57 protein-coding genes (1 of these 57 only partly in view) are annotated in these 55,669 nt (G+C 39.3%); 12 read left to right on the top strand and 45 right to left on the bottom strand.

The window, feature by feature from the left end; all coding sequences use genetic code 11:
- The 6 genes from R2Q85_RS08980 to R2Q85_RS09005 all read right to left on the bottom strand — a co-directional run.
- A protein-coding gene (locus R2Q85_RS08980) for a glycosyltransferase family 2 protein (RefSeq protein WP_316811428.1) crosses the window boundary here: on the bottom strand, positions 1–790 show its 5' portion. It extends 524 nt beyond the left edge of the window; the window shows 790 of its 1,314 coding nt (coding positions 1–790); it begins with the start codon at positions 788–790; its stop codon lies off the left edge, out of view.
- A gap of 23 nt (positions 791–813) precedes the next feature.
- Entirely contained in the window at positions 814–2,334 is a 1,521-nt protein-coding gene (locus R2Q85_RS08985; protein ID WP_316811429.1) for a lipopolysaccharide biosynthesis protein, read from the bottom strand.
- On the bottom strand, positions 2,315–3,487 hold the full coding sequence (locus R2Q85_RS08990) for a glycosyltransferase (protein WP_316811430.1): 1,173 nt from the start codon (positions 3,485–3,487) through the stop codon (positions 2,315–2,317). The genes R2Q85_RS08985 and R2Q85_RS08990 overlap by 20 nt, the downstream gene beginning before the upstream one ends.
- A gap of 3 nt (positions 3,488–3,490) precedes the next feature.
- Positions 3,491–4,585, bottom strand: a complete 1,095-nt coding sequence (locus tag R2Q85_RS08995; protein ID WP_316811431.1) for a lipopolysaccharide biosynthesis protein — start codon at positions 4,583–4,585, stop codon at positions 3,491–3,493.
- A 54-nt stretch (positions 4,586–4,639) separates the two neighbouring features.
- The gene (locus R2Q85_RS09000) at positions 4,640–7,114 is read right to left on the bottom strand and encodes an SLBB domain-containing protein (protein WP_316811432.1); all 2,475 of its coding nucleotides are present in this window, start codon (positions 7,112–7,114) and stop codon (positions 4,640–4,642) included.
- A gap of 253 nt (positions 7,115–7,367) precedes the next feature.
- The gene (locus R2Q85_RS09005; protein ID WP_316811433.1) at positions 7,368–8,066 is read right to left on the bottom strand and encodes a hypothetical protein; all 699 of its coding nucleotides are present in this window, start codon (positions 8,064–8,066) and stop codon (positions 7,368–7,370) included.
- Positions 8,067–8,266: 200 nt separating this feature from the next.
- Between R2Q85_RS09005 and R2Q85_RS09010 the strand changes: the two genes are divergently transcribed.
- Positions 8,267–8,632 (top strand): helix-turn-helix transcriptional regulator, encoded by a 366-nt coding sequence (locus R2Q85_RS09010; protein WP_316811434.1) that lies wholly within the window; start codon positions 8,267–8,269, stop codon positions 8,630–8,632.
- Between the two features lie 6 nt (positions 8,633–8,638).
- Positions 8,639–9,928, top strand: a complete 1,290-nt coding sequence (locus R2Q85_RS09015) for a nucleotide sugar dehydrogenase (RefSeq protein WP_316811435.1) — start codon at positions 8,639–8,641, stop codon at positions 9,926–9,928.
- A gap of 171 nt (positions 9,929–10,099) precedes the next feature.
- Here the strand turns inward: R2Q85_RS09015 and R2Q85_RS09020 are convergent, their stop codons facing one another.
- The 25 genes from R2Q85_RS09020 to R2Q85_RS09140 all read right to left on the bottom strand — a co-directional run bounded on the left by R2Q85_RS09020 (position 10,100) and on the right by R2Q85_RS09140 (position 31,338).
- Positions 10,100–10,486: a hypothetical protein gene (locus R2Q85_RS09020; protein WP_316811436.1), complete on the bottom strand. Its 387-nt coding sequence runs from the start codon at positions 10,484–10,486 to the stop codon at positions 10,100–10,102.
- On the bottom strand, positions 10,483–11,211 hold the full coding sequence (locus R2Q85_RS09025; protein WP_316811437.1) for a hypothetical protein: 729 nt from the start codon (positions 11,209–11,211) through the stop codon (positions 10,483–10,485). Before R2Q85_RS09025 ends, R2Q85_RS09020 begins: the two co-directional genes overlap by 4 nt.
- Positions 11,130–11,537 (bottom strand): hypothetical protein, encoded by a 408-nt coding sequence (locus R2Q85_RS09030; protein ID WP_316811438.1) that lies wholly within the window; start codon positions 11,535–11,537, stop codon positions 11,130–11,132. Before R2Q85_RS09030 ends, R2Q85_RS09025 begins: the two co-directional genes overlap by 82 nt.
- A gap of 206 nt (positions 11,538–11,743) precedes the next feature.
- On the bottom strand, positions 11,744–12,391 hold the full coding sequence (locus R2Q85_RS09035) for a DUF6266 family protein (protein WP_316811439.1): 648 nt from the start codon (positions 12,389–12,391) through the stop codon (positions 11,744–11,746).
- A gap of 161 nt (positions 12,392–12,552) precedes the next feature.
- On the bottom strand, positions 12,553–13,539 hold the full coding sequence (locus tag R2Q85_RS09040; RefSeq protein ID WP_316811440.1) for a hypothetical protein: 987 nt from the start codon (positions 13,537–13,539) through the stop codon (positions 12,553–12,555).
- Positions 13,536–14,177: a DUF6266 family protein gene (locus R2Q85_RS09045; RefSeq protein WP_316811441.1), complete on the bottom strand. Its 642-nt coding sequence runs from the start codon at positions 14,175–14,177 to the stop codon at positions 13,536–13,538. Before R2Q85_RS09045 ends, R2Q85_RS09040 begins: the two co-directional genes overlap by 4 nt.
- Before the next feature lie 235 nt (positions 14,178–14,412).
- Positions 14,413–14,691 (bottom strand): hypothetical protein, encoded by a 279-nt coding sequence (locus tag R2Q85_RS09050; protein ID WP_316811442.1) that lies wholly within the window; start codon positions 14,689–14,691, stop codon positions 14,413–14,415.
- Positions 14,692–14,772: 81 nt separating this feature from the next.
- Positions 14,773–15,204 (bottom strand): MauE/DoxX family redox-associated membrane protein, encoded by a 432-nt coding sequence (locus R2Q85_RS09055; RefSeq protein WP_316811443.1) that lies wholly within the window; start codon positions 15,202–15,204, stop codon positions 14,773–14,775.
- A 134-nt stretch (positions 15,205–15,338) separates the two neighbouring features.
- Entirely contained in the window at positions 15,339–15,998 is a 660-nt protein-coding gene (locus tag R2Q85_RS09060) for a Crp/Fnr family transcriptional regulator (RefSeq protein ID WP_316811444.1), read from the bottom strand.
- A 353-nt stretch (positions 15,999–16,351) separates the two neighbouring features.
- A complete protein-coding gene (locus R2Q85_RS09065; RefSeq protein ID WP_316811445.1) occupies positions 16,352–16,660 on the bottom strand; it encodes a HigA family addiction module antitoxin in 309 nt (102 codons plus the stop codon).
- A gap of 13 nt (positions 16,661–16,673) precedes the next feature.
- On the bottom strand, positions 16,674–16,973 hold the full coding sequence (locus R2Q85_RS09070; RefSeq protein ID WP_316811446.1) for a helix-turn-helix transcriptional regulator: 300 nt from the start codon (positions 16,971–16,973) through the stop codon (positions 16,674–16,676).
- Positions 16,960–17,307, bottom strand: a complete 348-nt coding sequence (locus R2Q85_RS09075) for a type II toxin-antitoxin system RelE/ParE family toxin (RefSeq protein WP_316811447.1) — start codon at positions 17,305–17,307, stop codon at positions 16,960–16,962. Before R2Q85_RS09075 ends, R2Q85_RS09070 begins: the two co-directional genes overlap by 14 nt.
- Before the next feature lie 827 nt (positions 17,308–18,134).
- The gene (locus R2Q85_RS09080; protein ID WP_316811448.1) at positions 18,135–18,509 is read right to left on the bottom strand and encodes a hypothetical protein; all 375 of its coding nucleotides are present in this window, start codon (positions 18,507–18,509) and stop codon (positions 18,135–18,137) included.
- Complete coding sequence (locus tag R2Q85_RS09085) at positions 18,510–18,695, bottom strand: hypothetical protein (protein WP_316811449.1); 186 nt, start codon at positions 18,693–18,695, stop codon at positions 18,510–18,512. It abuts the gene before it with no gap.
- Positions 18,696–18,879: 184 nt separating this feature from the next.
- Positions 18,880–19,704 (bottom strand): Bro-N domain-containing protein, encoded by an 825-nt coding sequence (locus R2Q85_RS09090; protein WP_316811450.1) that lies wholly within the window; start codon positions 19,702–19,704, stop codon positions 18,880–18,882.
- Between the two features lie 162 nt (positions 19,705–19,866).
- Complete coding sequence (locus tag R2Q85_RS09095; RefSeq protein WP_316811451.1) at positions 19,867–20,418, bottom strand: hypothetical protein; 552 nt, start codon at positions 20,416–20,418, stop codon at positions 19,867–19,869.
- 115 nt (positions 20,419–20,533) lie between these two features.
- The gene (locus R2Q85_RS09100) at positions 20,534–20,776 is read right to left on the bottom strand and encodes a hypothetical protein (protein WP_316811452.1); all 243 of its coding nucleotides are present in this window, start codon (positions 20,774–20,776) and stop codon (positions 20,534–20,536) included.
- A gap of 152 nt (positions 20,777–20,928) precedes the next feature.
- Positions 20,929–21,384 (bottom strand): MauE/DoxX family redox-associated membrane protein, encoded by a 456-nt coding sequence (locus tag R2Q85_RS09105; protein ID WP_316811453.1) that lies wholly within the window; start codon positions 21,382–21,384, stop codon positions 20,929–20,931.
- A gap of 52 nt (positions 21,385–21,436) precedes the next feature.
- Entirely contained in the window at positions 21,437–21,838 is a 402-nt protein-coding gene (locus R2Q85_RS09110) for a hypothetical protein (protein ID WP_316811454.1), read from the bottom strand.
- A 71-nt stretch (positions 21,839–21,909) separates the two neighbouring features.
- Complete coding sequence (locus R2Q85_RS09115) at positions 21,910–23,166, bottom strand: TlpA disulfide reductase family protein (protein WP_316811455.1); 1,257 nt, start codon at positions 23,164–23,166, stop codon at positions 21,910–21,912.
- A 6-nt stretch (positions 23,167–23,172) separates the two neighbouring features.
- Entirely contained in the window at positions 23,173–24,540 is a 1,368-nt protein-coding gene (locus R2Q85_RS09120; protein ID WP_316811456.1) for a RagB/SusD family nutrient uptake outer membrane protein, read from the bottom strand.
- A 10-nt stretch (positions 24,541–24,550) separates the two neighbouring features.
- Positions 24,551–28,027 (bottom strand): SusC/RagA family TonB-linked outer membrane protein, encoded by a 3,477-nt coding sequence (locus tag R2Q85_RS09125; RefSeq protein WP_316811457.1) that lies wholly within the window; start codon positions 28,025–28,027, stop codon positions 24,551–24,553.
- A gap of 301 nt (positions 28,028–28,328) precedes the next feature.
- A complete protein-coding gene (locus R2Q85_RS09130; protein WP_316811458.1) occupies positions 28,329–29,507 on the bottom strand; it encodes a FecR family protein in 1,179 nt (392 codons plus the stop codon).
- Positions 29,508–29,608: 101 nt separating this feature from the next.
- Positions 29,609–30,190 carry an RNA polymerase sigma-70 factor gene (locus tag R2Q85_RS09135; protein WP_316811459.1) on the bottom strand — a complete coding sequence of 194 codons (582 nt, stop codon included), beginning with the start codon at positions 30,188–30,190 and terminating at the stop codon, positions 29,609–29,611.
- A gap of 176 nt (positions 30,191–30,366) precedes the next feature.
- Positions 30,367–31,338 (bottom strand): hypothetical protein, encoded by a 972-nt coding sequence (locus tag R2Q85_RS09140; RefSeq protein ID WP_316811460.1) that lies wholly within the window; start codon positions 31,336–31,338, stop codon positions 30,367–30,369.
- Positions 31,339–31,874: 536 nt separating this feature from the next.
- Here R2Q85_RS09140 and R2Q85_RS09145 point away from each other — a divergent pair.
- A complete protein-coding gene (locus tag R2Q85_RS09145) occupies positions 31,875–32,471 on the top strand; it encodes a sigma-70 family RNA polymerase sigma factor (protein WP_316811461.1) in 597 nt (198 codons plus the stop codon).
- Positions 32,472–32,481: 10 nt separating this feature from the next.
- Positions 32,482–32,757: a hypothetical protein gene (locus tag R2Q85_RS09150; RefSeq protein ID WP_316811462.1), complete on the top strand. Its 276-nt coding sequence runs from the start codon at positions 32,482–32,484 to the stop codon at positions 32,755–32,757.
- A 31-nt stretch (positions 32,758–32,788) separates the two neighbouring features.
- Here the strand turns inward: R2Q85_RS09150 and R2Q85_RS09155 are convergent, their stop codons facing one another.
- Positions 32,789–33,199: a thioredoxin family protein gene (locus R2Q85_RS09155; protein WP_316811463.1), complete on the bottom strand. Its 411-nt coding sequence runs from the start codon at positions 33,197–33,199 to the stop codon at positions 32,789–32,791.
- Positions 33,200–33,251: 52 nt separating this feature from the next.
- Complete coding sequence (locus tag R2Q85_RS09160) at positions 33,252–33,791, bottom strand: peroxiredoxin family protein (protein ID WP_316811464.1); 540 nt, start codon at positions 33,789–33,791, stop codon at positions 33,252–33,254.
- 351 nt (positions 33,792–34,142) lie between these two features.
- Between R2Q85_RS09160 and R2Q85_RS09165 the strand changes: the two genes are divergently transcribed.
- Positions 34,143–35,462 carry a TIGR00341 family protein gene (locus tag R2Q85_RS09165; RefSeq protein WP_316811465.1) on the top strand — a complete coding sequence of 440 codons (1,320 nt, stop codon included), beginning with the start codon at positions 34,143–34,145 and terminating at the stop codon, positions 35,460–35,462.
- 152 nt (positions 35,463–35,614) lie between these two features.
- Here the strand turns inward: R2Q85_RS09165 and R2Q85_RS09170 are convergent, their stop codons facing one another.
- The 3 genes from R2Q85_RS09170 to R2Q85_RS09180 form a co-directional block, all read right to left on the bottom strand.
- The gene (locus R2Q85_RS09170; protein ID WP_316811466.1) at positions 35,615–37,558 is read right to left on the bottom strand and encodes an SPFH domain-containing protein; all 1,944 of its coding nucleotides are present in this window, start codon (positions 37,556–37,558) and stop codon (positions 35,615–35,617) included.
- A 401-nt stretch (positions 37,559–37,959) separates the two neighbouring features.
- Positions 37,960–39,375, bottom strand: a complete 1,416-nt coding sequence (locus R2Q85_RS09175) for an alanine/glycine:cation symporter family protein (protein ID WP_316811467.1) — start codon at positions 39,373–39,375, stop codon at positions 37,960–37,962.
- A 542-nt stretch (positions 39,376–39,917) separates the two neighbouring features.
- Positions 39,918–40,358 carry a hypothetical protein gene (locus tag R2Q85_RS09180; RefSeq protein ID WP_316811468.1) on the bottom strand — a complete coding sequence of 147 codons (441 nt, stop codon included), beginning with the start codon at positions 40,356–40,358 and terminating at the stop codon, positions 39,918–39,920.
- Positions 40,359–40,525: 167 nt separating this feature from the next.
- Here R2Q85_RS09180 and R2Q85_RS09185 point away from each other — a divergent pair, with 167 nt between their 5' ends.
- Together R2Q85_RS09185 and R2Q85_RS09190 are read left to right on the top strand one after the other, a co-directional pair.
- Positions 40,526–42,520 carry a sensor histidine kinase gene (locus R2Q85_RS09185; RefSeq protein WP_316811469.1) on the top strand — a complete coding sequence of 665 codons (1,995 nt, stop codon included), beginning with the start codon at positions 40,526–40,528 and terminating at the stop codon, positions 42,518–42,520.
- Positions 42,510–43,154, top strand: a complete 645-nt coding sequence (locus tag R2Q85_RS09190) for a response regulator transcription factor (RefSeq protein ID WP_316811470.1) — start codon at positions 42,510–42,512, stop codon at positions 43,152–43,154. The genes R2Q85_RS09185 and R2Q85_RS09190 overlap by 11 nt, the downstream gene beginning before the upstream one ends.
- 235 nt (positions 43,155–43,389) lie before the next feature.
- Here the strand turns inward: R2Q85_RS09190 and R2Q85_RS09195 are convergent, their stop codons facing one another.
- Positions 43,390–44,295 (bottom strand): TlpA disulfide reductase family protein, encoded by a 906-nt coding sequence (locus R2Q85_RS09195; RefSeq protein WP_316811471.1) that lies wholly within the window; start codon positions 44,293–44,295, stop codon positions 43,390–43,392.
- Positions 44,296–44,503: 208 nt separating this feature from the next.
- On the opposite strand from R2Q85_RS09195, the gene R2Q85_RS09200 reads away from it, so the two are divergent.
- Positions 44,504–44,695, top strand: a complete 192-nt coding sequence (locus R2Q85_RS09200) for a hypothetical protein (RefSeq protein ID WP_316811472.1) — start codon at positions 44,504–44,506, stop codon at positions 44,693–44,695.
- Positions 44,696–44,768: 73 nt separating this feature from the next.
- A complete protein-coding gene (locus R2Q85_RS09205; RefSeq protein ID WP_316811473.1) occupies positions 44,769–45,338 on the top strand; it encodes a TMEM175 family protein in 570 nt (189 codons plus the stop codon).
- Positions 45,339–45,735: 397 nt separating this feature from the next.
- Here the strand turns inward: R2Q85_RS09205 and R2Q85_RS09210 are convergent, their stop codons facing one another.
- The 5 genes from R2Q85_RS09210 to R2Q85_RS09230 all read right to left on the bottom strand — a co-directional run bounded on the left by R2Q85_RS09210 (position 45,736) and on the right by R2Q85_RS09230 (position 51,258).
- Positions 45,736–47,877 carry a hypothetical protein gene (locus R2Q85_RS09210; RefSeq protein ID WP_316811474.1) on the bottom strand — a complete coding sequence of 714 codons (2,142 nt, stop codon included), beginning with the start codon at positions 47,875–47,877 and terminating at the stop codon, positions 45,736–45,738.
- Positions 47,877–49,073: a hypothetical protein gene (locus R2Q85_RS09215; RefSeq protein WP_316811475.1), complete on the bottom strand. Its 1,197-nt coding sequence runs from the start codon at positions 49,071–49,073 to the stop codon at positions 47,877–47,879. Before R2Q85_RS09215 ends, R2Q85_RS09210 begins: the two co-directional genes overlap by 1 nt.
- A gap of 141 nt (positions 49,074–49,214) precedes the next feature.
- A complete protein-coding gene (locus tag R2Q85_RS09220) occupies positions 49,215–49,679 on the bottom strand; it encodes a hypothetical protein (RefSeq protein WP_316811476.1) in 465 nt (154 codons plus the stop codon).
- Between the two features lie 92 nt (positions 49,680–49,771).
- Positions 49,772–50,617, bottom strand: coding sequence for a hypothetical protein (locus tag R2Q85_RS09225; RefSeq protein WP_316811477.1), 846 nt, complete (start codon positions 50,615–50,617; stop codon positions 49,772–49,774).
- A 332-nt stretch (positions 50,618–50,949) separates the two neighbouring features.
- Positions 50,950–51,258: a hypothetical protein gene (locus R2Q85_RS09230; protein WP_316811478.1), complete on the bottom strand. Its 309-nt coding sequence runs from the start codon at positions 51,256–51,258 to the stop codon at positions 50,950–50,952.
- Positions 51,259–51,412: 154 nt separating this feature from the next.
- Between R2Q85_RS09230 and R2Q85_RS09235 the strand changes: the two genes are divergently transcribed.
- The gene (locus R2Q85_RS09235) at positions 51,413–52,189 is read left to right on the top strand and encodes a CPBP family intramembrane glutamic endopeptidase (protein ID WP_316811479.1); all 777 of its coding nucleotides are present in this window, start codon (positions 51,413–51,415) and stop codon (positions 52,187–52,189) included.
- A gap of 375 nt (positions 52,190–52,564) precedes the next feature.
- Here R2Q85_RS09235 and R2Q85_RS09240 read toward each other — a convergent pair whose 3' ends face one another.
- A complete protein-coding gene (locus R2Q85_RS09240) occupies positions 52,565–53,233 on the bottom strand; it encodes a hypothetical protein (RefSeq protein WP_316811480.1) in 669 nt (222 codons plus the stop codon).
- A 204-nt stretch (positions 53,234–53,437) separates the two neighbouring features.
- Positions 53,438–53,656, bottom strand: coding sequence for a hypothetical protein (locus R2Q85_RS09245; protein WP_316811481.1), 219 nt, complete (start codon positions 53,654–53,656; stop codon positions 53,438–53,440).
- Positions 53,657–53,814: 158 nt separating this feature from the next.
- On the opposite strand from R2Q85_RS09245, the gene R2Q85_RS09250 reads away from it, so the two are divergent.
- Both R2Q85_RS09250 and R2Q85_RS09255 read left to right on the top strand, forming a co-directional pair.
- Entirely contained in the window at positions 53,815–53,976 is a 162-nt protein-coding gene (locus tag R2Q85_RS09250) for a hypothetical protein (protein WP_316811482.1), read from the top strand.
- A complete protein-coding gene (locus R2Q85_RS09255; RefSeq protein WP_316811483.1) occupies positions 53,960–54,457 on the top strand; it encodes a DUF6169 family protein in 498 nt (165 codons plus the stop codon). The genes R2Q85_RS09250 and R2Q85_RS09255 overlap by 17 nt, the downstream gene beginning before the upstream one ends.
- Before the next feature lie 431 nt (positions 54,458–54,888).
- On the opposite strand, the gene R2Q85_RS09260 is transcribed toward R2Q85_RS09255, so the two are convergent.
- Positions 54,889–55,669 (bottom strand): type IX secretion system membrane protein PorP/SprF (locus R2Q85_RS09260; RefSeq protein ID WP_316811484.1); only part of this gene is annotated, 781 nt, incomplete at its 5' end.

Here is a 55,669-nt window from a genome sequence, read left to right on the forward strand (position 1 = left end):
TTTTAAAAAAATCTTCTGATCGTGAATTGGCTTCCTTTGTATCAGAAAGGTATCCTACACCTTGGGATGTAGGTGAAACACCATGCATTGAAAATGGGTTTTCAGTGAATGCATAGGTCTCAACTTCCCCAGCCAAAACTATTCCAGAATAACCATCGGGGGTAGAACATGCATAAAATCTTCCATCAGAAGACCTGCTTCTAACCTTATCTACTAATCGTGTAGAAACGACACTCTTCACATAAAACATCGGTGACTCTATATCTGAAACATAGCTTAAATTTTTTGCCTGCCTTTCTAAAAACTGTTTAGATTTAATAATCCTTGTGCCTTTCTTGATTCTACCATATTTAGCGTGTACAATCAATTGGCCCGTCTCCATTTTTGTTTTTGGATAAAAATATGCTGGGGCAGGCCATGTTAAAATCTCCTGACCAGTAGCTTCTAAGATTTCCCACATTCTGCTAATTCCATAAGGTAATAATGCGTCATCACCTCCAAGAGCAAGAACATAACCAGGTTTAACTTGATCTAAGGCAAATTCGAAGTTATCTCTCATACCCACACTTTCTCCGTTACCAGGACTTACGTAACGTATCCTGGGATCTTTGCGAGCAGCTTCCTCAACAATCTCTTTCAAGTTGTCAGTACTACCGTCGTCAGAAACTATAATTTCAAGATTTTCATAATCTTGAAGAGAACATGTCCTAAGTGTATGATACATATAGTCTGAGCGATCTTTAGTCGGTATAATTACCGTGAATAGAGGTTTACTAGGACTTGTTGACATGATTTTAAGCTATAGGTAATTAATTATTTTTTTTTTAAACGTCTGGAATCAAAATATAGAGTAACCCCAATTGTAATTATACCAGTTACAGCAATCCAACTGATGTTAAGCCAGTTATTTTGATGAGCGGGCATAAGAAAATTTGAGATTGTAATTATTGCAATGCTTATAATAAGTGGCAATGCTAGTACATGAAGATACCATTCCAAAAACTGCCCTACTAACAGCCTTTTATGCATCAACCACAGCCCAATTGTAATGTCAGAAATGCCGTGTAATAACCAAATCACAGTTGCACCTGCTGTCCCATATTTGGAAACTGACCAAACAGCAACAGGAATCCCTAGAATTAAGGCCCCCCCCATCATATAAATATGTAGGCTTGTCCAACCATGCGCTTGCTGATATGCAGCAGGTAACCACATTAAGCCAGAACAGGTGATACCTATAATAAGAAGTCTAAACACACGAACTATTGTTGGATCATTATATCCTATCCAAAATTGAAACAGCTGCGGAGCGAACCCCCATCCTATAATTCCTAAAGGAATAATTACAATTGCCATAATCTGGCAACTTTTAAAATATTCTTTTTTAAGACTTTCATAATCCCCTAAAGAGATTAATTCAGCATATCTTGGGAAAAATGCTCTATAAAACGGTTGGATTCCAAACTGCAATAAACCTGTCGCAGTAAAAGCGATAGCATACTTCCCCAATTCCGATGTTGGAACAATCTTGCTTAAAATTATCCTGTCTGCATTGGACAGCATGATGGCAACAAAAGAAGTTATGGCCATACCTGCAGAGAATTTCCATAAGTCCTTAAGAATAAAAAACTTAAATATCGGCTTTCGTAAATCGCTGCCTGATAACATAGTCCAGACTATAACTCTACTCAAAAAGGTCTGTAAAATGGCTACCATTAATTGGTAGCAAAAAAACCAGAATAAATCATTACGCCAAAGTAAAATTAACACTCCGCCTCCGTGTCTAAGAATATTCCCTCCAATTTGAATTATATTCATCTTTCGATGTTCCTGTAAACCGATTAGAGCATTTGAATATATGGAATTTGGGAATTGCAAACCAAGCGTAATTGCCATCAAACTTAAGATTTGAACTAGTTCGTTGGTCGTTAGCTTAGTGACCTTTAACCAATAAATACCAAAAGCACCTGCTGCGAAATAAAGCAAAACTACTAAAGCTACTGCTATGCTCCAATAAATAGTCTCAACAGTTCTCAATAAATCACGTTGAAACTCGATATCGATATTCGAATGATTTGAAGATGCAAACTCCTTGATAATCGTTCCTCCAATTCCAAAGTCTAAAAGTCCCAAAATTATTTGCATCATTAACCATAGACTTAATATTCCATATCCCTCCATACCTAGATGGTGCACATACCAAGGCGTCACTATCACAACTAATCCACCAGTAAACAATCCACCTATTAAGTTCCAGAAGACATTTCTTATAGATCGATGATTAGTTAGGCTCTGCACGGCACTAATAGTTTTTTTAATCCTTTGATATATCATGCAATAATTTTACCCAAGCTAATGCAATAGTTTGATTTGAGTACTTATTTTGTCCAGCCTCATAAGCATTTTTACGCTTCCTATTCAAAGCAGACCGATCTGTAGATATAAGTTGTAGAGCATCGAAAAGTGCTTTGCTGTCACCAGGTTCAACTACCCACCCACAATCTTCTTCTATAACTAAAGCAGCTAGGTCTGAATTATGCGGACATATTGCCAAAATAGCTTGGCCCGCTGCGATTGCACTGTATGTCTTACTTGGCATTACAAGCTTTTCAGAGCCAGGTTTCATGGTAACCAAAGCAACATGACTTTCTCTCATTAAAAAAATCCAGTCTTGATTATTTAATGAAGGGCCTAGCTTAATCTGGGACGATAAATTACTGCCTACGCTCAGAATATTTTTCTTAAACTGACTATACATTGGGCCAGAAGCATAAAAAGAAAAAAATAAGCCATCAAGGAGATTGGTATTTTCCATTTTTAGCACTTCAATTAATGTACTAGTATCATGCATGGTACCTAAATTTCCACAGTAAATGATGTTAACAGGCAGATTATCCTCTATTAAATTCGGACTGGCATTTTTAAAAGCTTCAGCATTAGCTCCAACAGGAATGACAAAGGTTTGCGCAATGTTATCGAAGCGAGAGTTCGCGTACATTAATAACCTTTGACCTAAAAAAACATTTGCTCGCACTTTACGCATTATATATTGTACGATACGGTTTACGATACCATAGGTCCAGCCATACTGTGACCGATTATCTTCTTGAGTAAGCACATCTGGAAAAAGATCCCACACTAAGTGAACAACTTCCTGATTAGAACGTTTAAACATCAGTGATATCAGCGGCGCATAAAAAGTATTCGTGGTAACAATATTAATTGTTGGTACACTACTAGTCATTGCCTGCCAAGCCAATTTTATTGGGTATTCGATATACATCCGAAATCTTAATAAAAAACGGCTCCATTTACCAGACGCCTTTCTATAATAAACGTCTGAGATGGCAAAGCGATGCTCAACATTGAATCCATGTGCCTGTATTGAACTGACAATAGCAGCCATAAACACCGAGGCTTCAACAGACGACCAAAACACGACACGCTTATTATTGGCAATGTGAGCTCCACCACTATTATTTGCCATACCCTAGGATATAAAACTTAATAATCGTTTAGACACTAAAAAAGCAACAATAAACAAGCCTGCTATAAAACCTCCCAACAGCATTCCTAATATTTTACCAAAATGTTCTTCCGGCAAAGGTAAAATTGGCTTGTCAATCACCTGAACAAGAGGCGTTTCTCTCAATAAAGACATTTTCGCAAGTTCTAAATTTTTCACCAACTCTCCAAGGATAGTCTTATTAGTTTCAGCCAAAAATTGCGAACGTTGGATTGGTGCCGCGCGCTGCACCTGTTTTGTTGGGTTTAAGTTAGGCGTTGCATCTGATATTGAAGCAGTTTGATAAATTGCACCAGTCATTACTGTTCTTACCGAGTCTGTTTTTCGTTGTAAAATAGCAATATTTGCTAATGATTTTTTTGTTTTAGTTTGAATATAAAATTCATTTACATTTCTTACAATCTCATTATTGAAAACATCAGCAAAAAACTCGTCCTTCGCTTTTACCTCTACTTTAATTATACTAAGTTTTTTATCTATTTTTGTAACACTAAGATATTCTTTGTTAATTTCCTTTACAGCTTCTCTTAGTACGCTATCTTGCATGCGAGAAAGACTATCCTTTGAAGATGTAAAACTTATAGTTTCTAATCCAGGTTGTTTCGTATTGCCTTTCCATTTTTTTCGCCATTTGTTAAATTCAATAAATCTATCGATTAAAGGTCTATTCTCGCCATTTGGATAAACAACATTACTTAATAAAGTTTTTTGAATCATATTTCTGGATTTGTACAGCTCCAAAATGTTATCTCCCTGAAACATATTACCGCCACTACCGGCAGATCCAAGATCAATTCCAGCCATTGACGCAAGACCAGCATATTGTCCCAAGCCGGCTCCACCTTCACCGTTCTCTAAAACAAATGTTGTCGTAGCGGTATAAATAGGTTTTATCAGATAACTCAATGCTAAACCAATTAGGCTGCCCATAAGGATAAATGATATTATTACTGCCCATTTACTAAGAAGAAAACTATACCATTTACGTATTCTAATTAGGAACTCTTCCAATGAAATTTCTTCTTGTTTAGTTTCTATTGTATTACTCTCGTCAATCATTCTTAAAGCTTATTCAAAATTTTTCACGTTCAAACATCTGGAGATCATATAATATTACCTTAACAAACTAACTATAATAGCCGCTAATGACGCTAATCCTGTTCCTATTCCGATCCAGCTTTGAGCACTTAATTTTTCTCCCTCAGCCTTTTTCGGCACTAATATTTCCGCTCCCGGTTTTACTTTCGGATAGTTACTGAAGAAAAGAAATTTACTCCCAGCTTCTACCGATCCATTAGCATATTTGATGTAAGCGCCTCTTTTTAATGCACGTGAAGTAAAACCACCTGCACCATTCACATATTGCTTAAAGCTTTTTCCAGGTAAATAAACAATGCTGTTAGGATTCAAAACTTCCCCCGTCACTTTAACTGTTTGTAACTGTCGTGGTACCCGAATCACGTCACCATCTTCCACAATCAGATCATACTTGGACAAAGGTTTTCGCAAAATCTTCTCTAAATCAATACCTACCAGGTCAGATTGGATTAACTGTTGTTCTACTTCTGCCTTAACGGTGTCTTTTACGCCTGCTTCCTGCGCACGCCTTAAATTCATTAACTTTTTCTTTTCCTCGTCTCTATTATCAATTGCATTTTTATCACCAGGATTTACTTTTTCAGCGCCGGGTCTTTTCAATGAAGCGCCGTCTGTGTAAGCGGTAGGCGTCAATCCACCAGCTCGTTTGATCAGGTCTGAAATGCGCTCATTCTTCTGAGTAATTGTGTAGAGTCCCGGATATAATACTTCTCCTTCCAGTTTAACCTGTTTCTGGACCTGGTAACCTTCAGAACTACGCACAGATATTACATCAAAAGGTTTTAACACAAATTTTTTACCTAACACTTTTAGGTTCTGGTCAACACCAACAGTGAATACCTGGGCTGTTTTTGCTGATTCAGATTTCGCATCACTATTTTTAATCCTTCTGGAGATCTCTATCCTCTTAGGTGTCGCATTCTCTTTAAAGCCGCCCGCCATCTGGATTACATCCTCAAGGGTAATGTTATCGGCATAATCGAATGTTCCCGGAGCACGTACCTCTCCTTGAATACTAACTTTATATTCATCCCGCAAATCAAATAAAGACGAAATTGTGACCTTGTCTTCTCGTTGTAATAGAACATCCTCTTGTGTGCCAGTCATAATTTTAGCTACATCAAAAGAGATTAGACTTTGCGTATTGTCTACATTTAAGCGATTGATATAACCTCTATTTAAAAAAGCATCTTCAGTTAAACCATCAGCTTTGGTAATCAATCCTTTTAGCGTCAGTCCGCTCCCCAACTCATACAAACCAGGGCGGAAAACCGCTCCAAGAATCTCTACTCTGTTTTGGAAACGATCCAAAATCGCCTCAACTACAAACTTATCTCCGTTTTTTGGAGCATAAGTTCCAAAATCTGCAGCGGCAACATCCATTATCCGCCGTTCTTTATCCGTATTCTGGAAAGACTTGATCTTAGCAGTATAAGCCTGAGGTGTAAAACCACCTGCAAAACCAATCAAATCTTGCAAACTCTCCCCTGTAACCACTTCAAATAAAGCGGCATTTTTTACCTCGCCCAATATTTCCACGCGTTTTTCGAAAACAGGCACATTAATCACATCCTGATCCTGTAAACGCAAATTATTTTGCTGAATTCCTCTTAACAAGAAATCATAAACATCAATTGTAGAAACCACCTTGTTGTTACGGATCAATTGAATTTTACGAAATGAACCGTTTTCAGATGGACCACCAGAAGCATACAGGGCATTATAAACCGTGGCTAATGATGATAAGGTATAAGTGCCGGGCTTGGTTACCTGACCTGTTAACACTACCTTTATACTCCTGATATTTCCAAGGTTAATTGATACATTAGTACGTCCTGATCGCAGCGAAGGGTAAGTTTTGCCCATTGCTGCACGAATTTTTGATGTAGCCTGTTCGATTGAAAGTCCTCCTACTGCAATTCTACCTACATATTGTAAATTAATAACACCCTCAGGACTAACCTGCAGGTTATAGCTAGCTTCGTTATCGCCGGTTAAGTCAATTAACAACTTATCATCCGGCCCAATCACATAACCCTTAGGTGTAGCAATCCGTAAATTAGGCTCAAAAGTGATGTTACCGTTTTTGAACAGTTCAGATCCAAATATTTTCGGTCCAATTTCTTCATCTTTTACTTTCTTTTCGTTGTCTACAGCCCCACCATCCGTAGTCTCACTATTTTCACGACCTGTATTGGTTGCTTTATTCTCGCCTTGCACAGCAGTAGCAGATCCTTGTTTTTTAACCTTTTCAACCCTCAACTTCAGTTTTTGAATCTCATCCTGCTTCATCCCTTGCGCAGCTGCCAATTGTTCCAGTTGAGCTTCGCTATAGCCAATGGATTCCGCTCTTTTGATCATCTGCAATATCTGGGCATCAGACAATTCATCCACCTTTACATTTGCGTAATTAGCCTGAGAAAAAGCCTGATGACAGACCAGAACGGAAAATATAAGGAGTATTGCAGCTATCGTTCTTTTAAAGTTCATATTTTTAGAGAGAGGTAATGGTTTATTTATCATTTTATTTCTTTAAAGCCACAGGCATATTAACCAACGACCACTCATTTCAAATATTATTATCCAGATGAAACAGATTGAGTACAGTAATGTTATGCATGGTTAAGAGACGTAATTCTATCTTTTTATATGTAACTTTCATAGGGTAGATGCTAGTTGATATATTCGGCTGCAAATATATCAAATTAATTGAATTGTGATCAAATTGTCGCATGTGCTCCAACTATTTATTGCTCCCCAAATGAACCTGTATGCCTACCGTAACCGGATTTAACAGCCATTCCATCTTATTATATTTATTAAAAGTCCGCGTATTATTCGCATCAGCCGCCACCATCTCCTGTCGTTCATAAGAATAAAACATCTCCAGGTTACTTTCTGCGAAAATAGAAATCATAGCAACCGGATTAATTTTGATCCCAATGATAGGCGCTGCAGTAAAACCGGTTTTACTGGTTTCTACGCCGTTAGGCCCCAAATCCGCGTCTCCCGATGCCAAGGCGCCATTTTTATTAACCAGCGTACCATCAAACTTATTATACCTGAAACCAATATCAAAACCAAAATAAGGCTGAATCCTCGAGAAGTTGATATTTTTTTCAAAACCAAGCTTAAAGGAGTAATCTGTCATTTTACCATTAGCTTCCTGGCAACCCACACAATTGTTCACCAGTTTGATATCCTCCTTAAGGTAACTCCCACCCAACCTGTAGCTAATCTGGTTGTCATTAAACTTGATCATCCCACCCCGAAATGAGAAATCTGAAAACTTCTCGGAGTTTTTCTGGTTTAAAATTTTGGGCATTTGCATCAGGCTGTAGCCATTCACCGCAATGCTGTAGTTATAGTCGCCGTTCATCTGCGAAAAGGCGGCATCCCCTAATAGTAGAATTAATAGGACAGTTAGTAGATTTTTCTTCATTTATTTCCCCCCCGGGCATTATTAGTTATCCAAATCAAATGTAAAATAATAATCGATAATTACAATTAATAGTTGAATTTCATAACCTATCATTTATTATGCCATAATATTAGCTAATAATTTGAAATGGCTACAATATTTCAAATCGGGGCCTGAAAGTTGTTCTTTGATTGACATCTCAATATCCCTAAAAGAAAGCAATGAACACAATAAGTAAAAACATCAAACATTTACGCCAAAAGAAAGCCTGGAGCCAGAGGGAGGTTGCCAGACAGTTAAATATTTCGATCCCTGCTTTTGCTAAAATTGAAAATGGCATCACAGATGTAAACGTAAAGCGCCTGGAACAAATTGCCAACTTATTTGAGGTTTCTGTCCTGGTACTGATGGCTGAGAATGGAGAAAACCCACAATCTAAGCATTCCATACATGTTAAAATGCTGAACGTCAAACTGGCCAAAAAAGAGGAGGAGCTTATCGAGCTTCAAAAAAAGGTAATTGAGTTATACGAAGAAATAGAAGCGAAAAATAAAACGAACGCGACTTCCGATTCCAACATTAAATAATTACGTATGTTTGTCTGCATGTCAGCAGCAAATAAGCCACATATTGCAATTATCGGATTAGGCTATGTAGGGCTACCCCTAGCCATTGAATTTGCCAAACAATACAAAGTATTGGGCTTTGATATTGACGAAGAAAGAATAAAAGACCTTACCGAAAATAAAGACCGCACCAAAGAGGCCGATTTAAATGCCTTACAAAGTGTACTGGGAAAAGGCCTCAAGCTGTCCTCCGATCAAGCCTTGCTAGCAGCATGCAATGTCTACATCGTAACGGTTCCAACTCCTATCGATCAGTTTAAAGCACCAGACTTAAAGCCCCTGTTAAGCGCGTCTAAAATGCTTGCGCAGCAATTATCAAAAGGAGATGTGGTCATTTACGAATCTACCGTTTATCCTGGTTGCACCGAAGAAGATTGTGTACCGATACTGGAAAAACACTCTGGCTTAAAATACAATGCCGAATTCTATTGCGGCTACTCTCCGGAGCGGATCAATCCCGGCGATAAAATAAATACCCTAACCAAAATCATCAAAGTTACTTCAGGCTCAACCCCCGAGGTCGCCGATTGGATTGACAAATTATACGCCAGCATTATCACTGCAGGCACCCACAAAGCGCCGAGCATAAAAGTTGCCGAAGCTTCAAAAGCCATAGAAAATGCCCAGCGTGATGTAAATATCTCCTTTGTCAATGAACTGGCCCTGATATTTGACAAGCTGGATATCGACACTGCCGATGTAATCGCTGCCGCAGGCACCAAATGGAATTTCCTGAAATATAAACCAGGCCTGGTAGGCGGGCATTGTATAGGAGTTGATCCTTACTACCTGGCCCATAAATCGAATTCTCTAGGTTATACCCCGCAGGTGATCCTGTCGGGCAGAAGAGTGAACGAAAACATGGGCATTTTTGTAGCCAGCAAGGTTGTCAAGATGATGATCGCCAAAGGATCTCCTGTAAAAGGGGAAAAAGCGCTGATCCTGGGCTTTGCATTTAAAGAAAACTGTCCGGACATCAGAAACACCAGGGTTATTGACATCTACACCGAGCTGCAGCAATTTGGTATGGAAGTAAATGTTTACGATCCCTGGGCAAATGCTGATGAAGTAGCAGGGGAATATAACATCAAGTTAATACCACATTTAGCCGCTGACGATGAATATAAAGCAATTATTATCGCTGTTGCCCATAATGAATTTCTTGAACTGGATTACCAGAAATATAAAGATACAGGTGCGATAATCTTTGACACCAAATCTTTCATCGACCGCAAGTTTGCAGATGCAAGGTTATAATTTCAATTAAAATTTTTGAGTTAATTTTTGGCAGCCGGTCGAAGGCCGCGCCTGCGAGCTCATTTCATTCGCAACCCAGCCAATGCCTTCTCTCCGTCATACCAAAAATTATATAAAACCAGGCAGATATTAACATTGAACTGATCCACAGGTATTTTAGCCTCAATCAAATCACAACTTCCTATAGCCCAGATAGTATCCAACCATAATAACTGCCAATACAATATAAATCCAAAATTTAAGAGGTTGAGTTTGCTTAGTGACTATTTTCGTTTGCTCACTAACTTTTTCCTTCGCTTTTAACTGTCCGGATTTAGCCAGATCAGTTTGCTCTTTGATATGCTGGAACTGGTAAAACCCACTGTCAGTCCAATAAGTAAATACCTGAGTTTCTTTATTGGCGTTCTTCAAGATCAGCATATTGGCCTCTAATTGCTTAGATGAGGATTTGCTTTCCTTATTGCTGGTTATGGTTGTTTTTTTGAATAAGCTGCAGCCTGCAAAGAACAGGGCAAGGTAAAACAGCTGTAAAACACATAATATATATACTGGTTTCATTTTACACCTCCTTTCCCAATCCAGTCCGCATAACAGCGAATGGTTCTAAAATGCCTGGTTCTGGCATAAACCCCATCTCCTTCCCTGCTTCCGGGCAAGCTGGTATTGGCTTCAATGGTGTGTATCCAGTCACCTTTTATCTGCGAAACGAAACCACAATGCGCTATTCTTTTAAGTCCCGGAAAATAGATGCCAAACACTAATCCCTTTCCCTCATCTCGAGGGAAACGAAGCGACGAGAGATCTCTTGAACTATTCCCAACCACTCTTTCCTTCGGAAATAAGGCCGGAGACCAGGCTGTTCTGGGCTGATCATATCCGGCTTTTTTGAAAACCCAGGAAATAAATGCCGCGCAGTAAGGATGGCCTTTGGGTAAGCCAACAAGGGCCAGATATTCTTCAACACGCTTGCCATCGTTAAGCCCAGTAGCTTCGCGAACGCCTACCTCTGCGCGCGCTATATTAAGCACCCGCTCCGTCATTTCGAACGAGTGTAACGAGGAGAAACCTCTTGAACCATGCCTAAACAAGAGGTCTCTCACATTCGTTCGAGATGACGAGGAGGTGATGGATATCCGCGATGGAACGGGGAGTGATGTTTGGAATGACGGAGCGGAGTGCGAGGTTCCCGATAACGAAGTTGTTAAACCACCGCTGCCAGCACCCCAACCGCTGCCCACAACAGCAAGCCAAACGATGCCCAATAAAATCCTAGCTGTTTCCATGATTCCATTTTTTTAAACTGTACAACCATATTGCCCAATGCTGGCAAGCCCAAACTCATCCAAAACCGCTGTAACAGCCACCAGCACAAACCGGTAACGATCAGAAAGCAGATCAGGCTCAACAGGATCAGTAACCAGATATTAGGATCAATATATCCAATCGTTGGATCCGACCCAATTAGCCAACGCTGCAACATCGGCCATAACAGCAAGAATAATCCAACTAACAGGTACCCAGCATAACTATGCCCACCGGTTTTAATAAATCTATTTGCGAAGAGGTTTCTTTCGGAAACCCCATCCTTTACTATTTTTAAAGTGTTCATATTTTTTCAATTTTAAATTACACATTTAGAGATTTCTCATCGCTTCGCTTCCTTCGAGATGACAAATACGATCAGAGATGACGATTGCAACCCGAGATGACGATTATAATAAGAAAGCTGTTCAGGCTGCGTCTGCCTTTACATGTCACACATAGTGTCCGCCCGGGTCAAATCCAGCAACCCAAACAGCCTTCCGTTAATTCAGCTTACAGTACCAGAAACGGCCCAACGTAATACGTGTCGGATACCAGTTTCTTTTTAATAGTAGAGCTAAAGCTGATGTAACAATGCACCTGATCCCCGCTGTAATCGCCAGGCAACAACAAGTTGTAACCTAAACCGGTACGGGCAGCTGCTCCCTGCAAAACAACAAAGGAGTCCTTTACAGGATTGTAAACCATCACATTGGCCCTGTCTGTTGCATCCTTGTACTTCCCGTCGGGCACCGTGTTTAACCAGCTGAAATCAATACGGGCGGCTACAGTAACATCAACTTCAATGGCATTGGCCAGTAACAGCTTTCCGCGGTTCATTTTCAGCTTGGTGTAATCGATGGTAAAATTTGGTGCAATGCCGGTAATGGCTTCCCGCAGATGATAAGACACGGCGTCGTTCATTGCACTGGCTGAACCATTTCCTGAACCAAAGCCCAGATCAATAATGTTCCCGATCCTGGCCAGAAAGCCCGTGACCAGGCCAAATTTAAACCGCTGATTGATCTGTGCCTGGGTAGCTGCCTTGTTGCTTACCCGGGGTAAACCCCTGATCACATCCAGGTTGCGCCAATAAGCTCCCACAACCGAACCTGTTTTGTTCCGGAATCCGCCGAGGACCCCCTGTCTAATAATACCCATGATTTTAAGGATTAAAAGGTGAATAAAATTTGTTAATTGCTCAAAGGAAAGCAATCCGGCAAGCCCCGGGTAGTGTATGGGGGTGGCAACACCCCCACTCAAAAACCTGCAAAAACTTCATTCAGGCCTTGTAACCGGCATAAAATTTCAGATAAAAATATTCAGGCCAGGTCAAACTCTTTGTCCAAAAGCTTCAGCATTCTTACCAGCATTGCCCTCACCGTTTTGGCTGTAGCCTGTACCACCTGGTTGTATTTATTGGTAAAACTATGCGCCGATACACTACCTTGCCCAATGCCCGGTGTTTTAAAGCTTCGGGCTATAAACTGGAACAGTTGCGATTTGGGATCTGCCATCACTACCCCTGCAGCAATCAGCAGCTTAAAAAAATAGGCCAGCGCATCTACCGAAAATGCCACTTCTATACGATAGCTTTCTACTGAAGCTTGCCCGGACAGATCCGCATCCGCCGTTTTAGCCTTTAGCTGTTCTTTGCAATAGCTGGCAAAGCCATCCGTATTAAACTTTGCCTTTACCAGCAAGGCTATCAGCCTTGAGCTAATGCCCGCTTTAAGCTCAGCTTTTGAAAGTTGAAATACCCATTGCTGGACTAGCTGCAGGCAACAGATTTGCTGATAGCTGCCGGTTTCCTGGCTAATCAGCCTGGTCATCTTACCCGCTACAATGGCCTGCAGGGTTCTATCCACCCCACCTTTATTCAATCTGCGCAGCATTTCATCTACCTGTGCGGCTACCCGTCTTGCCGCTTTAGCGTAAAGCAGTATCGGCATGCGGTCGCGCTGGTCCAGGTATTTCCGGTAATGGCTTTGCTGGTAGTCCAGTAGCCGCTCCAGGCAGTTCAAGGTGCTTTGGTACAGTACCATCATGCTATTCGGAAATTCCGGGTAATGGTATAGCGCGTCCAGCATCAGGGTACATTCCATCCTGATCTGGCCCAGGTGCCGGCATACCAGTTTACGGCTCAGGGTTCCGAACAGGATCAGCCGCATTACCTGGATCACTTCTTTAGTGATCTTAGGCAACTGGTTTACCCATTTCAAAATCTCCTCATCACCCAAAGGTTCCTGCCCGGGCGCCATCAGTTCAAATACCAGTTTCTGCAGGGTGGTTTTTGTATGCGTTCTCATGGTTCCATCCTCCCCAAATACCTGCTGTCTGCTATTTTTTTCCGGTCCGATGAGGTTACCGCAATATAAACTTCCAAAGGCTTGCCGATCAGCAATGGATCAAACTGGAAGCTGCAGGTTAAGGCCTTTCTTTTCACGCCACCGGTTAAACCGTCGGCCATCTTCAGTTCGGGGCAGTACAAAACCAGCATCAGCTGGTCATCAAATGATGCACCCGGATCTGTATTTTGCTGCCAGGTAATTTTCAGCGTATCCGGTAAAACCAGCTCCATTGCGGGCTGGTCCAACTGGGGCAGTTCGCCTGCACTGATGATCACCTTACTGTAGTCTACATCCAGGTTGGGATAAACACCTGTAATGGCCAGGTGAAAATTGGCCGAAAATGCCACATTGATCTCTGATTTCCGGATGGCTTTTTTTGAAAAGCCAATGGTAACATAAGGATGAAAAGGCACCAGCCAGTTTTGCACAAACTTAAATTTCTGTTCGTTGGCTATCTGCGCCTCCGTACGGGGAACTTTTGTTTCCTTTTTAGGTCGTACTTCGCGCAAATACGCGATCCCTTTCCAGGATGATCCGATAACCGGCCCTAATTTCCCTGAAATCGGGCCAAATATTCCTTTTAACAATCTTGCCATGATAAATCTGATTTGATGAGTAAATAAATAAATTGTTCATCTTCGCTACAGCTCTGGTAAGCATGGGCCGCTACCGGAGCAGTAGCCATCCGCTACCCAAGTAGTACCGGAACCGGCCATGCCACAGGCCTGAACAAGGCCATGCTATGGCGATGATGCGTATAGAAAGAAGGCCCGGCAATACGCCGGGCCTTCAGCCCCCAAAACAAAGGACTCTTGTTTAACCTGAAAAGGCTTAGTGCTGGTAAATCACTTCTGACGGTACGCCAAGACTGGTAGGCGTACCAACAGCACACTCGTCGTAAGTACCACTGCAGCCAAAGTAATTCTGGGCATCAGTTTTAGTGCCTACAAAAGGGTTTTGTTCTTCAGGCAGCGGCTCACCACCGGTCCGGTTCCAAGTGTACTCATTTTCATTAGCACCTGGCAGGTTTACCACTTTTGATGCAATTGCACCGGTTACAGCTACAGATAAGGCAACAGCCATCATGCATTTTTTGAAATCAATTTTCATGTTTTTGTTTTTAAATGATTAATAAGATTTGTTGTTTATATATTCAGATCTGGAATATCACATTAAATAAAGCGCCCGTCATTAGCCCCCCAACCCGTCATCATTGTGCATGCCCCATAACGCTATCCCGCCGATAAACATAAAACTGGCGTTAAAAAACAGGTGGTGCTTCCAGGATAGCAAACTCAACACCCCACCACAAGTGCAGCCCAGCTTTAAACCAGACAGTAACATACCGCCTATATATACTTCAAACACCCCCAGCAAAATCAGAGATGCCCAAAGCCCCTTCCTGCGCCAGGCAGATACGCATAAAGCAAGAACAATAACAGCTTCAACCAGTGGCAACAGCACAGCCAGTACAGGCGCCAAAGTCTGCATCAGCACCAAAGGCGAAAGCCGCATCTGGAAAATGAACTTATCGTATTCCAGCACTTTAGTCAGTGCCGTATAACCAAACAAGATCATCAGTAGCGCTATGCATGTTTCAATAAGTATCATTTTTGCCTTCATCTATTTTTGTTTTTAGCAGTAAAATTGCTTTCTTCTCACTCTGAGGGGAACGGCTGTTTTACCTTTGATATGAAACAAAAATAGCCTCCCCGAAGGAAGGCTAAAAACCTATTTAGGTACCCGAAACAACCTTTTTAGGTACTTACTGTATCCGGGCATAGCTGCCTGGCCTCAATCAATGTACTCTTAGTGATACCGGTAAAACTACAGATCTCCTTGTTGCTCAACCTCCATACCCCATTAACCAGAAATTCAGGAAACTTCTGCTTACATACGCAGTAGCGCATCTTTTTGTCTACCATCTGCAGTATCTCTGTTTGCAAATCCTTGCGCGCAGTTTCGGCTGCTCTGATCTTTTCGGTTAGCTTATAGGCAACAGTATGTTCTTCATAGATGTTATCCATGCAAAAATTGCTGATGCTGACCAGCTCACAATCTTCCATCAGTTCTATGTACAATACTTCGTTTACCAAACGTTCCCTAAAGGCTTCCAGTAGCACCACAATGCTTCCGGCGGCCCATATAAAGCGGATCTTCTCTTCGCCGGTTTGTGCATCAAGGCTATACAGTTTAATCAGCCCTTTCCGCAGGTAATGGGCTTCGGTCATCAGCATATCCGGTTGTAATAGCAAATGCCCTTTTAGCTTAAAGTGAGGCTTTAAGGTATTCATCAGTACCAAGGCAAGTGCGCCCATGGAATTTGAATCAGGTAATAAAGAGGCCAGGTAGTTTACTACTTCTTGTTTCCATTCCAGTAGCTGAGCTTCGGTTAATTTAAATAATCTTTTGTTCATGTTTAATTTTAATTAGTTAATTATTGATGCACAGCGTTCATATATCCCTATTTCCCCCTTATGATCGCTAATTCCCTAAAAAAAATTATTGCTTTAAGTGTCTTTCATAGTTGTTGTTTTTAAGTGAATAGATAGGTTAGTTGTTTTTAAAGGTCACAGAAAAAATTTTTCCTGTTCCACGTAATCGCCAGAAAATGTTTAATGGATTTAGTACCGGTTTGGAGCCAGAAATGCAGGGCCTAAGAAATGAAAAAAGCCGCTTATCAGCGGCTTACAATTTTATTCGATAATAAGTATTACAGCAATATGCTGTGTTTATTTCTTCATGCGTTCAGCCTGGAGTGTAGGTAAATTTACAGAACCGCAGCTTTCCAGAATACGCGTATGTTCTTTGTATCTACTTTTTTTCTTGCCTGGAAAAGATCATAATTATCCTGTACCTGTAGCCAGAACTCAGCAGTAGTATTACTAAAACCTGTAGACAACTTTATAGCCATTTCTGGGGTCACAGACTGTTTACCATTTATTATTGCAGATAAAGTTTTCCGCGTAGTACCTAAACCGATAGCTACTTCCTCTACTGTCAGTTTCCTGCCTGTCGCTTCAATAATGCCATCAATCGTTTCTCTGATCAATTCGCCCGGATGTGCTGGATTAAACATTGACATAATTTTCTTATCCAACGCTTAATTTCAAATGTTTCCCCAATCCATCGTGAATAATTCTCATAAGAGTTGACAATCTTATATCACTTGCATCATTCTCAATCCGTGAAATATAAGTCTTTGTAGTCCCACATTTCTCTGCTAACTGTTGTTGAGTTAAGCCCTGTTCCTTGCGCAATTCTTGAATCATTACCCCCAATTTAAAGGTTTCAAATTCTGCTTCATAAGCATCTCTGGTAGATGTTCCATAGACCCCATACTGCTGATCCAAGTGTTCAGAAAATGAAGTTAAATCTTTATGTTTTTTCATCGAAATAATATGTTTTTAGCCTTTCTGCTAGCTTTAGTTCATTTTTGGGTGTAGTTTGCGATTTTTTTTGAAAACCATTAATTAAGATGATTAGTTTTCCCTTATCAAAAAAGCAAAAAACACGATATATATCCGAACCAACTTCAACCCTAACTTCATACAGCCCTGTCGATCCTGTTAAATGTTTAAAATACTTTTCTGGAATTCTATCTAAAGTTGATATTAACTGCAACGTCCAGTTAAATTTCTTCTGGACCTCCGGTTTTAATGTTTTAAAAAAGTTAAGGTAATAATCCTTGTAATAAAATATATTCCTGATATTTTTTTCATTCATAACAAAGTTAGCTAATTAGTGAACAAAAAGCAATTTAAATTTTCCAACTGGCATTTATTTCCGATGCATTAGCTTTCAACATTTTCGATGCATATTCCTCCGCTCTGGCGGTTGTATCTATCCGCCAGGGAAAAGCAAGCCTTTCGTATGATACACAAGAAATTTCGGAATATTTTATCTTCCATATCTAGTTTGAGATATCGCAAAATGCGATGCCGTTCCATATACAAATATAAACAATTACAGACACATTAATTAATAATTAATTAAATATCTTTATAATCACAAAATACTGGTGTTTCTTCCAAAATATTGAATAAGTTGGGCAGCGTTGCGAAGCTTCGCCCTTACAAAATTGCGCCACGTCATTGCGAGGCCCTCTTTGGGGCCAAAGCAACCCTACTTTACTACATTTGCTTATTTGGAGGGCAATTCTTTGCTTGTTTGCTGATTTGGTTTGGTGGTTGTACTTTGTTCAGTGCCATGGGTTGGAGTTTGCTTCGTCGCGAATGGCTCACTCGCAATGACGGAGTGGAGGCTATCACAAATTGTGATAACCTTAGCAATGACACCTGGGCGGAAATCCTGAGATGAACTCAGGATGACGGCGAGTGGGGCCAGGCCCCGTACTAAATCCATTAATTTCAAAGAACGTTTTTTACCTCCGATCATTCCGGAGGCCAGTTATCATTCCGGGGGCCGATTTGTCATCCCGAGCCCCGAGGGATCCTTCGCTTTCGCTCTGGATGACAAAGGGTTCGCTCTGGATGACAAAAGCTTTTATCCAATTGTTTTATGGATATATTGTCGATTATTTACAGCGATTATCAAGATTTTGATGGCCTAGGCGGTAAAAAAAGCAGATCAATCCGCTCTGTTTTTATCAGTTCCAGCAAATTCAGCAGTTCTTTCAAGCCAGCATCAATAATTTCAATCCGTTTGCGTTGCTTTTTATTGGCATCAGCCAACAATTCCAGCATCCGGCCCTGCAACAGCAGCAAAGACGTTTTGTTCTGGTAGTATTTGGCCGTTGCCAAATCCTTGTCTTCTTCCAGGCACAGCCTGTGCAGTTCAATGATCAGGGCCAGCAAAAACTCATCGATATGCTGGTGTACCGGAACCGGGAACAACTCTTCAAAGTGTACCACATCCCAAAGCTTTCGGTAAAGTAGTGTCATATCTTCCGGATTTTCCGCTTTCATTTATTCTTTGGGCTTCAATAGATTGAGTTTTTCTTCATCCAGCACCGGAATTAAATCGATGTATTCTTTTTCGAATAAGTTCCACAAGATGTCGTTGGCATCTTTTCTGGAAATGCCCAGCGCCGCCATGAGCGTATTGGTATCCAGTACCGGTCCCTCATCAAAGGGTATCATTTTAGTTTCCATAGATTTGATTTACAGTTTTTAAAATAAAAAATCACCTTTCCCGAAAAGGCATAGCGTCTCCGCCTTCTTCCAGGCGGTTATGCAGCCTTAGAGGGGAATGGTTATTTTTTCTCCTATCAGGCACAAAAACACCCGATAAAAGATCATTTCAATAAATTGTTGTTGAGTTTAAAAAAGCTTAGCTCTACTTAAGTTTCTTCTTATCCTTTAAATCCAGGTAATTCTCTTTGCTAACTATCTTTTTTCCAGATTTTTGCTCCAGTTCCTTCCTGGCGTTCCCTGCAATAGTACCACCCGCCTTAGCAGCTTTTTTATTTTCTTCAAATCCCTGCGCATCTTTACTTTTGGCAATCTCCGTAGTCGATGCCTCACCAAGCATGGTAAAAATCAATTCCAGATCGGTCATGTGGTCCCTTAAATTTTCAGCAGGTTTAGTCAAACCTTTTATCTGCTTATGATCTGAAGGGATAATCCCAAAAGTAGCCTTACTAATTTCTGCAGTTAATATACTGTATTCAATTCCTTCTTTCACCCCACGGGTTTTCCATTCTCCGGTCAGTTCGTCCCTCACCGCAATTCCCCTTACCCGTTTATCAATCCAGCCTTCGCTATATCCTTTAGCGCGGTAAATATCCCTCATCCTAGCCTGGGCCAGTTCGGGGTTTTCGATTTCCTGCATCCTTTCGTAACCAACCTTGGCCAGCCAAACTTTAAATGGTTCAGCTTTGGGTGATGGAACAGATTGGATAATACGTAACAAGCTTTCTGTATCGCTACAGTCGGTAGCATATTTTTTTCCATCAGACGACTCTAATTTCAGTTGTCGACAAAGTGTCGATAACTCAACTCCAGATAATTTCTCACGCTTTTTCATTCTGTACCAATAGTCTTTCGGATCGTTACTCTCCGTTAAAACGGCAATTACATCGATCACAGAAAAATACCACTTCTGGTCAGTATCGCTCCATTCTGAGCGGATTCGCTTGCTTTCAAACAGTTTGATATCCATATTTTAATCTTATAAGCTAAGTTAACCAACTTTTAACCCAGCAACCACAAATTATCCGGTTAATTTATTCCGGAAATCACTCAACAACGATTCAAAGTACATTTTTCCTTTCATCCGAAAGGCCTGATGCTGTCACAGCACCTTTACTCAAAAAAATACACCTTACGATACCGGTGCTTTTGGCAACAATAATTCCAGTTCATCAATGGTTTGTGCAGAAACAAATACCCCGCAGGCAGTATGGATCAGCGATCCGTTTTTTACAGCTTCTACCGAAATGATCTGGTTCAGGTCTATTTTAAAGACCCTGTCTCCGTCTTTTGCCAGGATAAATCTAAATTCCATGGATTGTATAAATGAGCTGTTTACGTAATTCAACGTTCCTTTTAAATCTTCCACACTGCAATCATCGGCTAAAAAATGAGGGAGGCCGTAACCGCAGCAGGCTACCGGTTCCTGCTTTGCATTGCCCAACAATACCAGTTCCGGCATCAGGCTCAGGCTCAATACGTCTTCAAACAGGCGGTGATCCCAGAGTTCCAGCCTTACAAAAACAGCTGTGATTCGCCCTGTAGATAGCCGCATCCTGATATCTTCTGGATCGTCTGTGCGGAATATAGAGTCCGCTAAATCAAATAAATCCAGGTGCAAGGTCTTGTTTGCACTTGGAGAGTGATCAATAATAAGATAGTTTTTCATTTTCAGTTTTTTCATGGTTTTTGTTAGTTATTGGTAAGCCCCAGCCGCCACACCACGCTCATTTAATGCAGCGAGCTGGAACTAAACCAATGTTTTTTTATGTGTTATTTGGGTTCCTTGCTTTTTCATATCAATTGGGCAGTTCTTTTTTGATAAAACACAGGGCACTTTTTTCCGGCAGCCATTTAATGTCGATCATATTGGTATCGCTCAGGTATTGGAGCATTTCCGTAGCTTCCTTTTCTGCGATTTTCCATTCCCTGGCAAAATTTGCGCTTATGGGCCTGCCATGTAAGCCTTTGGCGATAGCTTCCAGGTTGTCGGTAAAGCTTTTTGGGAGCTTGGGCATTTTTGGGTTTGTTTTTTTCTTCATAGTAGCTGTTAATTTGTTAGCGTTCATTTTTTAAGAGCCGGAAGAGTACACCTAGAAACTCCTCCGGACATCTTTCGTTTAACCAAACTTTGAGCATTTACAATGCAAAGCCATTTTTGATACTGGTAGGTTTAATTGCAGCAAGCTGGTTTTCAACTTTTCCTATTATATTCATCATTCTTTATACGGTAATCCATTCTGCGTTTAGTTTCAATCAATATTCCCCACAACGCCAGCAATGTCAATCCAACATTAAAATACAAGTGCTGATGCCAGTTCATGTATTTTGTAATTCCCCCACAATTGCATGGCAGCTGAGGAACGTAGGCAATCATGTACCCGATATAAAGTGTAAAGCAAAGCATCATCAAGAAAGACAGGCAAAACCCGACAAATCTAAATTTGGGAATAAATAACAAAATACAAATAACTAATTCTGAAACTGGAACAAGCCACATTATCAATTCAGAATAATGTCCAATTAAAGGAGATTTACTTACTATATTTCCAAAACTGTTCAAATGCCATAATTTATCAAGGCCACTATAAAAAAATACTAGTATAAGAATGCCTGAAAAAAGACCTGTTAGAAACTCTTTGGTTCTCATGTTGATTTTAAAGCTTTAAATGTAGGCATCTAAGTTATAGATGCCATGCGATTTATAAACCATTAGATGTCCAAGAGTCGATAATGAAATATCCTGAAGCCTCCACAACATGCCAACCATATATACCTCCGCCACCCCAAACTGAGTCTCCTACAGCAAGACCAACTTGTGTGCCGTCTAAGTATCGATATCCATAATAGCCCGTAACTAATTGCTCGGGAACTCGAATAGCACAAGTAGCTCCAGGTCCCCAACAACCTTCATATTCTGGATTACCAAAACTAGGCTCTTCGATCCAATAACTTCCATCTTCGACTTCTAATCTATTTGTGATATTGCCTCTAAAAGTCAATACCACATCAGAATTATTAATGTGCCTTTTTTTTGGACTAATAAATCCAAAACACACCACTGCGATGACTACCGCAATAATTCCTGAAATGTACTTTTTCATAATTTTATAAGTTTTAAGTTAGTGCCTACTCTGAACAGGTTTTCAGCGTCCCCTTTTTTGTTAGTTTGTTTTCATTTCACATCTTTAAAAACTAATACTTCAACCTGTCGTTTGTCCTTTGTAACCACAAAACCCATATCTTTCAGCATTTTCACTGCTTCGACATCCGAAAACGTATAATAATTTTCTGGTGGAAAGACTAATAAATCTGAATTTCTTGTCTCATCAACTAGGGGAATACTCAATCTTTTGTTAATTGACCTGATGAATGATTTTATGTTAACAGGATGTATTGTTGTGTTAATTTTATTTTTAGAGTCAGCACCTTTCAGATTGTTTTTGGATTCAAGGATATAAACGTCGTGTAATCTTTTTTCTTTAATGATGTCCACCTTGAAAAACCTTATTAAATCCTGCTGCATCATTGTTCTAAATTCTGCTTCGGAATCAGCATAAGTCATCAATTCATAACAATACATATTATTAAATACTCCTGGTTTACTTGCTAAATCAAATCTATTTTTGGGAGTTTCAAATACCCATTGATTTTGTGGGATGCTATATACATTAAAAGCATCATGGAATATATCAATTAATCGTTGATTGATACTGACATACCGGGATACCTCTCCGTTTTTAAAACCTATTCTGCCACTAAAAAAACCTAGACCTTCGTTGTATTTGGTAATGGTAGATCTGGTTACTATCGAAGAATTTGCGCTACCGTTATTATCTATAAATAACGGCTTGTTTTCGTCAAAGTTTATATCATCTTTTTTATAACGTAAATGGGTACTACCTTGTAAAAGCATCGTTCTAACATTATCCTCGGTGACCTCATCTCCTGAAGTTATGGCTACAATTTTCCTATTCCCATCAATCCACACATGGTGTGGCATATACTTATAAGAGATATATTTTTCAAGGACTGTATCTCCATACATATAAGGTAATTTCACTTCATAACCAGTCACTTTTAGCTTTGCAAACCTCTTCTCAACCATTTCTCTTGTATCCTTGGTTTGTTGAGTATTGACAAGAATTATTTCGATTTGATTTCCGAACTTAGCTTTGAGCTTATCCATTTTAGGGAATCCCTCTATGCAAGCACCACATTTTGTAAACCAGAAATCTAAAATTGTAAGTTTCCCTTTAAAATCAGACAGCTTTGCTTCAGTAGTCTTATAATTGATTAGATTTCTGAAGGGAATATCCGGCATGGTATCACCGACCTTTAAATCCAGAGTTTTTTGATTCTGCGAATTTGCAGTGTTTATCACCATAGCCAATAATGCTGCCGTGATAAAGCTTTTTACTTTCATCTTCATATAGATTTAACGTGGATTTTGAGGCATTCCCGTCAATTGGATAATGTCATTGGGAAGAGGTATCGCATACCGATTGTCATTGGGTGGCAACGTGTAAGTTTTACCTTTTAACACACGTTTTAAAGTTATATTGGCTCCTTCCTTGTTCAACCTTTTTAAATCCATCCATCTCAATCCTCGCATTAACAATTCCTTCCTCCTTTCCGTTAAAATGAAAGCCAATGCCTGCTCTTTCGTTGTGGCTGATAATGGATTAAGCTGGCCTGTTAAATAACGATTTTGGAGCAATAAATTTAGATCAGCCATCGCTTCAGTTACTCTACCTGAACGGGCATGCGCTTCGGCCCTTATTAAATATAATTCATCTGTCGCAATTCCAGAAAAAAGCAATAGGTTACTGCTTGCATATGTTCCCTTGAATCTTTGGTATTTCCCATTTGCCCTAAAGAATACCGTTTTTCTTTTATCGTTAGTTGCATAACTCGAATACAATACGGTATCAATTAATCCATTTGAAGGCGCCTTAAATGTAGTGGAATTAGACATTTCAGAATAAAAAACGACTTCTTTATTGTAAGGATATGGTTTAAATGGGTTATTCCCAGTCCCAACATCACTACTATTATTGAAATTCACCAGATCATTTTTTAATTCAAGTGCTAAATTTGCATATTTATAAGCAAGCTCATAATTTCTCATAGATAAATAGGTTCTAGCAAACAATCCGTATACAGCTGCTTTCGATGGTCTATATGGATTTATCGGATTGTTAGCCAAATACTGACTTGCAGCGTCAAGATCACTAATTATATGTTGATAAGACTCTTTGACGCTTGCTCGTACTGATGGAACGTTAAAGTCGGAGCCTAATCTTATTACTATTCCAAGATCCTGTTGAGCAGTCCCTTCATCATATGCTTTTGAAAAACTCCAGCACAGATTTAAATTGCGAAAAGCACGATAAAACAATGCACTCCCCTTAATATTGTTCCACATTACTTCGTTATTGCTATTTCTGTCAATATTCTCAATAAGTTCAAGAACCAAATTTGAATTATAAATACTTAGATAAGACATTGACCAATCAATCGCGCCAGCATGGTTATATATAAAGGGTTCCCAGACATGAAGTGGTTGTGAATAAGGATCTGAATCAAAAGTAGCATCTGTTACAAAAAAATCATCAGCAGTTTCCTCCATGAAAGCAGGGGTATTGGTATTCATAATCGTAACATCATTAAGAATAGCTTGTAGATCTTCGAGTGTTTTTGGCACCACAAGTCTATCATCATTCTTTTTATCTAAAAACTTTTCACAAGATTGAAAAATTAACAAATAACATATCAATATGCTATACAATTTATATCGTTTCATTTTCGTAATTTTAAAGATTAACACGTAAACCAAAAGCAATTGTTTTAGATGGCCTTATTGTATCATAATAATCAGGATCTAATTCTTCGTTATTAGCACGCCAAAGGATGCCTAAATTGGATGCATTCATATAAAATTGCAATTCGTCAAAAGGCAGCTTACTGAACGTTTTTTTATTTAGGGTATAAGATAAGTTCACAAATTGTAGCCTAATATGATCTGCTTTCAAAACACTTACTATTGAATTACTTAAAAAAGCGTCCCTATTTGGTACATTGTTAGGATATGTAAAAGATGGAACATTAGTGATTAGTTCATCGCCTGCTTTCTGCCACCTTTTTGCATAATCAGGATGTCCCACGCCGTTTTGAATAAGCCTTGAATAGTCGATTGTTGATTTTCTGAAATAATAATTCAATTTATATGCTATATTGGCTGAAAGGCTGAAATTCTTATAAGAAAAAGAATTGAAAACATTCCCAAATGTAGTAGGTAATGCTGCTCCTACATAAGTCATATTCCCATCTATTCCTTTTTTAACTCCTTCTTGAAGAATAGCTGTATAATTTATGCTCTTTGCCCCCTCCAGAAAGCCTTGTGGATTTCCATTGTTATCTAAGCCGGCCCAGTTATATCCAGAAATAAAATGAAGTGGTTTTCCAACTATCGGAGAAATTCCCGCACCAAAGCCCACTGAATTAGGACTTGTCGAATTATATTTTGTTGTTTTATCCTTGTTGTAAGTTAAAAGAAACGTGGTGGCCCATTTAATCTGACGGTCTAAATTTTTGCTATTTAATGTCAAATCTATCCCCCTACTTTCCATATTAGCAAAATTTCTAATAAGAGTTGCCGAAGAGCCCCAGGCGGTGTAATCATAAGGACTAGGAGCGTACAAATCGGTTGCTACTTTATGATAATATTCTACTGAGCCCGTTATAATCTTTTTTTCAGTTCCAAAGTGTAATCCAATATTCCATTGCCCTACTTGTTCCCATCGTAGTTCAGGATTGTTCAATGTTTGAATACGTGCGAATGACAATCCAGTAGTAGAATTTGGGTCGTACTGTGCAACAGGAACGGCCGATTTGCTAAGATCAACATTACCACTATAACCGTATGTTGATTTTAAGGTAAGGTCAGGGATTAAATCAAATCTATAAAAATTTTCTTTTGAAATGTTCCAACCTAAGCCTGCAGACCATAGAGGTTTCCACCTATCATTAGTATTGGCTCCAAAAATATTAGACCCGTCCACTCTTGCGCTTCCAGAAGCTATATATTTACCTTTGAAAATATATGATGCATTGGCGTATGAAGAAATAAACCGATTATTGGTTGCGGTAAAGAAAGTTTTCTCAGCTAAGGTTTCGGTTCCGCCTGTTACAAAATTTTTATAAAGGGTTCCATAATTAACACGTCCTATTGAAAGGGGATCCTTTTTGTAACCGTACACCGTAAAACCATTTCCAGTTCCAGCAACTTCACGAGCCTCCCATCCCACGATGGCTGATATCGCATGATCGTTAATTATTTTATTAAAATTAAGTTGTCCTCTGAAGTTATGTGATTTAAGTGTTGAGTTACTTGTTGACAATATACCTCCTAGTGGCACAGCATAATTTATTACACCTGTTGTCCGATTTAATTGGCTATATGTATTTATAAGATGTCTTGCTGCAAAACTTTCCAAGCTTTGATTGATCTCATTTAAAGTATTTTCCCGCTGAAATTGGTATAAAAGATCCAAGCTAACAGCCTTAAATATTTCGTAATTAACCCCAAAATTGGCAATAATAGCTTCGCTTTTCACAGATGTAACATCAAATCTATAATCCTCTAGAGGGTAATATTTCCAATTTAGAAATTTGCCAGCTCCTGCTGTATCAGTATAACCCTCTCTTAAATTTGTGGCTATCGGCAAAGGGTTCCCATCGTCGTCAGCAAACTTTAAATACGGTGTAAGCCTTCTTCCGCTTCGTATTGAATTATATCCTGGCTTACCATTTTTTGAATTACTATTGGTATAATAGGCGCCTAGGCTTAAAGTAAGATTTTTTATCGGCTTATAAGTATTATAAAAATTGAAGTTAAGCTTATTATATTTCGCATCTAATTCACTTGTGTTTTTATCATAATTCCCAGAAATCTTCCAGCTCATATTGTTGCTTCCACCACGTATATTCATTGAATATTGCTGAATTACAGTATGTTGGTAGAAATACTTACTGTATTGGTCTCTTGGATCAACCGCTTTAAAGGCATCCATTTTAGAGGCAGAATCGGTTTTGGAAATCAGTCCTTTTTTTCTTTTCAAAAGCAATTCATATACAGGTGATAAAGCAGGTCTACTTACATTTGAAGTGTCTGATAAATTATATCCATTTTTGAACAGCATCTCTTCAAAATCTACATAATCACTGGTAGACATAGTTTGTAATGAATAAAGATCAGGCTTCTCACGAATAATTACATTTGTATTGAATTCTATGCTAGGTTTTTGGTTAAAGCGTCCCTTTTTTGTTGTTAAAACGATTACCCCATTACCTCCACGTGCGCCATAGATTGAAGTTGCAGCAGCATCTTTAAGAATTGTTACATTTTCAATATCATTCGGATTGATATTTTCAATAGCCCCCTCATAAACAAAATTATCGAGTACAATCAATGGATCAAGACGACCATTAATAGTACTTAAACCTCTTATGGAGATATTAGTTTTATCGCCAGTGTTTCTCGCTTTACCAACATTAAACGAAACTCCACTTGCTACACCTTCAATTCTTTGGAGAATGTTGGTACCTACCTGTTGATTCAATGTCTTATTATCAATCACAAGGTATGAGCCAGTAACCCTTTCCTTAGACAATTGCTGATAGCCAGTAGAAATATTGATTTCCTCCAATTCTCCAGTCGCCACATTTAATTTAATTTCTAATGGCATCACGGTTCCTTTTACCGGAACTTCCAACGTCTTAAACCCCACATAACTCACCAACAACACCGCATCCTCATCTACACCCTTAAGCTCAAAATCCCCATTCTGGTTAGTATTCGTAACAGCACTTTTCCCTTTTACCCGGATACTGGCGTTTGGGAGCGGCTTCCCATCCTGATCTACAACTTTTCCTTTCACCGTTAGATCCTTCGCTATGCTCCGGATGACAGAAATGGCGCGGTCGATCAGGGAAGGCCCTTTCTCTTTAATCACTACTGACCTGTCTTTAATCGTATAAGTCAGGTCCTGGCCTTGAAATATTTTGTCCAAAGCCTCATCCAGCAATACATTCTGGAAATTTACATGCACTGTTTTTGCCTTTTCTATCAGCTGATAATCAAATAGAAAATCGTATCCGGTTTGGGTGCGTATTTTTTGGATAACGCTTTGCAGCGAAGTTCCGCTTTCTTTCAGGGTTACGCGCTGGGCAATACTCGCAGCGCTTACCTGCATTAAAGTAGCTATCAGTATAACGGTGGTTAATCGCATAACAAGCCCTATTTTATGGATATACCCAATAGGTATACCCGTTATTTTGGTATAATTTCTGTACATTAGTGTTCAGTTTGGTTTGCAGTATGCCATTAGTTTTCGAAGGCTGCGGCAGCTGCATTTAGTTGATAATTTTATTATGAATAAAAGCCAAACATAAGCCAGGTTCCGGTTACCGGAATTTGGCTTTGTGGTGTTATGCCTTGGTTAAGGATAGTTTTTACAAAATCTCATCATTTTGGTTTAGGTTTAATGGGTTAGCTGATCTGTTAATTGAGCTGTTTTTTATAGTGGGATGTTATTTTGTTACGGTTACTGTTGTTCCTGATACTTTAAATTTCACTTTTCCCGTTCGCTCCATCAATTCCAGCACTGCCGAAATATTTCTTGACCTGGAAACATAGCCGCCAAGTGTAATGGTTTTTGGGGCATTAGGGGCATATTCTACTTGTACGTTATACCATCTGGCTACTTTACGCATGATGTTTTCCAGTGTTTCTCCTTTAAATACGAAGTCGCCGTTTTTCCAGTCGATGATGTCGTTTACATTTACGGTAACTATACGCAATCCATCCGAACCGCTATACGCCTGGCTGCCTGGTGTTAGTACTTTGCTTACTCCCGAATCCTCTACTTCTACACGTCCCTCCAGCAGCGTCGTCTTCATCGCTTGTTCTTCCCGGTAGGCATTTACATTAAAATGTGTACCCAGTACAGCTATCTTTTGTCTGCCTGCATCTACGATGAATGGCTTTTGTTTATTTTTTGCCACTTCAAAATAGGCCTCTCCGTATAGTAACAAAATTTTGCGTTCCTTACCAATAAATTGTGAAGGGAAACTTATTTTTGAATCTGCGTTTAGCCAGACATGGGTTCCGTCGGGGAGGATTACCTGGTACATCCCGCCGCGGGGGGTGGTTACACTTGTCATCCCTACACCTTTTGTCATCCCGAGCCCCGAGGGATCCTTCGCATTCGCTCTGGATGACAAACCATTCGCTCTGGATGACAAAATACTAGTTCCATCATTGTAGCTTAGTTTGGTAGCATCTATAATTACGCCTGTTTTGGCGTCAGAAAGGTTTATGGTTTTTCCGTTAGCAAGGGTAAGCGTTGCAGTGTTCTTGCCAGGTGCTACATCGTTTAGATCCTTCGCTGTCGCTCTGGATGACAATGAAGGTTCGAGATGACGACCGTTCAGGTTTGATGTATAATATAGCCATACGCCTAAAGTAATTGCGGCTACCGCAGCGGCAGCTACCGCTACACGCGGCCAGAGTTTTACCTTTATTACAGGCTGCTCATTTAGCCTGGCCCAGATACGATCTACAGACTCACCAATAAACTCATCGTTAATTTCAGAACGATTGGTCGTTTTATGGTTTACATACCAGGTTTCAAGTAAAGCGACTTCTTCGGCAGTCGCCTTTCCATCCAGGTATTTATCTAATAGTATTTTAACCTCTTCGTTATCCATAACTAAACGGCATTTTAACCTTAATTAAATACAAGACCCTTGAGTTAGGGTTAGGGCCTAAATAAAAATGAAAAAAGTTTTAATGTTATGTGAATTACATCTTAATAGTTTATTAACAACCAGATAAAAGTAAAGAGTCCGAGTTTCACTCTCAAAATCTTCAAAGCATGGTTAATATGATTTTTAACTGTCTTTTCTGTTAAGTCTAATTGCCTGGCAATTTCCTTATTGGACAGTTGCGAATTTCTGCTCAATTCAAAAACCTCACGCATTTTTGATGGTAATAAGGCCACTTCTTTCTCAATAATCGCTTTTAATTGATTTTCTCTTACCCGGTAGTCTGTTATGGCCTGCCCGGCATTAACTGAATCACGGATTGAACTAAGGTATTCATCAGCATGACTCCTTTTGGCAATGCATTTAAATACCCGGTTTCTCACGGCACGGTAAAGGTATCCGGCCAGGTTATCCGTATCGAGGTTTAAATTTTCTCTTCCACTCCATACCGCGGCAAACAAATCATGAACAGCATCTTCAGCTTCATCCCGATTAGCTAACCTTTTATAAGCATGTACAAAAAGAATAGCTTTATATCGCTCATATATTTCAGTAAACGCATTTCTATCCCCGCCTTTTAACAAAGCCGTCAGTTCCTGGTCGGTATATGAAGTATAAGCAGTCATGGTATCGGTTTAACCCTATACTGTAAATTTACCCATAATTAAAATAATAAACCACAAATTATCGGTTAATTATTTTGTTAGTGTTAAGCTAACACTCAGGTGTTTACCTACAAAAACAGGCTTTGGGCTGCGCCCAAAGCCTGTTTTGTTTAAAGAATATTTTATGGTAGGGTTTGTTATAGTGCTTCTATTTCTGCTATGGGAAGTTTGGTAGTTTTAGCAATGAATTCTATTGCTAATCCTTCTTTTTTTAGTTCACGGGCAATTTCTAAGGCTTCTTCATGACGGCCAATCTCAATACCTTCTAACTTGCCTTCTAATTTACCATCCCGCCTTTCCTGCATTTTTAATGTCTCTATAATTCCCATACTGATTTTACCTCCGGTTAGTGTTTCTATTTGTTGATCAAATTTACTATTAATATACTTATTATCAATGAATACAAAATTTTTAAGAAAACCCATGAAGCTGATAATTCTGTCATGGCTGTAATCCTGGCTTAATAATGCTTTGGCAATGCTCAGCCTTTTGTTGCCCAGTTCCTTGTCGGATATATGCCCCTCCAGCAATGCCGTTTGACAGGATAATACAATGAGTGCAAATGGATTTTTCATTGCCACCAGTGCATCCGCACTATGGTCGAAAATGTGGTAAGTCAGATATTTAAAGGAAAGCGTTGTTCCTAATAACTGGTTCCTATATTCTGAAGGCCGGCTCTGTTTTTCATCTCCTGTAAATACAACTATAGCAGCAACTATTTTCTTATAGCGGTCCCTGATTCGGTAGTTATATTCATAAAGACGAAGTGGAAAATCAGGGTCATCACCAGCTTCTATCTCTACATTGAGTAGTATCAGCCTTTCTGTACCATCCTTTAAATGAACTTTGGCTAATAGATCGGCCACGCGTTTGTCGTTTTTACGCTCCCTGTCTGAAATAATAGCGAACAGTTCCTTGTCCATAAATTCAAAGCCTTTTTCGAAATCGATGAGGTCATCGGCATCTGGATAAATAAACCGAAGGAAATCTGCAAAGTTTTCTTCAAAAGCTCCCTTTAGCAATTCATCGGTCTTTTTCCTGGGCTTTTCAACTGACTTATGTCTACGCCGTCGTTTTGGTCGCCTTGCTATTTTTGTTTCCTTTTCCATTTTTATTGATTAATTCCAGAAAGCTAATTTGAACAAGAGCGGTGGTAAATGATTGAAAATACTCAACTCATTTTACTGAATTCTTGGAGTTTTGCCATATAAAATTTGGCGGCACATTTCGAAAAGCATGAAGATTTCTCAGGACATATTGGCTAATGCTGACGCCCTCAAAGTGCAAAGTTTTCACATACTAAAATATCGAACATTATGAAGCCTCCGGTTTTAGGCTTCTGTTCCGGTTCCCGAGCTTAAGGCCAAGGTAACGTCCTGATGCGATTCACAAAAGCATGTCTGAAAGAAAATCCTTCTTTTTTAAGTTCACGGGCAATTTCTAAGGCTTCTTTATGGAAGAACACAACATCAGGTAAAATTTTATGCCGAGCAGTTGTTAAGTTGCCAAATGGGATAATGCGTAAGGATGCGGTGTCAGTTTAACATGGCCAGGAAACCATATAAAAATATTGTAAGGATACTTCAAGGTTTTCGACAAAATATAGACATCAGTTGAAGTAAGAACAATTAATTAACTTTATTACATGCAAACAGACCCAAATGAAGCCATTATTTCTGAAAGCCATACGCTCCATCCACAATCTTGGGTTACCAGGTATGCAGATTATCTATACGCTTATGCAGTGGTCAGGATAAATGACCAAGACCAGGCAAGAGATATTGTACAGGACGTTTTTCTTGCCGCATTAGAAAGTGCAGATAAATTTGAAGGGCGAAGTACCGAACGAACCTGGTTAATGGCCATTCTGAAATTCAAGGTGATTGATTTCTACAGGAAAAGCTCAAAAAAATATAAACCTGCAGATATAAAATATCTGGATGAAGAACATGAGGATTTTTTCGGCACTCAGGATGGTCACTGGAATGACCATCATAGACCCCGGGAACTTGGCATTGAGCAACCGGATGCACTAGAAAATAAGGAATTCCAGAAAATACTACAACAGTGTATGAAAAAGCTTCCCGGATTATGGCTTGCAGTGTTTACCATGAAGCATATGGATGATGAAGCAACCGATACCATATGTAGAGAATTAAAAGTGACCGCATCAAATTTCTGGGTGATCATACACCGCACTAAAGTAAACTTAAGGTCTTGTCTGCAAAAAAACTGGATTTAATCTTTTAGCCATGAACGAACTACAAAAAATACAGTACAACTGCCGAAAAGCAACCTACCTGATCGAAAAACAAGAAATAGGTCATATTACTGTCCGGGAAAAACTGGAATTGAAGATACACCTGATGACCTGCTCAATCTGTAAAACCTTTCAGCAGCAAAGTGTCGCGATCAATAACATGGTCCGAAATTTGTTTTTTTTAGACGGAAAAACCAACATGAAACTAGATGATAATTTTAAGAAGGAACTGCAGGAGCGCATTAACGAAAAATTGGATAAAAATTAACAGTAGCCCCTGCAGTTCCAGAAAACCCAGATTATCTGTTGAGCCCTTGCCGCCCAAATTCGAGTAATTCTTTTGGCCTTAAAAAACCGACACTACGAAACACCACTTTGCCGGTGGAATCCAGGATCAGCAAAGTGGGATATGCCTGAATATCCCACTCTTCAGCCAGAGCAATGCCCCCACCTTTTTCCATATCTATAGCAACATTTACGAAATGTGAATTAAAGAATGTTGACACCTGATGGTCAGCAAATGTGGATGATTTCAATAACTTGCAAGGGCCGCACCAATCTGTATATGCATCTACAAAAATGTACTTCTTTGATGCTTTGGCCTCCTTAATTGCAACTGGCAGCATGTTTGCAATAAACCTGATGCCGCTTGCTTTCGCTTGTATTTTCTCAGCATTTTTACTTTTTCCGGATTGTCCGATTGAATACAAATCCGGCCCTGTGAATCCAAGACATAAACATATTGTAAGGACCAAAAAAAATCTATATCTCATCTCTCAGTGCGCTGGCGGCGGCTTTCAATAATGATGCACTTAGTCTTTGTGTAATATTTGGATTTATATATTCAAACACGATATTTCCTTTTTTCCCGAGGATAAATACCGAGGGCACGGGCAACAGTTTATCCACATTTTTACCGCCTGATGTTCCAGTTAAAAAAGAATCGTAACTTTTAGGCCCTTTAAAAGCAATACCAAATTTTTTGGCAGCCGTAAGGTCTCCATCTGACAATAATGTATAGGATAATTTTTGTTTGTCCATGGTCTTACTTAAATTTTCCGGGCTGTCGGTGCTTACTGCGATTACCTGATATCCCAGTTTTACCAGGTCCAGTTCGATTTCTTGCATTCCCGACAACTGTTTAGTGCAGTACGGACACCAACCTCCACGATAAAAGACAAGTATAGTGGGTTTTTCAGCAACAGCTTTGTTCAGGTCAAAACTTTCTCCTGATGATTTTAATAAATTGATTACCGGTATGTTTTCACCGATCAGTAGTGGACTAATGTCTTGTGGTTTCAAGGGCACTCCTGCTACTGTTTTCAGGGTATCATTTTCAGTATACGAGCTTGCCTTGGCATAGATTGGATGTACTTCGGCACCTTCAGAGCTGAACTTGAAAGACTATACAGTACTGCACAAAACAGCAAACCAAAGCCCAATAGACTTCTTGTTAAATGTGTGTTTTTGTTAGGATTCGTTTTCATGTAATTTAAGCTTTCTTTAATAGTCGCACCAATGGCCAATACCTTACAAGGTTTAGAAAATTAACCGGACAACATATAATTTACGTTCTTCCGCTTAAAAAAATAAAAACTTTCCATCGCCAGTTGCCCATAAGCTGTGTTACCTTACAAATTCCTATCTTGCAACATGAACGAGATTTATCTGGCGATCAGGCGCTTTTTACACTACCGTTTCAGCCTCCATGAAGACAATGCTGAAGAAACTGATACAATAGAATCCATCAGAAAGAATGTGGAGTTTAAGGGGGCAAATCTCTGGACACTGATTTTCGCGATCTTCATCGCATCTATCGGACTCAATGTAAATTCTACCGCTGTCATTATCGGCGCCATGCTCATCTCTCCCCTGATGGGCCCGATCATGGGCGTTGGTCTGGGTATAGGCATCAATGATATTGAACTGGTCAAAAAGGCCGGCAGAAACCTTGCCATCGCAACCTTCATCAGTATCATCACCTCCACCTTATACTTCTGGATCACGCCCCTGCACGATGCCTCTTCTGAACTCCTTGCACGAACCTCTCCTTCCATCTGGGATGTATTCATCGCCGGCTTTGGCGGCCTGGCCGGAATTATCGCCGCTACCCGAAAAGAAAAGAGCAATGCCATTCCAGGTGTAGCTATCGCTACGGCCTTAATGCCTCCTTTGTGTACCGCAGGCTACGGCCTGGCCTCGGGAAACATTTACTTTTTCATTGGCGCGATGTACCTTTATTTTATCAACAGCATATTTATATGTGTCGCCACTTACCTGATCGTACGTTACCTGAATTTCCATAAAAAGGAGTTCGAAGATAAAGCCTATGAAAAACGGGTACGGCGCTACATCTTGATCATTGTGCTGATCACTGCTGCACCGAGCGTTTACCTCGCCTACAGAATCGTTGACCGCAGTATCTTTGAAAACAACGCCAGGGCATTCATCGAAAAGGAACTGAGCTATACCAACACTCAGGTTATAACCAAGAATTACAAATACAGCAGAAAGGGCAATGAAATCGATCTGCTGCTTTTGGGCAAAGAACTCACTGCACTGCAAATCGACAGCCTGAAAAAGAAGCTCCCAGCCTACAGACTTGACAAAACTCAGCTTAAAATCCGGCAGGGACTAAATGCAAAAAACGAACTGGATTTTTCCCAGATCAAGGCTAGCATACTGGAAGCAGTATATAAAAAAGATTCGACAGGTAAGGATGATGCATATCAGCGCATCAATATGCCAATCCCTGAGCTGAGTAAGGAACTAAAATCCCTGTATCCCGATCTTGTAAATTACAGCATCAATAACATTGAAATAAAGCACCTGGACACCAACAGGCTTGATACGGTTACACTTGCATTTTTAAGTTTCAACAAACAAGTCTCCAGCACAGAAAAAACAAGATTACAGCGCTGGCTAAAAAGCCGTTTGCAAGCGGATTCCTTAAAAGTAATATTTGAAAATTAACAGCGCCAGAATGCTGAAGTTAAAATAATCTTAATTTAAGGCGCTTGGCCAACAGACAGTCCGTATCTATAAGCTATACAGTTAACACACCAAGTAATAAAAAAGATCCCGCCTTAAAGTATTTTTAAAGCGGGATCCGGATAAATTAATTTTTAAGGCTTTTCCTCTGCTAGCGCTGCAGCAGGCATCACTTCGCGGCGGCCGGCAGGATCCATCAGTTCCATTAACTTAATTCCCAACAGGCCGTCCATAGCCGACGCACCGTTAGGCCCACTGCTTCCGATCAGCACATCAGGGATGAGTTTGACTTTCCCTTTCGACAACTCTTCGGTAATCTTATAACGGGTAAAGTTTTCGCCTCCGAGCGCTTTAACAGCCAGTTCGTATGCCGCTGCGGTTGATTTACCCACAGCCAAAATCTTACCCGCTTCCGCACTGCCTGTTAGTGAAATCATTTCTGCCTCGGCAGAAGCCTTTAATTTAATAGCTTCCGAATCGGCATGTGCCCTCGCTTTGGTAGCTTCCGCCTCAGCGTGAGCCCTCATTTTAGTGGCCTCAGCTTCCGCTCCCACCGCAAGTTTCACACCAGCAGCATCGCCCTCAGATTTTTTAACCGTGGCACTTGCAGTTCGTTCGGCGATCTCTACGCTTTGCTGGGCTTTGACCATGTCCTTTTGCATATCGGCAATGGCGGTTTCTTTCTCCATTCCCTGACGGGTTTCCTGAGCTTGCTTCTGCGTATTGTACGTTACTTTCTGCTCTTCAGCGATCTTGCGGTCAGTTAAAGTTTTCATCAGCGATTCAGGCGGAACAATATCGCCAATCAGGGTATCTACTGCATTTACATTGTACTCATCAAGCACCTTTCGGATGTGTTCCTTTGCAGATTCCTGGCGCTCCTTGCGGGTACTCAGAAAAGCAATGACATCACTATCCTGCGCCGAGTTGCGAAAATAATTGCCTATAGTAGGCTCCAGTACCTGGGAAACCAGGTTTACCATGTTACCAAAACGGGCAATCACCTTTGGTGCTTCAGTAGTAGGAACGTGAATGATCTGTGAGACATCCAGGTTGAACGGAAAGCCGTCTTTAGACCTTACGGTAATGGTACATAAATTCTTATCCAGATTATGTGCCTCACTCCGGGCAGATGCCCAGTTCAAAACCAGGTTAGTAGTGGGCACCGGCTCCACTTTCATCACGTACTTATTGATCGGATACTTTCCAGGACCCAGCGGCTCCAACCACACGCCTTTGGAACCCTTTGCCACGATGTTACCGTGTTTAAAATCTGCTCCGGTTAGGTCATTGCCGTCATTTCCAATATAAGAAATCACAACACCTACATATCCAATGGCAATTTCGGTCATGGGAATCTGCTCCAGCTGGATTGCCCATGGATTAAGATTGTAAGAACCAGCTAATACCACCTGGGGCTGCAAGCCACGGTTGCCACCCTTGTTAATAAACTCATCAAAATCCTGAAAGTTATTATGGCCTTCGATAAGTTTACCCGCTATCTGGTCCCGTTCAATCGGCAAGCCATCTAAAGTGGTTACAATGCCGACCATACTTTCCTGGATCCTGATCATATCGGTTACCGAAACCTGGAACAACAACGTATTGATCCGGTACGAACCGGACGTGATGTAGCAGGTTTGTCTGCCCCGTTGACCGCCACTTTCCAGAAATTTCACCGCATCCTGAAAGTTATCACATTCCACTTTATGCCCCAGAATATTTCCTGTTGGAATCTCCGCACCATCTTTTGCCATGATCAAGCCAATCTGGCCTTCAGGAATTACTGTAAATTCCTCCATGGTCACGGTATACTGCCAAAACCACATCCCAAAATACAGCCCCGGCGCAAGTGTCTTTCCCTGAAAGCCTGCTTCACCTTTGATGGCTATAATCCTACCGTCGGGCAACTCCTTACCAGGCCCATACAAAACAAATTTTTTGGTAACCAGTCCGATTCTATCTTCCGGAACGACAATCATTCCAAAGAAAATGCGTAAAATATACCTGTTTAGAACTGCACACATCAGTGCCACCACCACCCACCAGTAATTTAAAATGAGCGCTTCCATAGTCATATATTTCTATCTTTTATCGCCTGAAAAACCATTCGTCAGGCGCGATATCGAGGTCAAATTAAACGCTTAGTTTGATCATTTTATAGCAATTTTAAATATATATTTTTATCGTTTTTAAGGCCTCAAAGACGATTCAGGGGCGATTTTTAAAAAAATATCACCTGCACTTGATATTTCTGCAAATCGCTCGGTAGAACGCGGGAAAACATTGAAATTTCGCAAGAGATAACACTTAAGGAGTTCTCATGGGCAGTAAAAATTCAGCATTACCAGTTAAATCATCAGATTTAAAAATGCCGGATAGCATCCCGATACCTGGTCGATGCTGCGCGGCAATGAATAAATTTTTAATAGTAAACTTGTGTGGGTCGGTGTCGTATTTGTATTCTAGCAACTGCAACTTACCATTCGGATGTATTTTCGATTCCGAGATCCTTAGCATTAAAAACCGGATCTTTACCAGCCTTACGTTGCTGCTGATAATCCTTCAATGCTTTCAATGCCGGTTTGCGTAACAATAAGATCGCAATGACATTCAACCAGGCCATCATTCCCACGCCAATATCCCCCAAAGTCCAGGCTGCTTCGGCAGTCTTTACTGAGCCGTAAAAAGTAGAAAACAACAGTAGAAGACGAAGCGCATTTACCGCCCATTTATTGCCCTTTTTATCCAGATAACTCAAATTGGTTTCAGCAATATAATAATAAGCCATGATGGTAGTAAAAGCGAAAAACAAAAGCGAGACCGCCACAAATCCAGCGCCCAGCGAAGGGAAATGGGAACTGATGGCTTGCTGGGTATATTCCGCACCGATCTTAGCACCCGGTAAATTCTCTACCAAAAAGCCACCTTCCGGATTGAGCACATTGTATTTACCGGTAAACAGGATCATGAACGCAGTGGCGGTACAAACGAACAAGGTATCAATATAAACAGAAAAAGCCTGGACTAAACCTTGCTTTGCAGGATGGCTTACCTCTGCAGCAGCAGCAGCATGCGGAGCCGTTCCCTGACCAGCCTCATTTGAATAAATCCCACGCTTCACCCCCCAGGCTACTGCCATACCAAAAACACCCGCAAAGGCGGGTTCCAGTTTAAAAGCCGATTTAATGATCAGCGAAATCACCGCAGGGATCTCAGCAAAATTCAAAGCCATGATCACGATCGCCATTAGGATATATCCCCCAGCCATAAAAGGCACTACAATTTCAGCCACTTTCCCTATGCGTTTAACCCCACCAAAAATGATAAGTGCAAGGAGCAATACCACCGCTGCTCCGGTATAAGACACAGGAATTGCAAAGGCATTCTGCATGCTTAAAGCAATACTGTTGCTCTGAACACCCGGCAAAAAGAAAGCAGTACTTAACACCGTTACTAATGCAAACAACATGGCGTACCACTTCATGCCCAACCCTTTTTCAATGTAATAAGCAGGTCCACCACGATATTCCCCATTATTTACCTGCTTATAGATCTGGCCCAAAGTTGCTTCAATAAATGCCGAAGCACTTCCCAAAAAAGCGATCAGCCACATCCAAAACACCGCACCAGGCCCTCCCATAGCAATGGCTGTTGCCACCCCGGCGATATTACCGGTACCAATTCGCCCGGAAATGGCAATCGCAAACGCCTGGAACGAGCTGACTCCTTTATCTGAACTCTTCCCGTCAAACAACAACTGCCACATTTCTTTGATATACCTCACCTGAAGAAACCGGGTTACCACAGAAAAGTAAATTCCCGTTCCCATACACAGGATGATCAGCGCATTGCTCCAGATCAGGTCATTGATATTTGTAAGTATTTCTTCCATTTGCTATTGGCTGCTAAAGTAGGTGATGTTATTTTATAAAGAAAAGAAAAAAGCCCCAATTCTATCAGAACTATTTTACAATCGTTTTGCCAATCCGCTTAAGCACTATCGTACCAACAGACCGACGCTACCAAAATCCCATACTTTGCCTGACCAATAAACATCGGGTTAACAATAAGTTTAGATTGCCCTTTTAAGTAATTTGCTGTATCCTCTGCGGTTAGTTGGTTTTGCTGTTGCTACATTCCATTGAACGACCAGATCAATCCTCAGGCACATTTAAAGACTCACTGAGCTGCATTATTGCCTTATTTTTAACTAAACCTCTCAAATAAAGCCCTGGAAGCGACTCGACAGACCTTATAGAGCAAGACTTAAGCAACTTACGTGATCTCGATGCAGGTGCCTTTATTTTGTCAAATTAGCTAAACTATAAATAAATACTAGGATAAAATAAGTGCCCCCAGGCGGTCAAAATGGATACTTAGCCCGAAAAATAAGGGGATAGCTTGAATTCCCTGGAGTTTTGCTTAAAACAGTAATTATTGCTTTACGCCCTCAAAAACAAATCCTCGTTCGTTTGCAGACACTTTTACCCCACTGGCTGCCATACTTTTGTCAGAATTTTTATAAATAAATGAACCTGTAGTACTTGTAGAGCCAATTGTTCCTTCAAATTTTTCAGTTATAGTGTAAGTTCTTGGCGTTGCATCTGAGTATGCTTCTCCGCTTTTTGGTGTTATTTGTAATTGGTTGTCCCCAACTTTGGCGACCGTAACTATCGCATCAAAATATTCGGCATTACTCGGTGAAGTAGGCCGGTCAAAAACTGAAATTTTACCTTTAAATGTTCCAACTGCAATATCAATAGACCCAGTTGTTGGAGTAGCTTTGTCCTTATCTTTTCCGCAACTTGCGAGCAATACTGCAGAAAATAATAAGAATGTTAAAGGTTTAAAAGTGCTTGAAATAAGGTTTTTCATAATAAGTGATTTTACTGATTGTTTTATTTAATATTAATTACTACTTCAAAGTAAGCGCATACCGCTTTTGCAATCAATAGAGGTAAACTTGTATTTTTTTCTAGCGGTTTACCTGTATATTTTGGGTCATCTCTGTAATAGTTTCTTGCTAAAAGGTATTATTGTGTATGAAAATTAAATCAGCTATTTTAATTTTATTATTGTTGGCTTTTAGTAGAACATGGGCGCAAGCACCGCAGATAAACAAAATTCATCTTGATAGTTTGCAAAAAGCACTAAAGTTTGCTAAAAGCGATACTGCCAAAGCGAGAAATAACTTTTTGCTGTGCAGATATTTTACAGATGTAGACTTTGAGAAGGCAAAAATGTATTTAATGGCAGGCAGAGAACTCAGTAAAAAAGATGCTTTTCTTTGGGCTTCGTCTTTTTTTTACGAAGGCAGAATGTACGAAACGGTAGATTTGGTTAAGGGTAATCAATTTTATATAACGGCCATTAAACTTTTTGATAAGATAAATACTAAAGATGCCAATACGCTCAAAGGAAAAACAATTTTTAACTATAGCATAAATCTGTATAAGCAAAATAACGATGAGGAAGTTGTAAAATTGTTGTTGAATAATGCGATACCTACGGCATTAAAAATAAATGATGATGGATTGTTGAGCAGATCTTACGTTATGGTAGCGAAAACCTTTAACAATTTGCGACAATATGATAAAGCTTTAATTTATTACCAAAAAGCATCAAATTTATTAAAAAAAACTAACCCAAAATCAAATATTTTGTACACATCGTACTTGGACGAGGCTCGAATATATTGTATGCTCGATAAATATAGCAAGGTTAAAGTTTTGTTAGAAAAGGTAGCTGACATTGAAACCCTTTTTCCGAAATCTTTAGAACTTTTTGCCTATTATGAAGTGACGTCGACCTATTATATGCAAGGTTTAAAACAATATAAACTGGCATTAAATGAGATTGAAAAGGGAATAGCCCTTGCTGGTCAGATTAGAAATTATAATAGACTAGGCACGTTTAAATTACTTAAGTACAATTTATACTTAAAAGAAAAAAAATACGAAAGTGCCATAGCTGTTTTAAAGGATGTTGTAAAAGATTCGGGCTACATTGAGTCGCCTCGCAGCAAACAATCTGTTTATTTAGAGTTTAATAAAACTTATAAACTAATGGGGAATATACCAGAAGCCTATAATTGGTTAGAAAAGTATACCACAGTAACCGATAGCATAAAAATATTAGATGATAATAAGCATATCAATGAATTGGAAATAAAATTTAGAAATGTCCAAAACCAGCAAAAAATAACAAAATTAGAATCCGAAAAACAAGAAAGCGTACTTAAAAACAAAAATCAGCGATTGCTGATGTGGCTATTAGTGAGTATCTGTGTAATATTGGCCGTTTTTGCCATCGCCATATTTTTCAATTTTAAAAACAAGAAAAAACTGTCGGTGCAAAGTGAAGAATTGTTGAGACAAAAAATCATAGAATCCGAACAACAAAAACAAATAGAGGTATCGCAAGCTTTGCTAAAAGGAAGCGAGGCAGAACGTAACCGCCTGGCGCAAGATTTACACGATGGTTTGGGTGGGATGTTGGCCGGCGTAAAAATAAACTTATCAAGTTTGGCAAATAGTAAAGAAATGGAACACAACAATTTTGAACTCCAAAAAATAATTGGACAGTTAGATGGTTCGGTAAGCGAGCTACGTAACATTGCCCGCAATATGATGCCACAAACCCTAACCAAATTTGGTTTAGAAACGGCTATAAATGAGCTTTGTGAAAACACAATGCACCCAAACCTTACCATTGAATTCGAGGCCCTTAACGTAAGTCCAAATATACCTTTTGCTAAGCAAACCATTATTTACCGCATTGTACAAGAGATACTTGCAAATGGGCTAAAACACGCCAATGCCACCGAAATTGTACTGCAATGTAGCCAAAATATAAACCGGTTTTATATTACCGCCGAAGATAATGGCAAAGGTTTTGATGTTGATGAAGCCAAATTTAACAATGGTTTAGGCCTAGGTAGTATTAAAAACAGAGTTGATTATTTGAATGGTATTATCGATATTTCATCGGTAAAAGGAGAAGGTACTACTATAAATATCGAGCTCGATGTCGACTGAAGGAAAAAAGTCAGTAAATATTATTATGGTTGATGACCATCCTATTGTAACAGAAGGTATTAAATCGTTACTAATGGATCATCCATGTGTAGATGTTTTGGCAACTTTTAACCATGGCCTGCCTTGCTTGCCTTTTTTGGCAAGCCACAACGTGGATATTGTATTGCTCGATATTTCCTTGCCCGATGTAAATGGTATAGATTTATGTTTACAAATAAAATCTCAAAACCCTAAAACTTACGTAATTGCACTTAGCAACCACGCCGAACGCTCGATAATTGTGAGTATAATGCAAAACGGTGCCTCGGGCTACATGTTAAAAAACTCGCCGGTTGATGAGATAAAAAAATGTATTATCAATGTTTTAAAGGGTAAATTGGCCTTTACCCAAGCCGTAAAAGAAATTATTGAAAAACCTGCTTTAAACCAATTTAAAAAGCCGCCCAAAATAACTAAACGTGAAAAAGAAATATTGGCACTTATTGATAGTGGAAAAACATCGATGGATATTGCCGAGATTTTGTTTTTAAGCCTCTCGACGGTAGAAACCCACAGGCACAACCTTTTCCAAAAATTTGGTGCAAAAAACGCAATAGAATTGCTGAAACTGGTAAAAGAGCAAGTAGTGATTTGACAACCAATTCAAAGCATTACTATTAGTTATTAATGGCTTTTTTAATGAAATTTTCAATATGATTTAAACCTGGGTCTGATTGATCTGAATTGTAAATAATTGCCCCTTTTTTATTGACTACAAGGCATGTAGGTATAGAGTACACACCAAAAGATCTCGGAATTTTGCTTTTTGCGGGCTTCAGCCTTTCTGATACATTTATCCAGGTAAGTTTATTTTTTGATACATGCTCTTTTCATCGGATTACATTGTCATCATCGTTGAAATAGATAACTTTTAACCCTTTTTGCTTATAGGTTTCATATAATTGTTTCAACATTGGCAGTTGTTCCTGGCATGGGCCGCACCAGGTAGCTGAAAAGACAATGATATAGGGCTGGCCTATCAGGGAACTGTTGGTGAATGTATTGTTGTTCAGGTCGTTAATTTTAAATATTGGAACTTTATTGCCTGCACCGGCAGCCTTTTTGTTATTGATAAGATCGGTCTCTTTTTCATATAGTTGCTTCCCTAAAGTAGAATTTCGAAGCTCTTCACTAAAAGTTTCCAGCGTTACCAGAATGTCCATTGCTGTTTTAGATTCAGCATCTATTCGGCTTATACGGTAAAGGTAAAGCAGGCTGCCATAGTCATTTGGATAAGATAGTAACCGTTTTAACTGAGCTTCCTTGATCTGCTCATGAAGTTTTGGGGGTATTTTTAGATAACCATTAACCCGGGTGGGTTCTTTATATTGGGCGGCCATTTCTAAGAATAAATTGTCTAATTCATCCACAACAAGATGACCACGTGCGTTAGAAAGTAGTGTTAATGTTTTAGTTACTAATACAGGTGTGTCCAGGCTTACCTTATTTTCACCGGAATCCAACACAAACCGAGTTCCTATTCCTTTTCCCTGATACGAAACAAAGAAATCTGCGAAATTGCTAGGCTGTTTCAGCTCTCCTTTAATGGTCTGCCGACCATTAACAACGATAAAGGAATCTCTTTTGATTGGAACAAAGCTCTGGCTATTGTAAACGTTTAAATAAATTTTTGCATTATTGAATGTTTTGATCTTGAAATCAAGGGTAAACTTATACTGGCCTGATGCTGAGACATAACTTATGATTACAAGTAATAGCGTTAATAGTTTCTTCATATTGATAATTTGTTAAACAACCCCGCTAGCATAAGTGGGGTTGTTAGTTTTTTTGGCAAAAACTAGGTCAGGCAGTAAGAAGCCGGTATGTTTTCAACAGCAACGCAGTTTGTTCCAATGTATCGAAAAATGCAATAAGTTATTGTATTAGTTTTAACTTAACTTCAGCAAAACAATAATAACTCTATCATTTTATGACCGGAAGGACTTGGGGAAATATTTGGGCTTTTCTGTTTCTGAAAATGCAACCTCTAAGAGAAAAGAAGATTTTCATATTAATGGAGTTACGGTAATTCCTGGAGATGAATCTATCGATATTTCGGAACTCCATGAAGTTTTTACAGGTAAAGATTTAAATGCGGTTCAGCTAAGGAGTTCGGGATGGCAAAGGATAAGGTAATTTGCGCTATATAAGCAACTATTGATAATATCAGCACGAAGCTCTATTTTTATTCTTCATAAAAACCTTTACCATGACAACAACCCGGATGGAAGCGTTTAGCGATGGCGTGCTGGCCATTATAATTACGATAATGGTATTGGAGCTTAAAGTACCGCACAATGGTTTTACCTTACAGGCGCTCCAACCCTTAATCCCGGTTTTCTTAAGCTATGTACTCAGTTTTATCTATGTCGGCATCTACTGGAATAACCACCATCATTTGTTACATGCGGTAAAACATGTAAATGGAAAAGTGCTCTGGTGTAACCTTCATTTACTATTCTGGCTTTCGCTGATCCCCTTCACTACAAGCTGGGTTGGTGAGCACTACAAAGAAGTGATCCCAATAGCATCATATGGATTTGTACTCATGATGGCAGGTGTTGCTTACTATTGTTTGGTACTTGCTTTAATAAAAGTAGAAGGTCGTGATTCTGCCATCGCTAAATCGATAGGGAATGATTTTAAAGGAAAAATATCAGTGGTTTTTTGCATCATTGGTATTTCACTTTCATTTATAAATACCTGGATTGGCATTGTCTGCTACATAATAGTGGCTTGTGTGTGGTTTGTTCCTGACAACAGGATAGAAAAGAATTGACGTCCTAAACGTCTCCTGTAATACTTCCGTCCTTTTCGATCACGAAATTTTCAGGGGTAGCTTTTTTATCGTCCGGATCTGCATCGAAATTCTTTTTACTTTTCACCATACCGTTTTCAAAAACAGTTTCATACCATTATTCGCCATTTTCTCTATACCACGTAAAAACGCCATCTTTAACTTCCGGAGACAACGAGGCATAAGTTGTGAATATAATAACATAGGTGTAAATACACAAATACAATCTGGAATACCGCATGATGTATTCAACTGATAGCCGTAAATTACCCGAGTTCAACACTGGTTTGATAGCGAGCGTTATACCGAAAAAGAGCTAAAAACAGATGAAGACAAATGGTTGTTCTGTTTAAAGCATAGCGGATCTAATTAGTTTTCATCATTTTAATTTACATCGTCGTTGGAGCATCAGCTTAATTGCCTTCTGGGCTTCATCTTTTATTTTTGATTCTTTCGACAGATCCCAAAGATTTTCATGCTCTTGTTGCATAGCAAGGGTGGTTACAATCCAACTTTGAGTCCATCCGGTTAGTGTACCCCAGGCACCCCAACCTTGATCGGCATTAGATGCCCAGTATTCCCATCGCTTATAGTCGAATGCCCTAAACCATGCACCGTGTAAACTTGGTTGCTCAAAGCTTCGTACCTGTATTCTAACTAAAAAATCAGCCATCTTATCTACAGCCTCCTTATATTTTAAATTTCCTGTAGCTGCTGCTGCTTCATTAAGTGCAAAAAATCCAAAATTAGTAGTATACAGCATATCTGCTACAGGATCGCCATTTACTGCTATTAAAGGTGCTTCATGCTTCCCATAATCTGCATTACTTTTGGTTGCACCATAACTCCCTTTGGCAGAGGAACCCAATTCTTCTCTGATCGCACCACTTTCATCCATATTGTCGAGCAGTTTATTCACGATTAGGTCTAACCATTGCCTATGTTTCGGCGTATCGTCTACTCTGATCAACCATGCTAAAGGTAATATCATCCGAGCTCTTTCTTGTTGAATACCATTTGTCCATTTCCAATTCGGATACGCTTCCATAGTAATGGTTATTGCTTTTTTTGCTTTTTCCAAAAGCGGGGCATATCTTGTTTTATCGTATAGCCATAAATATGTTGCCCATAACCATGACTCATAATGAGGATGAATATTGATTAAAGGATTTTCCTGAATAGCAGATAGTCCGTTTTTAATAATACCTGCATCGAACAGCTTTCCAATTCGGAATCCATTTTTACCCGTGGTTCTGAAATTAGCTATGATATTTTCTGCGATATACCGATCCCAATTGCTTTTATCTAGTCGAGCCGAGGCGCCAAGGGCTCCTAATATTACTCTTGCATTATCATCTCCATAATAAACTTCTGGGTATGGTCCATTAGTGCTCCATCCAACTAATCCATATGAAGCCGATTGTGGATCATTTTTATTACCTCCTCTAAGGTTTGAAGTTTTAAACAAATAATCGAGTAGATTTGTGGAGACTTCTTGTTGCTTGGCCGAAGTATCACTTATGGTACTTAAAGCATATGCCGTTTCTGCATTACAGTCTGCACGAATCCAGTATCGATACTTTTGCGACCCGTCCATTTGAATCTGCGAAAGATGACCTTCCATTATACCTAAAGAACCATCTCCAGATGGCATTTTTTGGTGTATGGGAGGGGCGCCTAAACCAGCATATTTCAGAAACTGATCTTCCCACGATGGATGAATCAGGAAACGACCTTTGTAAAACCAATCAATTCCATTGTTAATTGCAGTCTGATAATCCTTTTTAGATAGTATTCCTTCCTTTGGATGCATAGGTTTAACCTTTAAGGGCCAATTAACGAATTGCCAGTTCACCGTAGGGTCCAAATAATTTAAAATATATTTCCATACTGGTTTTACATGATCCTCTGGGCCAAACCTCGATGTAAGGAAATTGCTTAGACGAGTGGTTGCGACCAGATTGTTCTCTTGGTGAAAAAGAAGTGGATCATGCTCAACATCACTTATCCCATACTGGGCTTTTTCAAACCCAGCAACTTTGGCTACAATAATAAGCGGCTTTTTAGCATTAGATCGTATTACAGATACATTATGAATTCCAATAAGGTCAAGAGAATCTACATCGCCAATTTTGCTGGTATTTATTACAGCGCGTTCCAGTTGGGTATGCATGGTGTCTCTATCTACAGATAAACCGGTCGAAACTGCCGGATATTCTATAAAAACCTTCAATCCCTTCTTCGTGATCAGTTGCTGCACTCCCTTATTATAGGAAAGTCGTGTGTTTGGATAGTTATTGGCAATAAATAATATACCACCACCTTTTTTAGCAGCTTTAACTGCTTCCATTTGGTCTGAAAATATCTGGAATTTATAGTTGTTTGCCTTCAACACCGTTACAATATCATTTTGACCGTCTGAACAAATTATGAGACTGGTATTTTTAACTTGTCCCCTGGATTCATTATATAAAAACAAAACGGAGGCGATAAGAAGCAATAATATTACACGTACTTTCATTACGGTATATTATTAAAGTCCACTAACTGAAATTGATAGTTAGGAAATCCGTATACAGCTGGATTTTGTGCTTCTACGCCTATAAGCGCCACCAGATTATTATTATCATCTATAATCTGTGTAAGGGCAAGAGGATGCAGATTTCGCGGATATCGGGGAAATTCTGTACCATCAGGATAGGTAATTGGCGGATTTACACTGTAATCATTATTTTTTGGCAGACAAGCACAAAAGTTATTATATGCCATTTGCCTTCCATTATTATTACTCGCCAGATGATAAACTATACCTGTTCTTGAAGTGGAGCATCCACTTTGGCAGCCATTAACATTAGGCAGCTTCGCATGCATAGTATTGGCAGGAGAAGGTGATGACGGCGTTGAAAACGATGAAAGATCAAGAGAGCTGGCGCCCCAACCACTTACTGTTATGGCTGGTGTGCGGCCTTGAATATAATCTCCAAAAACCCTTCTGCTGGTTGTACCTGAAAATGTAGGAAATGGGATCATCTGAGCTATGGTTTTATAGGTACTCCATGAAGCATTGCTCCCATAGCCACGCCCATGTGTTAGCGTGTAACTGGACGTGATTAATGCAGCCCTGGCTATCGAAGTTGTAGGATTGGTGATCTGCCAGCTTTCTGTTGCTGAAGTACCGGTTGTCCAGGTTATATCCAGACGGCCGGTGGTACTGTTGTAGGTATAAGTACCCGACCAGGACACATATTGGCCGGCAGGATATACCCAACCGCCAGGGGTATAAACCTCACATGTTTTAGAAATGCCATCAAAAGTACAAAAGTGTGAATTGAAAATTGCTTTATCAGATTTGACATCACTTCTCCAAGTCCATAGTGTCGCTCCAACTGTACCACTTGAAGCAGTAAAAGTCAAGTTAACAATACGCTCCCATGTATAACCATTAAGGTCAAAATTTCCATTCACCCAGGTATACCTGGCTTTGCCCCCTGGCAGGGTCTGGGCTAGAGTTGTAGCTGCAGATGTACCTGATGACTTTTCTGATAAGCTGGCTGTTCGTTCCGGTTCAGAATCTTGCTTACACGCGGATGCTCCCGAAATAAAGATTGCTAAAAGCAATACGCTGACTTTAAACTCAATGGTAGAAGACACCAAGCCAGAAATGAGTGTTTTAAATAGACTGATTTTGCCATTTAATTCTAAAATTGTTTTTTTCATAATTTAAACGCCTAAGTTGTTGATAACTACATACTAAAACAGGTTACACAAGCCTAGGTAGTAGATGGGTTTAGATAACCTAAAGAAGCCATGTAATGCTTATTTCTATATTCGTATCGTGACCAAAAGAAACAATTTATGTTATACAATTTTTCCTGAATAATATTGTCGGGCAAAATATACCAAAGGCAACCCGATAGCGATAATCAGTATTACGACACTCTTGATTGCTTCAAGCCATTGAAAGTTGGATTTTGGCACATTGCTAAGTGGCAAAACCAATACGTTCATTACAAACCAAACGAAAAGCCCGTAAAAAACACTTTGTAAAAGCGGTGTTCGCACAATTCTTTTAAAACGGTTGTAAATTATGAAGAACAAAGCCGTCCAGAAAATGGCGATGAAAAAATGTATTGCCAAACCAAGCAGAGTAATGCCGTAAGAATACTGAAACGCTTTTTCGCCCATTACTCCACTTGCAATAAACTGCAAAACCCGAGTAGGTGAAATACCGGAACCGAACCACGCATTGGCAAATGCAAGGAGAATGTCGAGGCTACCGACTATGATACCTGTTTTTAAGATTGCGGTTGAGGTTTTATTCATTTGGTAATTTTATTTACATTTACCTACAAAAACATGCTTTGGGCTGCGCCCAAAGCATGTTTTGTTTAGAGAATATTTTATGGTAGGGTTTGCTACAGTGCTTCTATTTCTTCAATAGCTAGACCAATGCCTTTGGCAATGTCTTCGATAGCTACGCCAAGGTTTTTAAAGTTTTTGGCAATTTCTAAGGCTTCTTCGTGGCGGCCAATAGCTTCGCCTTTTTTAACTCCATCCTGATAAAAAGGATCTTTTTCAACTTTAAATTTTGTAATTGTTCCCATAGCTATTTTAAATTCTTTACCCAGTTTACGTAATTGGATCAGTCCTCTTAACTGTTCTCTGTATCTACTTTTGTTCAGCTCGCCATTGCCTTGCTCGCCTACCCCATGCAGTATTCTCTTAATCACATCAACCGGGGCTTCTTCTTCAAAGTTAGCAAATATTGCCATCAGTTTTTGTTCTGGTTCCGGTGAATTTAAAAAGATCTTATGGCTATATTGCTGTAAGGCAATTAAATGATACTGGAATTTTAAATGTTCTTCATCAATAACATAGGGCATGGTTGATTTTGGCTTGGCCAGAAAGATGACATACTGCTGTACCGGAAGTTGATATTTGCGCCGCAGCATTGCCCGGTAGCCGAGCATTCTGTTATCCATAGTAGCATCATCTTCGGATTGCCACTCAATATGGATGATATAGGTTTTACCGGTAGCATCTGTTATTTTACTCAGCTGATCGGGTACGGTTTCTTTGGTATGCTGTAAGCTCTCTGGCAGGTCTTCTCTGCATACGATTTGGATTCCGAGTATCTTTTCGACAACCATGGGTAGTACCTTATCCATGTTTTCTTTAACGATTTTGTCAATAAGTTTAGATTGCCCTTTTAAGTAATTTGCTGTATCCTCTGCTGTTATTTGGTTTTGCTGTTGCCCCATTTGTTTTGGTTTGATCTAATGGGGCCAATATCTATATCACGATAGTAAAATGGTAACGAAGTCCCAACTCATTTCGTCGAATATAAGGGGATCTACGATATTAAATTTGGGCAGTGATGTATTTGGCTACCTGATCAAGGGAGGAAACTAATATTGAAACAAGCTAGTTATTATCTTAATGAATATTACAAATAAAATAATTCTGAAAAATGGAATGACTATAGTAATCAATGTAATATAGCCTCACGATTAGACTATTCTAGAACTATTTCTTAATTATCGATGTCCATTGTACACTGTAGGATGAATCGTCCTCAAAATCGTCCAAAGGCTCAAACTTTATTAAACGTAATTGGTTTTTCATTTAACCGGCAGTAAGTTTTTGCTTCTGCATATGCATTTAACTCTGGCAGCATATCTTGGTAATCTGCATGCGATTTAGGAATGTTATATCTTTTCATAATGGTTAAATAACTATTCCGGTCTATGCTATATGCAAAAACTTTGGATTCATTTATCCTGTCATCAATATTACCTGTGACAATATTTTTCAAAGCCCCGGCTTCGGTGGAAATAGAGAATAAAAAAAGACCTATAATCACCCTGGCCAGGCCATCGATCAGGAAGCTGAAGCAATTCATTATAGCTACGAACGATAACAACCTTTTTTGTAACAGGTGTAGAGGGCGCTTTAATCCAGTTACTGCAAGTGAAAAATAGCAGAATATAAATGTAGAGATTAGGGCAATTAGCTTTAACTTAACTTCAGCAAAACAATAATAACTCTATCATTTTATGACCGGAAGATTTCCAAACTCAATACCTCAAATACTTATACTCCTATTGTCAAGTGTGATATTGAGCTTACCTATAGTTTTTATTTTCGAGTTTTACCGTCCCAACGTTTCACAAGACCTCAAGAATACCGGAATCTTTCTGTTTTGGTGTTTGTCAATTTTATTTGTTGCCTGGATTGTGAACAAAAAGTATAAGGTGGATGTAAAGCCAAATATTGGCATTAACCATCTTCCAAGTATAATACTGCCCATACTAACGGTTATCTTTTTTAAACTAGGTTTTGAAACACCAATAACCTCCTATCTTAAAATGCCTGCCGAAATTAAAATGATGTCAATTGAAATCACAATAGGAGCTTTACTATTAGCACCCATTTGCGAAGAGCTCATTTTTAGGGAAATCATATTAAAAGGCCTCCTAACAAGATACTCGCCGAAAGTATCTGTTTTTTTATCAGCATTATTATTTTCACTATTGCACTTTAACCAATCTCAAATAATAGGTGCGATTTTCTTTGGTTTATTTGGCGGTTGGATTTTCTACAAAACAAATAGCCTGGGTCTGGTGATACTGCTCCATTTTTTGTCAAACTTGACAAGCATAACAATCCGGTTATTACTCGTTAAGAACTTCCAAAATTATTCAGATGTGATAACCGACCCAATAGTTATCGGAGTAATCATTTCTTCTGTGCTAATGTTAACAGTATGCATAGGACTTATTTTGAAAGAAGCCCAGGCACTCAAGTTAATTATAGCAAAGCCAATGAAATAAGGTATAAAACCAAACTAAATGCTACATCCTTTATGGTCAAAGGATATAACTTAATACCAGCTACAACTATACAGATAGCCAGAAGAATAAAGGAGAATTTTATAAAAAATGAAACACCTTTGGTAATTATTTACTGCTATTTACTTTATTTCCATTAAAAAACAATTTTTTAAAAGGAATTGAAGATGAATGAATAGTTACGCTAAAAACTCCTAAGAACATCCTGTCAAAAATGCAAAAAAACTTACCCTGGAGCAATGGTCTGGTAAAATCAAAGCTTAGTATTGGCACTGATATATCCATCGAAAAGTGAGAAGGTATCCATTAAAGCCCGAAGATTTAACTTCTCTGGCTGTGATAAACCTTTCAGGGCGCTTAGCTTATTGGACGTTTTTTCTTTATATGTAGAGGAACATGAATATCCGGATTTACACCTAATATTTTATCTATTGTAAGCGTTGGCAATTTCCGTTCTAAATCATCAACCATTTTTATATTTTGATCATCTTTCGAGAGCCGTTTCTTTCCCGCCTTTAACTTTTGGAAGGCCTTTTCCTTCCCTTCAATTAGAAACGTGATATACGACAAATCAGTAAGTGAAATGCCAGTAGGGCTTTTATTAAAAGTACTTAAGAAACGTTTATAAACTTGCTTGTAAATTTGCAACGCCTGATTTCTATCTCCAGTCTTTTCGATCATAACTGCCCTTTTAATTCTAGTAGCATCTAATGGCTGAATCTCCAACAGCAAATCAGCCACTTTTATACCGGATTTATAGTCTTTCAAGCTGATCAGGTTGGAAATTTTATTTTGGTAAGCTACAGGATATTTTGGATCTATCTTTATTGCGCTGTCAAGAATTTCATTTGCTTTCCGAAGCTTCTCTTGATAAATACCAGGTTTCATGATTTCCTTGACTGCTTTATTATTGAGATCAATTGCCTTTTGGTTATATGATGGTGTAGTTTGCGGAACACAATTCGCCGCTGAGAATATTAACAAGATGATAAATAGGTATTTCACAGGGGTTATAGCTTTTGTCAATGTCTAGTCCGATAAAAATAAATATACAAATGATTCTGTTGTTTTTACTGATGTAAGTGGATATTCCGGAGCAATATTAGCCGTTCGTATTGGAATTCCTGCGTTATGTATCAGCCAAAAGGCTTTATGTCCTAAAGATTTGGATTAATCGATTGTATAATTTTGAATGGGATGGGTCGGCGATTGGCTAGGTAGAACTGAAACCTACTCTAAACGCGTGGCCCGGTAGCCGAGCATTCTGTTATCCATAGCGGCATCATCTTCTGATTGCCACTCGATATGGATGATATAGGTTTTACCGGTATCACTGTAGCTGATGTCCTGCAAATTGCCATGCAGCTGTTTATGCAGCCGCTGCCCGGTTTCGCTGTATTCTAGCTCAGAAAGCAATGCTACCGCATTGCCCGTACCAATTTGCTGCAAGCTCTTCTTTTTGGTCGTAATGGAATACCTGGAAAACCAATTTGATTGGTTTTTCCACGGATTATAATGATCGAATTATTTGGGGCTAAGTTGGCTAAGAAATAATCTTCAATTTTGATGGTGTGGTTATTGTTGGAAATAATTGGTATTTTTGTATAATGTCACATGCATCATCAAATATTGCAAATAAGGGAGGAAATAAATTCCGTGTTAACCCTTTTATCAAAATGATTGAGGATAAGAAGCGCATTGCTGAAGCCATTCGCAATGGAAAAGATTTGTCTAAATTAAAAGACATTAACTTTGTCTCTCCACTATAATCTAATAGATAAAGGAAACGGCATATATTTTTTTACGACAGACTCTGGCATTCAATACACAGCATTTTTCACTTCTTACCAAATTTTTGACAAAGACGGCAATAGTCATATAATATATAGTTTTGGTTTTGATAGAAGCGGTAAATTTGACAGTAAGAAATTTCATCACGAGTATGATGAGAAAATTAAAAGAACTATAGTTCATATTGTTAAAGAATTTTTCAATAAATATGACCATAATGCACTGGTATATTTCTGTTACCCGGATGATGAATATTCCAGACATCGTAGTATTATGTTTAGCAAATGGTGCAGCGAGGAAATGATTGAGGATATTGAACACCTGAAAAGAATTTCTGTATTCAACAATGAAAAATTCTATGGGGGTATGTTAATATTAAAGTCAAATCCATTAAGAATACATCTTGTTAATGCTGTCTCTTATTTTATAGATGACCTGGCCAATCAAAAATATGGTTAATTATTAGGCGTGCTATCATCGCTGTAGTTCATCAAAGCCGTAATCCAGCTTTATATTACCTCGTATAAACACTGATAAAACTGCTTTAAACCACCAAAGCTCACTTTTGGAAAAACCAAATTGATTGATCCCCATCGGCCATTTTTAAAATTCAAGACAACAAATTGACCATCAATAACAAAAGAAGGATAGTTCAAAATGGCGAAGAAATCGTTATAGAATTTCCAGAACAGCATAATCTTCTCAGGATCCTACTTGATTGTATGCTATATACGTTAAAAAGTGCCCCACCTAAGTGGGACACAACCAAACTTCATTTTTGTCAATGGAATTGGGCAAACTCCGTGGCAAACATATCTAAACTGTGGTAAGCACTCAATTTTATTACGCGAAAGCATTAAAATCTTACGTGAACATCATTGAGTGATCAATTATTTACTCAAATTCAATCTCAGGTTCAGTTCAAAACTTCCGTTGGTATAACTGCTCAATGCCGAAGTCTGGGTGGTGTAGGTTCCGCTGATCAGGTATTTCTTTTTAAAATCCATACCCAAACCAAAAGTCCCGTTTTCAGTGCTATGGTACATGGCCAGCAAAAACACCTGCTTATTGGCAATACCAAACTGTGCACCTGCATCCCAGATGTTGTCAAAACCTTTCACACCTCTGTAAGCCACTTTAGGCTCTACATCCATCCCTTCGGCACCTTCGCTGATGTTAAACTTATAACTTGCCGCCGTGTAGAAAGTAGCCACATCAGCCAGTTTGATCACATCTTTTTTCAGTACACTTTTTAAATTTGGTATGGAGGCCTGAACACTCAGTTTATCTGAAGTATAAGCGACCCCGAAATCCCCATCCAGGTAAGTTTTACGGTCATTGTACTGCCCTACTGTCGGATCGTTCGGGTTGCCATAAATGTCTGCATTTTCTAAACGCTGGCTCATAAAACCCAGCGATACTCCGAAGTGTAATTGATGACCGGACTCGTTCAATTTCAAATGGTAGGCATAACTGCCCACTACCCTTGTTTGCCGTTGTAACCCTGCGCTTTCATTGTTTACGGTAAGCCCCAATCCAACTTTGTTAAAGCCATAATCGGCTGTAAGGTTCTGGGTTAAGGGTGAGCCTGGTACATTGCTCCAGAGCTTGCGGTAAGCACCGTTCAGTTTTAAACCTTGTCCTGCTCCCGCAAAAGCCGGGTTGATCAGA

Source organism: Pedobacter heparinus (assembly GCF_032678725.1).
GTDB lineage: Bacteria > Bacteroidota > Bacteroidia > Sphingobacteriales > Sphingobacteriaceae > Pedobacter > Pedobacter heparinus_A.

Coding starts and splice junctions, on each gene's coding strand:
- R2Q85_RS09015 (WP_316811435.1), top strand. CDS start 8,639: ATGTTTGTCTGCATGTCAGCAGCAAATAAGCCACATATTGCAATTATC.
- R2Q85_RS09180 (WP_316811468.1), bottom strand. CDS start 40,358: ATGAAAAACCTTATTTCAAGCACTTTTAAACCTTTAACATTCTTATTA.
- R2Q85_RS09000 (WP_316811432.1), bottom strand. CDS start 7,114: ATGAACTTTAAAAGAACGATAGCTGCAATACTCCTTATATTTTCCGTT.
- R2Q85_RS09090 (WP_316811450.1), bottom strand. CDS start 19,704: ATGGATATCAAACTGTTTGAAAGCAAGCGAATCCGCTCAGAATGGAGC.
- R2Q85_RS09080 (WP_316811448.1), bottom strand. CDS start 18,509: ATGAAAGCGGAAAATCCGGAAGATATGACACTACTTTACCGAAAGCTT.
- R2Q85_RS09105 (WP_316811453.1), bottom strand. CDS start 21,384: ATGAGAACCAAAGAGTTTCTAACAGGTCTTTTTTCAGGCATTCTTATA.
- R2Q85_RS09130 (WP_316811458.1), bottom strand. CDS start 29,507: ATGGATAACGAAGAGGTTAAAATACTATTAGATAAATACCTGGATGGA.
- R2Q85_RS09035 (WP_316811439.1), bottom strand. CDS start 12,391: ATGGGTATTATTAGACAGGGGGTCCTCGGCGGATTCCGGAACAAAACA.
- R2Q85_RS09095 (WP_316811451.1), bottom strand. CDS start 20,418: ATGAAAAAACTGAAAATGAAAAACTATCTTATTATTGATCACTCTCCA.
- R2Q85_RS09135 (WP_316811459.1), bottom strand. CDS start 30,190: ATGACTGCTTATACTTCATATACCGACCAGGAACTGACGGCTTTGTTA.
- R2Q85_RS09050 (WP_316811442.1), bottom strand. CDS start 14,691: ATGAAAATTGATTTCAAAAAATGCATGATGGCTGTTGCCTTATCTGTA.
- R2Q85_RS09190 (WP_316811470.1), top strand. CDS start 42,510: ATGTCGACTGAAGGAAAAAAGTCAGTAAATATTATTATGGTTGATGAC.
- R2Q85_RS08995 (WP_316811431.1), bottom strand. CDS start 4,585: ATGATTGACGAGAGTAATACAATAGAAACTAAACAAGAAGAAATTTCA.
- R2Q85_RS09145 (WP_316811461.1), top strand. CDS start 31,875: ATGCAAACAGACCCAAATGAAGCCATTATTTCTGAAAGCCATACGCTC.
- R2Q85_RS09205 (WP_316811473.1), top strand. CDS start 44,769: ATGACAACAACCCGGATGGAAGCGTTTAGCGATGGCGTGCTGGCCATT.
- R2Q85_RS09040 (WP_316811440.1), bottom strand. CDS start 13,539: ATGAGAACGCATACAAAAACCACCCTGCAGAAACTGGTATTTGAACTG.
- R2Q85_RS09230 (WP_316811478.1), bottom strand. CDS start 51,258: ATGAATTGCTTCAGCTTCCTGATCGATGGCCTGGCCAGGGTGATTATA.
- R2Q85_RS09115 (WP_316811455.1), bottom strand. CDS start 23,166: ATGAAGATGAAAGTAAAAAGCTTTATCACGGCAGCATTATTGGCTATG.
- R2Q85_RS09060 (WP_316811444.1), bottom strand. CDS start 15,998: ATGAACAAAAGATTATTTAAATTAACCGAAGCTCAGCTACTGGAATGG.
- R2Q85_RS09150 (WP_316811462.1), top strand. CDS start 32,482: ATGAACGAACTACAAAAAATACAGTACAACTGCCGAAAAGCAACCTAC.
- R2Q85_RS09210 (WP_316811474.1), bottom strand. CDS start 47,877: ATGAAAGTACGTGTAATATTATTGCTTCTTATCGCCTCCGTTTTGTTT.
- R2Q85_RS09010 (WP_316811434.1), top strand. CDS start 8,267: ATGAACACAATAAGTAAAAACATCAAACATTTACGCCAAAAGAAAGCC.
- R2Q85_RS09225 (WP_316811477.1), bottom strand. CDS start 50,617: ATGGGGCAACAGCAAAACCAAATAACAGCAGAGGATACAGCAAATTAC.
- R2Q85_RS09020 (WP_316811436.1), bottom strand. CDS start 10,486: ATGAAACCAGTATATATATTATGTGTTTTACAGCTGTTTTACCTTGCC.
- R2Q85_RS09070 (WP_316811446.1), bottom strand. CDS start 16,973: ATGAAAAAACATAAAGATTTAACTTCATTTTCTGAACACTTGGATCAG.
- R2Q85_RS09185 (WP_316811469.1), top strand. CDS start 40,526: ATGAAAATTAAATCAGCTATTTTAATTTTATTATTGTTGGCTTTTAGT.
- R2Q85_RS09065 (WP_316811445.1), bottom strand. CDS start 16,660: ATGTTTAATCCAGCACATCCGGGCGAATTGATCAGAGAAACGATTGAT.
- R2Q85_RS09100 (WP_316811452.1), bottom strand. CDS start 20,776: ATGAAGAAAAAAACAAACCCAAAAATGCCCAAGCTCCCAAAAAGCTTT.
- R2Q85_RS09045 (WP_316811441.1), bottom strand. CDS start 14,177: ATGGCAAGATTGTTAAAAGGAATATTTGGCCCGATTTCAGGGAAATTA.
- R2Q85_RS09025 (WP_316811437.1), bottom strand. CDS start 11,211: ATGGAAACAGCTAGGATTTTATTGGGCATCGTTTGGCTTGCTGTTGTG.
- R2Q85_RS09030 (WP_316811438.1), bottom strand. CDS start 11,537: ATGAACACTTTAAAAATAGTAAAGGATGGGGTTTCCGAAAGAAACCTC.
- R2Q85_RS09215 (WP_316811475.1), bottom strand. CDS start 49,073: ATGAAAAAAACAATTTTAGAATTAAATGGCAAAATCAGTCTATTTAAA.
- R2Q85_RS09220 (WP_316811476.1), bottom strand. CDS start 49,679: ATGAATAAAACCTCAACCGCAATCTTAAAAACAGGTATCATAGTCGGT.
- R2Q85_RS09250 (WP_316811482.1), top strand. CDS start 53,815: ATGTCACATGCATCATCAAATATTGCAAATAAGGGAGGAAATAAATTC.
- R2Q85_RS09140 (WP_316811460.1), bottom strand. CDS start 31,338: ATGGAAAAGGAAACAAAAATAGCAAGGCGACCAAAACGACGGCGTAGA.
- R2Q85_RS09005 (WP_316811433.1), bottom strand. CDS start 8,066: ATGAAGAAAAATCTACTAACTGTCCTATTAATTCTACTATTAGGGGAT.
- R2Q85_RS09235 (WP_316811479.1), top strand. CDS start 51,413: ATGACCGGAAGATTTCCAAACTCAATACCTCAAATACTTATACTCCTA.
- R2Q85_RS09125 (WP_316811457.1), bottom strand. CDS start 28,027: ATGCGATTAACCACCGTTATACTGATAGCTACTTTAATGCAGGTAAGC.
- R2Q85_RS09120 (WP_316811456.1), bottom strand. CDS start 24,540: ATGAAACGATATAAATTGTATAGCATATTGATATGTTATTTGTTAATT.
- R2Q85_RS08990 (WP_316811430.1), bottom strand. CDS start 3,487: ATGGCAAATAATAGTGGTGGAGCTCACATTGCCAATAATAAGCGTGTC.
- R2Q85_RS09175 (WP_316811467.1), bottom strand. CDS start 39,375: ATGGAAGAAATACTTACAAATATCAATGACCTGATCTGGAGCAATGCG.
- R2Q85_RS08985 (WP_316811429.1), bottom strand. CDS start 2,334: ATGATATATCAAAGGATTAAAAAAACTATTAGTGCCGTGCAGAGCCTA.
- R2Q85_RS09165 (WP_316811465.1), top strand. CDS start 34,143: ATGAACGAGATTTATCTGGCGATCAGGCGCTTTTTACACTACCGTTTC.
- R2Q85_RS09110 (WP_316811454.1), bottom strand. CDS start 21,838: ATGAAAAAGTACATTTCAGGAATTATTGCGGTAGTCATCGCAGTGGTG.
- R2Q85_RS09085 (WP_316811449.1), bottom strand. CDS start 18,695: ATGGAAACTAAAATGATACCCTTTGATGAGGGACCGGTACTGGATACC.
- R2Q85_RS09195 (WP_316811471.1), bottom strand. CDS start 44,295: ATGAAGAAACTATTAACGCTATTACTTGTAATCATAAGTTATGTCTCA.
- R2Q85_RS09075 (WP_316811447.1), bottom strand. CDS start 17,307: ATGAATGAAAAAAATATCAGGAATATATTTTATTACAAGGATTATTAC.
- R2Q85_RS09055 (WP_316811443.1), bottom strand. CDS start 15,204: ATGAAGGCAAAAATGATACTTATTGAAACATGCATAGCGCTACTGATG.
- R2Q85_RS09170 (WP_316811466.1), bottom strand. CDS start 37,558: ATGACTATGGAAGCGCTCATTTTAAATTACTGGTGGGTGGTGGTGGCA.